Source organism: Paracoccus sp. JM45, assembly GCF_003590715.1.
Classification (GTDB): Bacteria; Pseudomonadota; Alphaproteobacteria; order Rhodobacterales; family Rhodobacteraceae; genus Paracoccus.
In genome coordinates this window covers 222,893-280,057 of the sequence record NZ_QQVY01000003.1, presented here as the reverse complement: position 1 = coordinate 280,057, position 57,165 = coordinate 222,893, and the positions used below count along the sequence as shown (strand labels likewise).

Genomic DNA, 57,165 nt, shown 5'->3' with positions numbered 1-57,165 from the left:
CCGTCAATGCAAGGCACATGTTTCGGTGCCAATACCAGAGGGCTGTGCCATGAAACTTTCGACCAAAGGCCGTTACGCGATCATCGCGCTGGTGGATCTTGCCATTGCCAAAAGCGATGAGCTGACTTCGCTGGCGCAAATTTCCGAACGGCAGGATATCTCGCTTCCGTATCTGGAACAGCTTTTCGTGCGTCTGCGGCGCGCCGGACTGGTAACATCGGTGCGTGGTCCGGGCGGCGGTTATCGTCTGGCCCGTTTGCCGGAAACCATCCGCATTGCCGAAATCCTTGAGGCAGTCGATGAAACTGTCAGTGCCATGCATATCGGCGCAGGCGCGTCGGGGGGCATTTCAGGGTCGCGGTCGCAGACCCTGTCGAACCGTTTGTGGGAAAGCCTGTCGGCGCATGTCTATGTCTTCCTGCACAACCACACGCTTGCCGATATTGCGAAAAACCAGTTGCTGCCCTGCCCTGCACTTCCGAAAATCCTGAATGTTGTGGATGAATAATTCGTTCTATCACGCGCTGATCATTTTTATTTGATCTTTTCTGCATCCGGTTGCCGCGCTGCGGTGTCTTCAGTTCCAGAGGCCTGATGACAGGCCCCTGTGAACATCGGATGAGGAGATCGCCATGTCAGCCACCCCGAAAATATCCATAAAGATTGCATCACTTTATAGCGGCGTCGCATTTGCGGCGTTGATCGGCGGCATGGGCATGGCCCAAGCGGACGCGACGGCGGATTGCAACACGGGCTCAGGTACGAATTCCGTGGAATGCGGTGTCAATTCGACCGCAGACGGCGAATTTTCAGTCGCTGCCGGTGATGGCGCGATGACCGATGTGACCGCGACCGATGGTGTCGCGATCGGTGCCGTCGCCACGGCAACCGGCCCCTCGACCACCGCAATCGGCGGAGAGACTGTCGCAACCGGACCCGGTGCATCGGCAATCGGCTGGCAGTCGATGGCAACTGCCGAACGCGCACAGGCATTCGGCCATCTGGCAACGGCCCAAGGCATCCGTTCGCTGGCCGTCGGTGAAAATGCCGACGCGCAAAGCGATATGGCAACCGCCATCGGCAATGAAACCATTGCCAACGGCATCGACGCATTGGCCATCGGCGACACTGCCGCAGCGAACGGCAACTCCAGCACAGCAGTCGGTGGCGAATCTGTAGCGACCGGCGCTGGAACGAGCGCAATCGGCTGGCAATCCATGGCATCTGCCGAACGCGCGCAAGCATTCGGCCATTTGGCAACCGCACAGGGCATCCGGTCGCTGGCCATCGGTGAAAATGCCGACGCGCAAAGCGATATGGCAACCGCCATCGGCAATGAAACCATTGCCAATGGCATCGACGCATTGGCCATCGGCGACACCGCTGCCGCGAACGGAAATTCGACTACAGCAGTCGGTGGGGAATCTGTAGCGACAGGTCCGGGCGCGACGGCCATTGGTTGGCAGTCCGTCGCCAGCGCCGAACGCGCACAGGCGTTCGGCCATCTGGCACAGGCAACCGGCGTCCGTTCAACCGCTGTTGGCGAAGCCGCAATGGCATTGGGTGCCCGCTCGGTCGCGATTGGCGATGGTGCACAGGCCAGTGCCGACAATTCGGTGGCAATCGGTGCGGGCGCAGCGGCAACCTCTGCGAATGAATTCGTGCTGGGCAATGCGCAGAACACCTATCGTGCGACAGGGATTGCATCGGCGGAAAGCACTGCGTCGCAATCTGGCGCAGTGGGGGTCGTTACCTCGGACGCGCAGGGCAATCTGGCGGTCGACCGTTCGATGGGGACGCAAATCTCGCAGCTTGACAGCTCGGTCCGTTCTTTGGGATCCTCGATCGAGGACAACAAGGAAGGTATCGCCATGGCCATGGCCCTGAACACGCCTTACGTCCCCGAAGACAAAACCTTTGCCGTTTCCACCAGTCTGGGCAGCTTCGAGGGTTCGAACGCAATGGCGGCCTCGATGGGGTATCGCTTCGATGCGAACACCCAGTTCGATGCGGGCGTTACCTATGGCTTTGACCGCAATCAGGTCGGTGGCCGCGTCGGCGTGACCTACGCGTGGTAAAGAACCGCATCCGCGGATCGGGGACGCTGCTTCGCGCAGCGTCCTTGGGTCTGGCGCTGATGCTTTCGGGCGTCGGTGCTTTTGCCCAAGACACCCGACCCGACATTGCAGTGGTCGAACCAAGCTATGCCACCGCCCTGATCCGCGATGTGCTGGCGGCGGTGAACCACGGCAACTGGACGGGCAATTATACCGTGCTGCGTGATTATGCAGCGCCTGAATTCGCCTTGGCAAATGACCCCACGCGACTTGCAGGCCTGTTTACCGAAGTGCGCGCCGAACGGCTGGATCTGTTGCCGGTGATGATCACCGATCCGGTCATCCTTGATAGCCAGCTAAGCGAAAGCGGTCAGGAATTGCGGCTGACGGGGTATTTCCCGCTGCAACCGCGCCACGTCAGCTTTGATCTGGTGTTCGGTCTGGAAGGCCGCCGGTGGCTGTTACTGGGCATATCGGTCGGTGCCTTCGATCCGCTGGACACACCTTAACCGACCAGAAAATCGAAGATCTTTTCCTTTGGCCGGCACAGGACAGCCCCCTGCGGGCCAAAGACCACCGGACGTTCGATCAGGATCGGATGTTCGGCCATGGCGGTCACCAGCGCCGCGTCCGCAAGACCTGTGTTTCCCAACCCCAGATCATCGAACGGCGTGCCCTTGCGTCGCAGTAGGGCGCGCGGGGTCATGTCCAATTGCGACAGCGCCTGTTCCAGTTCTGCCACGGATGGCGGTTCCTTGATGTAATCGCGGACGACGACATCCACCCCCGCATCGCGCAGGGCAATCAGGACAAAACGTGATGTCGAACAGGTCGGCTTGTGCCAGATCGTATAGGTCACCGGTGTCCCCCTTCCGGAATGGGCAATGCGCTGGACGCCTTGATTTCCTCCATCGACAGCAAGGCTGTGACATTGTGGATTTTCACCTCGGAAATCAGCGATTGATAGAACCGATCATAGGCGCGTGCGTTACGCACCTGAACCTTGAGGATATAGTCGATGTCACCTGCCAGCCTATGCGCCTCGACAACCTCGGGGCGGTCGCGCAATGCTTTCAGAAAGCGCCCCGCCCAATCCTTGTCATGTTCGCTGGTCCGCACCAGAACAAAGAAACATGCCTCAAGGCCCAGCGCTTCGGGATCAAGGATCGCGACCTGCTTGCGGATGACCCCTGCTTCGCGCAATTTGCGAATTCTGTTCCAGACAGGGGTCTTCGAGGCCCCGACACGGTCCGCAATCTGGTCCAGAGACAGGCTGGCGTCCTGTTGTAACAGGGACAGGATTTTGCGATCCACGTCATCAAGCCGGACAGTTATTTGCCCTGCGGCCGGTTCGGTGGAAAGAGGTTCCGACATCTGGCTACTCCTGAACAGATCATCCTTATTTCGCGCGCCTACTCGTAAGAATCCAGAACAAAATCCTATATACAGACCAGCATTAGAAAGGTCCGAGTCATGAGCAAAGCCTTCACCCCGTCGGCAAACAAACCCGGTGTCATCACCGCCAACCACCTGCGTGAAGGCTTCAACGTCTGGATGTGCGAGGATGGCTGGACGCCTGATCCGCGCAAGGCGACGCTGTACGAGGACGAGGCGATTGCCGAACTGGAACTGCTGAAGGCCATCGGTCAGGCGGATCTGGTTGTCGGTCCCTATCTGGTCGAGGCAAAGCGTGGCCCGAACGGCCCCGAGCCTGTCCATTTCCGCGAAGCGTTCCGCCAGCTCGGGCCTTCCAATTATTTCCACGGCATTCAGGCCGACCAGCAAGCCGAGGCTAGCCATGTTTGATGTCCGCCCAGTAGAGATCGATTACGTCCAGCACCGCGCCCAGCAATTCCGCCAACAGGTTGCCCGTCGTCTTGACGGCAGCCTGACCGAGGATGAATTCAAGCCGCTGCGCCTGATGAACGGCGTCTATCTGCAGCTGCACGCCTATATGCTGCGGGTTGCCGTGCCTTATGGCACGATCAATCCCGATCAGATGCGCACCTTGGCGTTGCTGGCTGAAAAATGGGACAAGGGCTATGGCCATTGGACCACACGCCAGAACATCCAGTATAACTGGCCAACGCTGGTGGACATTCCCGACATGCTGGACGCGCTGGCCAAGGTTGGCATGCATGCCATCCAGACCAGTGGCAACACCATCCGCAATGTGACCACCGACGCCTTTGCCGGTGCTGCCTTTGACGAGGCTGCCGACCCGCGTCCCTATGCCGAATTGCTGCGCAGCTGGTCGACCGACCATGCCGAATTCCAGTTCCTGCCGCGCAAGTTCAAAATCGCCATTTCCGGTGGTAAAAAAGACCGTGCCGTCATTACGGCCCATGACATCGGCCTGCGCCTGAAGGAACAGGACGGCAAGACAGGTTTCGAGGTCTGGATTGGTGGCGGCCTTGGCCGGACACCGTTGCTGGGTCAGGTTGTCCGCGATTTCCTGCCCGAAGAAGACCTGCTGCCCTATGTCGAGGCGATTATCGCGACCTATAACATCGCCGGTCGCCGCGACAATAAATACAAAGCCCGTATCAAGATCACCGTTCTGGAACGTGGTCTGGACGTGATGCGCGCCGAAATCGAAGAAGAGTTCATTGCCCGCCGTCGTGACTTTAACGGCGCCGACCGCGATGCGCTGGCGGTCTTCAAGGAACGCTTCCGTGCGCCGGCCTTCCGCAACGAGGCAACCGACGCCTACGAAGAAGCACGTCAGGCCAACCCTGCGTTCCGCAGCTGGTCCGATACCAACTTGCATCAGCACCGCATCGACGGCTATGCCAGCGTTGTCGTGACCTTCAAGGCCCCCGGCCAGACGCCGGGTGATGCAAGCGCCGAACAGATGCGTCTGTTGGCCGATCTGGCCGAACGTTTCGGCCATAGCGACATCCGCATCATGCACGACCAGAACGTCGCCCTGCCGCATGTCCATAAATCCGACCTGCCTGCACTTTATACGGAACTGTATAAGGCCGGTCTCGCCACGGCCAACGCCGGACTGACCAGCGATATCATCGCCTGCCCCGGCATGGACTATTGTGCATTGGCAACCGCGCGCTCGATCCCGATTGCGGAAGAAATTGCCGGCCATTTCCGCACCCTCGGGCTGGAACAGGAAATCGGCAATCTGAACATCCGGATTTCCGGCTGCATCAACGCCTGTGGGCACCACCATCTGGGTCATATCGGCATCCTGGGTCTGGATCGCGCTGGCGTCGAAAACTATCAGATCACGCTGGGTGGCGACGCTTATGACATTCCGGCCATCGGCCAGCGTGCAGGCGCGGGCTTCCCCGCCGAGGAAGTCGTCCCCGCCATCGACCGCCTGCTGCGCGCCTATCTGGACGTGCGTCAGGACGACAGCGAACGCTTTATCGACGCCTATCGCCGCTTAGGTCAGGCACCGTTCAAATCCGCGCTTTATCCGGAAACAGCCGATGCTTGATGGCAATCTGGACACACGTGCGGGGCGGTTGAACGACCGCTATCGCCACCATGCCGCGACAGGTGTGCTGCGCCATGCCCTGACCGACCCCGATCTGGGGCGGGTTGGGCTGGTGTCATCCTTTGGTGCTGAATCGGTGGTCTTGCTGCATATGGTGTCCGTTGTGGCCCCCGGCCTGCCGGTGCTGTTCATCGACACCCAGATGCTGTTTCCCGAAACGCTGGCCTATCAGCGTGATGTTGCCAAAAAGCTGGGTCTGACCAATGTGCAGGTGATCAGCGCGTCAGACGAAGACGTTGCCCTGAACGATCCCGACGGGACGTTGAACAAGGTCAATCCCGACGCCTGCTGCCATTTCCGCAAGACGGTGCCGCTGGAAAATGCACTGTCGGGCTTTGACGCATGGATTACGGGCCGTAAACGCTTTCAGGGCGGTCAGCGCACCGAACTGGAGTTCTTCGAGCCTGAACCCCCGCACCGCTTGCGGGTGAACCCCTTGGCCCACTGGCGGGCGCAGGACGTTCAGGAGTATATGATCGAAAACAACCTGCCGCGTCACCCGCTGGTGGCCCAAGGCTATCCGTCGATCGGCTGCGCACCTTGCACCTCGCCCGTCAAACCGGGTGAAGATCAGCGTTCGGGTCGTTGGCGCGGTCAGGAAAAGACCGAATGCGGCATTCACTTCATCGGCGGACGTATGGTCCGCAGAAAGGTTACGGCATGACCGACGAACCGCTGTCCCAAGACGTTCTGGCCCGCGATGACGGCTTTCATCCCGTGGCCGAGGAAGCCCCCGTCATTCTGGGGTCCGACACCGATCCGGCAACTTTGCCCGACCGGATGCATCACCCGCTGATCGGCATCGACTTTCCGTCCTTTGCCGACGGGCGCGGCTTTACGCTGGCCCGTCGCCTGCGCGAACTGGGGTATCAGGGGCGTCTGCGCGCCACGGGTCGCCTGATTGCCGATCAATACGCCATGGCCCGCCGCGTCGGCTTTGACGAGGTGCAGGTCGCTGCCGATATCGCCGTCCGCCAGCCCGAAGACCAATGGCTGGCCCGTGCCGACTGGAAGGCATGGGACCATCGCGAGACATTGGCCGGCTAACCGGCTGTCATCGCCCTGCCCTTTGGATTAGAACGAACTGGATTTTTCTTATGACGCTGGATCTGCCCGTGGCCGACGCTGCCCCCAAAAAGACGCTTCCCGACGCCCAGATTGTGACCTCGGTCAAACATTGGACCGATACGCTGTTTTCGTTCCGCGTGACGCGCCCTGCGTCATTGCGCTTTCGGTCGGGCGAATTCGTCATGATCGGCCTGCCGGGCGATAACGGCAAACCGATCCTGCGGGCCTATTCCATCGCTTCGCCCAATTGGGACGACGAACTGGAATTCTATTCGATCAAGGTGCCGGACGGGCCGCTGACCTCGCGTCTGCAGCATATCAAGGCGGGTGACGAGATTATCCTGCGGCCCAAGCCCGTCGGTACGCTGGTTCTGGACGCGCTACTGCCCGGCAAGCGCATGTGGTTTCTGGCCACCGGCACCGGCTTTGCCCCCTTTGCCAGCCTGATGCGCGACCCAGAAACGTACGAGCGGTACGAACAGATCATCATGATGCACACCTGCCGCACCGCCGAGGAACTGACCTATGGTGCGGAACTGGTGCAAAACCTGCGTCACGACCCGTTGCTGGGCGAGCTGTATGGCGCAGATTTTGCAAAACGCCTGATGTATTATCCGACGACAACCCGTCAGGATTCGCCGTTTATGGGCCGCATCACCGACAACCTGTCATCGGGCAAAGTGCTTCGGGATCTGGGCCTGCCGCCCATCAGCCCTGAAACCGACCGCGCAATGATCTGCGGCAGTCTGGCGTTCAACGTCGATGTCAAAGCTGTGCTGGAAACCTTTGGCCTGAACGAAGGCGCAAATTCGGCCCCCCGCGAATTTGTGGTCGAAAAAGCGTTTGTCGGCGAAGGCGTCTAAGCCAACCGTCACCATCATACAAAAGGGCGCAGGGTCATTTCCCTGCGCCCTTTTTATTGGCTGGTCTTAAAAGAACGCCTGCAATCCGGTGATTGCGCGGCCAAGGATCAGCGCATGAACGTCATGCGTGCCCTCATACGTGTTCACGGTTTCAAGGTTCACCATATGGCGCATGATCTGGTATTCTTCGGAAATACCGTTGCCGCCATGCATGTCACGCGACATCCGCGCGATATCCAGCGCTTTGCCACAATTGTTGCGCTTGACGATGGAAATCATCTCGGGCGCGGCTTGGGCATCATCCAGCAGACGACCGACGCGCAGGCTGGCCTGCAGGCCAAGGCTGATTTCAGTCATCATATTAGCCAGCTTCAGCTGGTGCAGCTGCGTCTGGGCCAACGGCTTGTTGAACTGCACGCGGTCCAGACCGTATTGGCGCGCGGCATGCATGCAATATTCCGCAGCCCCCAGCACACCCCAGCTGATGCCATAACGGGCACGGTTCAGACAGCCGAACGGACCCTTCAGACCTTCGACGTTGGGCAGCAGCGCATCCTCGCCAACCTCGACACTGTCCATGACAATCTCGCCGGTGATTGAGGCACGCAGCGACAGCTTGCCACCGATTTTCGGGGCTGACAGACCTTTCATACCTTTGTCCAGCACAAAGCCGCGGATCTTTCCGCCATGCGCTTCGGATTTGGCCCAGACGACGAAAACATCCGCGATGGGGGAATTGCTGATCCACATCTTCGACCCGCTGATGACATAGCCGCCGTCGGTTTTCTTGGCGACGGTTTTCATGCCCGCAGGGTCGGACCCCGCATCGGGCTCGGTCAGACCGAAACAGCCGATCCATTCACCCGATGCCAGCTTGGGCAGGTATTTCATCCGCTGTTCTTCGCTGCCATAGGCATAGATCGGATACATCACTAGCGAAGACTGCACCGACATCATGCTGCGATAGCCGCTGTCCACACGCTCGACCTCGCGCGCGATCAGACCATAGGACACATAGCCTGCGCCGATTCCACCGTATTCTTCGGGGATGGTGACGCCCAGCAGGCCCATCTCACCCATTTCGCGAAAAATTTCGGGGTCGGTCGTTTCATCGCGATAGGCTTCAATGATGCGCGGCTGCAGCTTGTCCTGTGCATAGGCGCGGGCCGCATCGCGCATCATGCGCTCTTCCTCGGTCAACTGGTCCGTCAAACGGAACGGATCCTCCCAATCGAAACGGCCCAGATCCGGTGCGTCTTTCGCTTTCAACGTCGATGACATGTCTTCTCCTCTTCTCTCCGGGTGAATGATTAGGGGGCTTGGCCTATGGGTGCAATGCCAAGGGTGCATCACATGCAAGTCACGGTGATGTTTGGAACTGTTCCGCCAACCGCCTGTTAGACATTCAACAATACGCACGACATACCGCTGGAGGAGCGTTCATGCGCCGGATTATTCACAATACCACCGCCATCGTCACCTGCCTGTCCCTTCTGGTGCCGCAACTTGCTGCTGCACAGGACGCAGAAGCAGATAAGCCCAAGGACGGGCTGGCCGAAATTTTGACGCAGGCCCGCGAGGCTGCCCGTGCAGCGGATGATGACACAAATGCGGAACAGAACGCCGAAGCGCCGCCAAAGCCGAACGGACGCCGTCCGCAGGCTGATGATGCCGCCCCGCAGGCCAAGCCCGCGAATGATGAAACCGACCGACCGCAGCCTGCACCCGATAACAGGGACGCCAATGCCGACGGCAACGGCAACGGCAACGGCAACGGCAACGGCAACGGCAACGGCAACGGCAACGGCAACGGCAAGAACAATAAAGCAGCGCCCGCGCAAGACGATAGCAAGCCGCAGAAAAAACCGGCCCGCGATGATGATAACGCCGATCAGGCCGCCCGTGATCAACGCGATGCCGACAAGCTGGCCGAACAGATGGCCAAGGATAACGATACGGTAGGCACCGGCGCGCTGACGGTCGCCAGTGGCGCACTTCAGACCGAACGCGCCGACGCCATGCCCGGCTTGGCACGCGTATTGTCCGAGGAGGTCTGGGCCGGTTTGGACCCTGCGTCCTTGACTTGTCTGACCGGTGGGACCTTCCCCTGCGCAGATGGCGATCGTGCCCAGACCCCGCGCGGGATCGTGATCGAACAGAACGGTGCATCGCAATTGCGTCTGGCTGCATCGGAAAACCAGATGTTGCGGGTCAATAAGAATGGCGATCTGGTCCAGCGTGCCGCTGAAGAAAACACCAAAGAGACTGAAGCCGCGCGCGAGGCTGCGCGACAATCCGAACCGGTGAATGCCGCTGCCCTTAACGCGGGCGAAGGTACCGGAAATGTGACCCGACAGGCCGTCACCAAGGACACAACCCGATCGTCATCCGAAGATTTTGCCACCAACCTGCGGGATGCCCTGTCCGGCAAAACCGATGAGGCCAAAGACGATGACGATGATAACAACAATCTGACCAAGGCATTGCTGTTGGGTGCGGGTGCGCTGGCAGTCGGATCATATTTGAACAACAATCGTCAGGTTGCCCTCAGCGCGCCTGACCGCGTTGTTGTGACGCGTGAAGACGGCAGTCAGGAAGTCATCAAGGATGAGGTTGCGCTGCTGCGCCAGCCGGGATCGAACGTCTCGACCGAAAATTTCGACGACGGATCGTCGCGCACGATCGTCACGCGTGAGGATGGCAGCCGTGTGGTCACCATCCGTGACGCCGATTTGCGCGTGCTGCGCCGCACGCTGGTTTCAGCCGATGGCAGCACCACGCAGCTGATCGACGATACGACCGATGTGCAACCCGTCGATCTTGCCAGCTTGCCAGAACCCGCAGCCGTGCAGACCAACACCGCCCCCTTGGACGAAGATGAACTGCGCGCCGCGCTGCGCCGCGAAACCGCGACAGATCGCCGCTTTACCTTGTCCCAGATCCGCAACATTCCGGAAGTCCGGTCATTGGTCGCACCGGTGAACATCGATGCAATCACCTTCGACAGCGGGTCGGCTGCGATCCGTCCGGATCAGGCACAACAGCTGCAATCACTTGGCCGCGTAATCGAGGAATCTGTCGCCAGCAACCCGGCCGAGATTTTCATGATCGAAGGGTATACCGACACGGTCGGCGCGGATGCCTTTAACCTTGCCCTATCAGACCGTCGTGCGGAATCAGTGGCGCTTGCATTGACGGAATATTTCGATGTGCCGCCCGAAAATCTGGTGACCCAAGGCTATGGCGAACAATACCTTCGCATCCGCGCCGAGGGTGATATCCGCGACAACCGGCGCGCATCGGTCCGCCGGATCACCGACTTGCTGCAAACCGCGCAGGCCCAATAACCATTAAAAAGCAAAAGCCCCGATATACATCGGGGCTTTTTCATAAGTTATCAGCAGGCGCAGGTGATCTGGTCCAGAACAGGTTGACACAAGTCTTCCTGACCACCGCAACAATCCTGCATCAGAAAACCCAGCAAGCCGCGCATCGATTCCATCTGTGCAAAATAGCGGATCGACCGTCCTTCACGAAGCGAGCTTACCAATCCGGCAGCCGACAGGATCGTCAGATTGTTGGACAGCGTATTGGACCGGACATCCAGTGCAATAGCAATATCACCCGCCGCCATGCCGACGGGGCCTGCCTTGATCAACAGGCGAAAGACATCCAGCCGCATATCATGGGCAAGGGCTGACAGGGCATCCAGAACATGTTTCTTTTCCATCTTACAGGAATACCGGATATGTCAGCCGCTCGCAAGGTTTCAGAGATCCTCGGCGGCAAGGAAACCGCCTGACTGGCGCTGCCAGAGCCGTGCATAGATGCCGCCGCTGGCCAGCAATTCCGCATGGTTACCCTGTTCGACAATGCGACCCTGATCCATCACAATCAGCCGGTCCATGGCGGCAATGGTGGACAGGCGATGTGCAATGGCGATCACGGTCTTCCCCTGCATCAGAACGTCCAGACGCGACTGGATGGCGGCCTCGACCTCGCTGTCCAGCGCGCTTGTCGCCTCGTCCAGAATCAGGATCGGCGCGTCTTTCAACGCCACACGGGCAATGGCGATACGCTGGCGCTGGCCGCCAGACAGCTTGACCCCGCGTTCGCCTACATGGGCATCCAGACCTGTACGTCCATGACTGTCGCTCAGGCTTGGGACAAAGCTGTCAGCCTCGGCCATCTGCAAGGCCGCCTGGACCTGCTCATCAGTTGCGTCCGGACGACCATAGGTGATGTTTTCCCGAACCGAGCGGTGCAGAAGCGAACTGTCCTGCGTCACCACCCCGATGGCACCGCGCAAGCTGTCTTGCGTCACCCGACCGATGTCCTGTCCGTCAATGGTGATGCTGCCGCCCTCGATATCGTGGAACCGCAACAGCAGGTTGATCAGCGTGGATTTGCCCGCCCCCGACCGGCCAACCAGACCGACCCGTTCGCCGGGCTTCAGAGTCAGTGTCAGATCATCCAGCACGGCCAGCGGCTTTGCACCCGCCATCCCGTCATAGCGGAAAGTGACGTTCCGGAATTGCACCGCCCCTGCCCCGCGTTCCAACGGCACGGCATCCGGCACGTCCTGAACCTCACGCGGCAGCGATAGGCTGGTAATGCCATCCTTGACCGTACCGATATTTTCGAACAGCGCGGCAAATTCCCACATGATCCAATGCGCCATATTGTTCATCCGCATTGCCAAAGGCACCGCCACCGCAACCGCCCCCACAGCCACATCACCCTGCGACCAAAGCCAAAGCCCCAAACCCGCGACCGAGGCGACCAGCCAGACATTCAGCAGGTTCAGGATAATGTCCTGCAATGTTGCCAGACGCATCTGGCCGTAAACCGTTTGCAAAAACCGGTCCATTCCGGCCTTCATCCAGTTTTCTTCCCGGTCCGAATGCGAAAACAGTTTGACCGTCGCGATATTGGTATAGCTGTCGACAATACGCCCGGTCATATCGCTGCGTGCGTCGGCCTGTGCCTGTGCCACCCGCCCCAGCCGCGGTACAATCTGCCACAGCATCAGCGCATAGCCGACACCCCAGATCACAAAGGGCAAGGCCAGACGCCAGTCCTGACTGGCCGCCAGCACCATCGCCCCCAGAAAATAGATCAGCACATAGCTGCCCACATCCATGATCTTCATCGCCACCTCGCGCACCGCAAGCGAGGTTTGCATCAGCCGCTGCGCGATCCGGCCCGCGAATTCATCCTGAAAATAGCCGACCGACTGGCGCAACAGATAGCGATGCGCCTGCCAACGGATGCGCTGGGGAAAATTGCCCATCAATGATTGGTGCAGCACCATCGAGGTGCCGAAATTCAGCCCTGGCAGCAGGACCAGCAGCACCACGGCCATCACCGCGATATTCCCGCCCTGCTGTGCCCAGAACTGGTCCTTGGGGGTATCGGCAAGTCGGTCGACCAGCTGGCCCAACCAGCTGAACAACATCAGTTCGATAATCGCGATAATCCCTGCGCCAATGGCCAGCAGGATTAACCACGGGACGACGCCGCGGCTGTAGTGCAGCACAAAACGCCCCAGCCCGCTTGGGGGCATGGTCGGCTCGGCGTCCGGATATGCCGATATACGTCGTTCGAACCAACCGAACATAGGTGCACCCTCCTGCGGGAATATTACGGCGCCACTGCTGGCCCGCGCCTTTTGTGAAGTCAAGACCGCCAGAACTTTGCAATCCGATGGAACGCTGACCATACCGCCGCGTTGTTTTCCCAGAGCCTGAAACGGCAAAGAGAAAGGAACAGACATGACCATCAATTCGTTGAAAGACCTGTATCTGGACCAATTGAAAGACCTGTATTCGGCCTGCAAACAGTCGATGCCGATTGTGACCGAAATGGGTCGTAAAGCCAAATCCCGTGAATTATCCGAGGCGTTGATTGCAGGCAATCAAGGCATTTCGGATGGCATGGATAAGATTGCACAGCTTTGCAACGATCACGGTGTCGATCCCACCGGCGAGCATTGCAAAGGCATGGAAGGTCTTGTGACCGAGGCGCGCAAGCACGCCATCGAAGCATCCTTTGGTGATGACGATGCACGCGATGCTGCCATTATTACGCAATACCAGCGCCTGATGCATTACGCGATTGCGGGCTATGGTTGCGTTCGCACATTCGCAAACCGTCTAGAATTCGACGGCGACGGTGCGATCCTTCAGGAATGTCTGGACCAGACGCAGCAAGGCGATGTTCATATGACCGCCATCGCTGAAGGAAGCGTCAACGAAGCAGCGTTGATGTAAGCAAGGTTTTGTAACCAGTTATATGGCCCCCGAAGCTTCACGCTTCGGGGGCCATTTTTATTTATAGCGCCCGCCGCGCTGAAGAACCTCGATTTCATATCCGTCAGGGTCCTGAATGAAGAAAAACCGTGCAATGGTCTCTCCCGCAGGGGCGAAGTCGGTCAATTTCCAGGGGGAAAACCCCGCCTTGGTCAAGCGGTCATGTTCAGCATCGACATCGTCAACCGATACGGCAAGGTGCCCGTAGCCATCGCCCAAATCATATGGCTGGGTCCGGCCCTTGTTGATCGTCAACTCCAGCTCGGCGTCTGTTTCCGGATTGGACAGATAGACCAGTGTGAATTTTTCGAAATCCAGCCGTTCGGCGATCTTCAGGCCAAAACAGCGGTCATAGAAGTCAAGCGAGCGTTCCTCGTTCAACACGCGGATCATGGAATGGATGAACTTGGCCAAGAAAGCCTCCTGTCATTGCGGTTATTAAGGACAGGTAACGATCCAACCGCTGTTGTTCCAGTCCTGCCAAAGCAAAGGGCCGCCCCTAAGGACGGCCCTTTTTCACCATAATATCCGTTGCCGGATCACCTGATGAATGCTTTGCGGATGGCCCTTACGGGCCGTCCAATCAGGCGATGATTTTGGAGACGACGCCAGCACCGACGGTGCGGCCGCCTTCGCGGATGGCGAAGCGCAGTTTGTCTTCCATTGCGATCGGCGCGATCAGTTCGACTTCGAACTTCAGGTTGTCGCCGGGCATGACCATTTCCGTACCTTCCGGCAGGGTCACCGTTCCGGTCACGTCGGTCGTGCGGAAGTAGAACTGCGGCCGGTAGTTGGCGAAGAACGGTGTGTGACGGCCACCCTCTTCCTTGGTCAGGATATAGGCTTCGGCTTCGAACTTGGTGTGCGGCGTGACCGACTTCGGCTTGACCAGAACCTGGCCACGCTCGACGCCTTCACGGTCGATACCGCGCAGCAGAACACCCACGTTGTCGCCAGCTTCACCACGATCCAGCAGTTTGCGGAACATTTCCACGCCCGTGCAGGTCGTTTTCTTGGTGTCGCGGATACCCACGATTTCCAGTTCGTCGCCGACGTTGACAGCGCCACGCTCGACGCGACCGGTCACAACCGTACCACGGCCCGAGATCGAGAACACGTCTTCGATCGGCAGCAGGAAGGGCTGGTCCACGGCGCGCTCGGGCGTCGGGATGTATTCGTCGACAGCAGCCAGCAGGGCACGGATCGAGTTCTCACCGATTTCCTCGTCGCGACCTTCCATTGCAGCAAGAGCCGAGCCCTTGATGATCGGAATGTCGTCGCCCGGATAGTCATAGCTGGACAGCAGCTCGCGCACTTCCATCTCGACCAGTTCCAGCAGTTCTTCGTCATCCACCTGGTCGACCTTGTTCAGGTAGACAACCATGTAGGGGATGCCGACCTGACGGCCCAGCAGGATGTGTTCACGGGTCTGCGGCATCGGGCCGTCAGCTGCGTTCACAACCAGGATCGCGCCGTCCATCTGGGCCGCACCGGTGATCATGTTTTTCACATAGTCAGCGTGGCCGGGGCAGTCGACGTGTGCATAGTGACGTGCTTCGGTCTCGTATTCCACGTGCGCGGTCGAGATCGTGATGCCGCGTGCCTTTTCTTCGGGCGCGCCGTCGATCTGGTCATAGGCGCGGAAATCGCCGAAGTACTTCGTGATCGCTGCCGTCAGAGTCGTCTTGCCGTGGTCAACGTGACCGATGGTCCCGATGTTGACGTGCGGTTTGTTCCGTTCAAACTTTGCCTTTGCCATGGAATGGCTCCTTGTTCTTCAATTCAGGTCAAGCGCGGGGCCGAAGCCCCGCCGCAAAATCAGGCGTATTTCTTCTGGATCTCGTCCGAGATGTTCTGCGGCACAGCTTCATAGTGGCTGAACTGCATCGAGAACACGGCGCGGCCTGAAGACATCGAACGCAGGTTGTTGATGTAGCCGAACATGTTCGCCAGCGGGACTGCTGCGTCGATGACGTTCGCGTTGCCGCGGCTGTCTTGTCCACGCACCATGCCACGACGGCTGGTCAGGTCGCCGATGATCGAACCGGTATATTCTTCCGGCGTCACGACTTCGACCTTCATGATCGGTTCCAGCAACTTCGCACCGGCCTTACGCAGACCTTCGCGCATTGCAGCACGGGCAGCAATTTCAAATGCCAGCACCGAGGAGTCGACGTCGTGGAACGCACCGTCCGTAAGGGCAACTTTGAAATCGATAACCGGGAAGCCGGCCAGCGGGCCCGAGTCCATAACCGATTTGATGCCTTTTTCGACGCCCGGAATGTATTCCTTCGGCACCGCACCACCAACGATCTTGCTTTCGAACGAATAGCCTTCGCCCGGCTCGGTCGGTGTGATGGTCATCTTGACGCGTGCGAACTGACCTGTACCACCGGTCTGTTTCTTATGCGTATAGTCGATATCGGCCGCAGTCGAGATCGTCTCACGATAAGCCACCTGCGGCGCACCGATGTTCGCTTCGACCTTGAATTCACGCTTCATGCGGTCAACCAAGATGTCGAGGTGAAGTTCGCCCATGCCGCGCATAATGGTCTGACCCGATTCAAGATCGGTTTCGACGCGGAACGAGGGATCTTCGGCAGACAGGCGCTGAAGGGCAAGGCCCATCTTTTCCTGGTCAGCCTTCGATTTCGGTTCGATCGCGATTTCGATCACCGGCTCGGGGAAGGTCATCGTTTCCAGAACCACCGGGCTGGACGGATCACACAGGGTGTCGCCCGTGGTGGTGTCTTTCAGACCTGCCAACGCGATGATGTCGCCGGCAAAGGCTTCCTCGATTTCCTCGCGGTTGATCGAGTGCATCATCATCATACGGCCAACACGTTCGCGCTTGCCTTTGGTGGCGTTCAGCAGCTGGTCGCCTTTATTCAGCTTGCCCGAATACAGGCGCGTGAAGGTCAGCGAACCAACGAAGGGGTCGTTCATGATCTTGAACGCCAGACCCGAGAACGGCTGCGCATCATCTGCACGGCGTTCGATGTTACGGGTTTCCGTTTCGTCGTCGGGCAGGAAGCCCATGTACGGCGGAACGTCCAGCGGGGTCGGCAGGAAGTCGATGACCGAGTTCAACAGAGGCTGGACACCTTTGTTTTTGAACGCGGAACCAGCGGTAACCGGGAAGAACGACAACGACAGCGTGCCCTTGCGGATCAGGCCGCGTAGGGTTGCTTCGTCAGGCTCTTCGCCTTCAAGATAGGCTTCCATGGCGGCATCGTCTTGCTCGACGGCAAGCTCGATCATGTTGGCACGCCATTCGTCGGCCAGATCTTTCAGCTCGTCACGGATCGGCTGACGAACCCAGCTTGCACCGAGATCTTCGCCCATCCAGACCCATTCTTCCATCTTGATCAGGTCGACAATGCCTTCCAGCTTGTCTTCCGCACCGATCGGCAATGCGATCGGGCAAGGCGTACCACCGGTACGATCCTTGATCATCTTGACGCAGTTGAAGAAGTCGGCGCCGATCTTGTCCATCTTGTTGACGAACACGATCCGCGGAACTTTATAACGGTCGGCCTGGCGCCAGACGGTTTCGGTCTGCGGTTCGACGCCGGCGTTCGCGTCCAGAAGGCAGATCGCGCCGTCCAGAACAGCCAACGAGCGTTCGACTTCGATGGTGAAGTCAACGTGGCCCGGGGTGTCGATGATGTTGAACCGGAACTTGGTGTCCGAAGTCCCCTCGGAAGTGGGGTCTTCCTGACGCTGCCAGAACGTGGTGGTCGCGGCAGACGTGATCGTGATGCCGCGCTCCTGCTCTTGCTCCATCCAGTCCATGGTCGCAGCGCCGTCGTGCACTTCGCCGATTTTGTGCGACTTACCGGTGTAGAATAGAATGCGCTCGGTCGTCGTGGTCTTGCCAGCATCGATGTGAGCCATGATGCCGAAGTTGCGGTAACGCTGCAGCGGATAATCGCGTGCCATGGTCGGGATCCTTTCGCCTTACCAGCGGTAGTGGCTGAACGCCTTGTTGGCGTCTGCCATCTTGTGCGTGTCTTCGCGCTTTTTCACTGCGGTGCCGCGGCTGTTCACAGCGTCGGCCAGCTCGCCTGCAAGGCGCTCTTCCATCGTGTGTTCGTTGCGCTTGGCAGCAGCGGTGATCAGCCAGCGAATTGCCAGCGCCTCACGGCGTACGGGGCGGACTTCGACGGGAACCTGGTAGGTTGCACCACCGACGCGGCGCGAACGCACTTCGACGGAAGGTTTAACGTTTTCCAGGGCCTCGTGGAAGACTTCAATCGGCTCGCGCTTCAGGCGGGTCTCGACGCGCTCCAGCGCGTTGTAGACGATCCGCTCGGCGATCGATTTCTTGCCGTCAACCATCAGGTTGTTCATGAATTTTGTCAGTACGCGATCGCCATATTTGGCGTCGGGCAGGACATCGCGCTTTTCAGCGGCGTGACGACGGGACATTGATGCCTCTCCTTACTTCGGACGCTTCGCGCCGTATTTCGAACGACGCTGACGACGGTCTTTGACGCCTTGGGTATCCAGAACACCGCGCAGGATGTGGTAACGGACACCCGGAAGGTCTTTTACACGACCGCCGCGGATCAGCACGACGCTGTGCTCCTGCAGGTTGTGCTTTTCGCCCGGGATATAGGAGATAACTTCAAAACCATTCGTCAGACGCACTTTGGCGACTTTACGCATAGCGGAGTTAGGCTTTTTAGGCGTCGTGGTATAGACGCGTGTGCAGACGCCGCGTTTCTGCGGGCAGCCCTGAAGGTGCTGCGATTTGCTGCGCTGCACTTTCGGCTGCCGCGGTTTGCGGATCAGCTGTTGGATCGTAGGCATTCGGTTCCCCGTCTTGCTCTGTCAATACTCGCAACCAGACCGGTTGCGCCTCTTCTCGACGGTAAGTTGCGCGAATCGCAAAATACCAAACCCGCCACGCCCAAGAGAGGCCGACGGGCATGATTCCAGAGGATCGGGGCATATTTCGGCCCGGATCGTGACCTCATATATTCTGACACCGAAAACGGTTTCCCGCCGGTTAGCGCGGCTATATGGGGATTCCATCGCCCTGTCAACATCAGCCCCTGCCCGTTACCGGCGCGTTACCCGATCTGACGCGCCAATTCGTCCATGACCTTGCGTTTAAAACCGAACCTGCGTGGAATCAGCAACGACAACGGTTCATCCCCGGGTCGCCAGCCATAGCCCTGCCCTTTCGACCCTGAATCACTGTCCTGATGGATCGAGCGGATAAACATGACCGGCGCGTTGATCGACACACCCGGCATCCATTGCCCCAAACTAGCGTGGTTATAGCTTAGCGCCGTCTTATCGGCATCCGGGGACAGGAAAATCGTCAGGGCGACACCCATGTTATGGCACAGCCACGGCTGGATCGACAGCCGGCCTTGCGCTGCGGTCACCATCAATCCCCGTCCGTAATCAAGCGATAGACAGTGATCCACCCGCCACAGGTCTTGGGCCATAGCAAAATCCGACCGGCTGCGCTCAATATAATCTAATGCAACAGCGTCATCATCGTCATGGCGAAAATGCCCGATCACATCCGCAGAGGGGTCGATATGGGGTGCAACGGCAATGCGACAGGCCTGACGGTGCTTTTCCATCGGGGGAACCAATGACAACACCAATTGCGGTACCCGATCACATAAGGCCTGCAAACGCGACAGATAGGGTTCTGGCAGATCGGGGCCAGTCATAATCACAAGGGTAAAATCGGGGTCGCTTTGGGCCAGCCAGCCGGGAATGGCGACCTTGATGAACCACTGCCAGCGGCGTTCCAGCCGTTTTTGATCATAAAGATAGGCGCGACGGGTCTGGAGATCGTCGTGGATCACCTGAAAGCCGCGCAGACCGACATAGGAAAAGCGGCACAGGCCCAACATCTGCACTTTCATCCGGCAATCCTCTTTTTTGACCCCTTTGAGTACCTTTGGACAACAAGCATCGCAAGATAGAGTGCCGGAACGAAAAAAAGGCCCGGCGTGATGCTGGGCCTTTTTGTTTCATGTCGCGACGATCACTCGTCGTTGTTGGTCTCGGGACGCTTGAACAAGGCATCCTCGGCCGAAACCTTGGGCTCTGCCACCGGCTCGGGTGCGGCCAAAGCGGCAGCAGCCTCGGCATCGGCGCGACGGGCTTCGATCACTTCCGAGTCACGCTCGGTTGCGATGCGACGCACGCGCGAGGTTGCACCACCGGTCCCCGCCGGGATCAGACGGCCAACGATGACGTTTTCCTTCAGACCGACCAGTTTGTCGCGCTTGCCCTGAACAGCAGCCTCGGTCAGAACACGGGTCGTTTCCTGGAAGGATGCCGCCGAGATGAAGCTGCGGGTCTGCAGCGACGCCTTGGTGATCCCCAACAGAACCGGTTCGCCCGTTGCCGGACGGCCGCCGCGTGCTTCGATCTTGGCGTTTTCGGCGTCAAAATCGTCGCGCTCGACGTGCTCACCCTTCAGCAGCGTGGTCTCGCCGCTGTCGATGATCTCGATCTTCTGCAGCATCTGGCGAACGATCACCTCGATGTGCTTGTCGTTGATCTTCACACCTTGCAGACGATAGACGTCCTGCACTTCGTCGATCAGGTAGTCGGCCAAAGCCTCGATACCCATGATGCGCAGGATGTCATGCGGCGCGGGGTTGCCGTCCATGATGTATTCGCCCTTTTGCACGAAGTCGCCTTCCTGCACAGGGATATGCTTGCCTTTCGGCACCATATATTCGACCGGCGAGACGCCCTCTTCAGCGGCTTCGATGCTGATGCGGCGCTTGTTCTTGTAGTCCTTGCCAAAGCGCACATAGCCGTCGATTTCGGCGATGATCGCGTGATCCTTGGGACGACGGGCTTCGAACAATTCTGCCACGCGGGGAAGACCACCGGTGATGTCCTTGGTCCGTGCACCTTCGCGCGGGATACGTGCAACCACGTCGCCCGGCTGGATCTCTTGCCCGTCTTCGATCGACAGAATGGCGTCCACCGACATCGGATAGCTGACCGGGTTGCCCTGTTCGTTGCGAACCGGCTCGCCATTGGCGTCCATGATGATGATTTCGGGCTTCAGCTCGTTGCCTTTCGGCGCGGAACGCCAATCGGTGACGATTTTCTGCGTCATACCCGTCGCATCATCGGTGTCATCGCGGACCGAAATCCCCGACAGCAGGTCGACAAACTTCGCCACACCGCCCTTTTCGGCAATGATCGGCAAGGTATAGGGATCCCATTCGTACAGCTTGGCACCACGGATGACACGTTCGCCTTCTTTCACGAACAGCTTCGAACCGTAGAACAGCTTGTGGCTGGCGCGTTCCTGCCCCTGATCGTCCAGGACGAGCAGCTGCATGTTGCGCGACATCACGACCTGTTCGCCGTTGGCGTTGGCCAGAATGCTTTCGTTGCGGAACTGGATCGTGCCTTCATGCGACGCAGCCTGGAAGGACTGCTGGCCACCTTGGGCAATACCGCCAATGTGGAAGGTCCGCATCGTCAGCTGGGTGCCGGGTTCACCGATCGACTGTGCGGCGATAATACCGACAGCTTCACCGATGTTGACCAGCGTCCCACGTGCCAGATCGCGACCATAGCAAAGGGCGCAGATCCCGTCTTCGGATTCACAGGTCAGTGCCGAACGGATACGGATCGACAGAACGCCTGCCTTTTCGATCGCGTCGGCCTTGCGTTCGTCGACAACTTCACCAGCGCGGATGATGATCTCATCCTCACCCGGAACCAGCACATCCTCGGCCACGGTGCGGCCCAGAACACGCTCGCTCAGCGGCGAGATGACCTCACCGTCGTTGACTGCTGCGGTTGCCGTGATCGACTGCTCGGTTCCGCAATCATGTTCGCGGATGATGCAATCCTGTGCGACGTCAACCAGACGACGCGTCAGATAGCCCGAGTTTGCCGTCTTCAACGCCGTATCCGACAGACCCTTACGGGCACCGTGGGTCGAGTTGAAGTACTCAAGAACGGTCAGACCTTCTTTAAAGTTCGAGATAATCGGAGTTTCGATAATCTCGCCCGAAGGTTTCGCCATCAGGCCGCGCATGCCGCCCAACTGCTTCATCTGGTTGACCGAACCACGCGCACCCGAGTGGGCCATCATATAGACCGAGTTCGGCTCCATTTCGCCGCCCGTCTCGTCGATTTTGGTCGCCGAGATGGTGGACATCATGGCTTCGGTGACGCGGTCGTTACACTTGGACCAGGCATCGACAACCTTGTTGTATTTTTCGCCCTGAGTGATCAGGCCGTCCAGATACTGTTGTTCGAATTCCTTGACCTGATCCTGAACCTCGCCAACGATGCTCCACTTGTTGTCGGGGACCACCATGTCGTTCTTGCCAAAGCTGATGCCGGCGCGGAATGCTTCACGAAAGCCCAGACCCATGATCTGGTCACAGAAAATCACCGATTCCTTCTGACCGCAGTAGCGGTAGACGGTGTCGATGACGACCTGAACGTCTTTCTTACGCAGCAGACGGTTCACCAGCTCGAAAGGTGCTTTGGCGTTCATCGGCAGCAACGCACCAAGGCGCATACGGCCCGGGGTCGTTTCATACAGTTTGACGACTTCGATGCCGTTATCGTCAATCTGCTTGATCCGCGATTTGATCTTTGTGTGCAGATGGACAGTGCCGGCTTCCAGCGCATGCTCGACTTCTTCGATGCTGGTGAAGGTCATGCCTTCGCCCTTCATGCCTTCGCGGCTCATCGAGACGTAGTACAGGCCCAAAATCATATCCTGCGAAGGAACGATAATCGGGGCACCGTTTGCAGGCGACAGAACGTTGTTCGTCGACATCATCAGGACGCGCGCTTCCAGCTGTGCTTCAAGCGACAGCGGGACGTGAACGGCCATCTGGTCGCCGTCGAAGTCGGCGTTGAATGCCGAGCAGACCAGAGGGTGCAGCTGGATCGCTTTACCTTCGATCAGGATCGGTTCGAAGGCCTGAATGCCAAGACGGTGCAGCGTGGGTGCACGGTTCAGCAGAACCGGGTGTTCACGGATGACCTCTTCCAGAATATCCCAGACTTCGGGACGCTCTTTCTCGACCAGTTTCTTGGCCTGCTTGACGGTGCTGGACAGACCCTTCGCTTCAAGACGCGAATAGATAAAGGGCTTGAACAGTTCCAAGGCCATCTTCTTGGGAAGACCGCATTGGTGCAGTTTCAGTTCCGGACCGGTCACAATCACCGAACGACCCGAGAAGTCGACCCGCTTACCCAGAAGGTTCTGGCGGAAGCGACCCTGCTTACCCTTCAGCATGTCCGACAGCGACTTCAGCGGGCGACGGTTGTTGCCCGTGATGACGCGGCCACGACGACCGTTGTCGAACAGCGCATCGACCGATTCCTGAAGCATCCGCTTTTCGTTACGCACGATGATATCGGGCGCACGAAGCTCGATCAGGCGCTTCAGACGGTTGTTACGGTTGATAACGCGGCGATACAGATCGTTCAGGTCGGAGGTCGCAAAGCGGCCGCCATCCAGCGGAACCAGCGGACGCAGTTCCGGCGGAATGACCGGAATGACCGTCATGATCATCCACTCGGGGCGGTTGGCCGATTCAAGGAACGACTCGACGATCTTCAGACGCTTGATGATCTTCTTGGGCTTCAGCTCGCCGGTGGCGGCCTTCAGGTCCTCGCGCAGTTGCTCGGCAGTTGCGGACAGATCGATGTTGGCCAGCATCGCGCGGATGGCTTCCGCACCGATGTCGGCTTGGAAGGCGTCGGCGCCAAAGTTGTCCTGCGCATCAAGATACTCTTCCTCGCCCAACAGCTGACCATAGGTCAGGTCGGTCAGGCCGGGTTCGATGACGACATAGTTTTCAAAGTACAGAATGCGTTCCAGATCCCGCAGCGTCATGTCCAGCATCAGGCCGATGCGGCTGGGAAGCGACTTCAGGAACCAGATATGCGCGACGGGCGCTGCCAGTTCGATATGGCCCATGCGTTCGCGACGGACCTTCTGCAGCGTGACTTCCACGCCGCATTTTTCGCAGACGAGGCCGCGATACTTCATGCGCTTGTATTTGCCGCAAAGGCATTCATAGTCCTTGATCGGACCGAAGATGCGCGCGCAGAACAGACCATCGCGTTCGGGCTTGAACGTACGATAGTTGATCGTCTCGGGCTTCTTCACCTCGCCAAAGGACCAGGCCAGAATTTCTTCCGGCGAGGCCAGCGAGATCTTGATCTCATCGAACTGCCGCGTGGGGGCCAGCGGGTTCAGAGGGTTGGTGGCAAGTTCCTGGTTCATTTCCAATTCCTAATGAAGGGCACGGGGGAAGGCTGAGTGGGGGCTTGCGCCCTCACTCGTCTTCTTCCGCATCCAGGAGTTCCATGTTGAGGCCCAGACCCCGGACCTCTTTGACCAGAACGTTGAACGATTCCGGCACGCCTGCTTCAAAGTTGTCTTCGCCCTTGACGATGGACTCATAGACTTTGGTACGGCCTGCAACGTCATCCGACTTCACGGTCAGCATTTCCTGCAAGGTATAGGCGGCGCCATAGGCCTCAAGTGCCCAGACTTCCATCTCACCCAGACGCTGGCCACCGAACTGAGCTTTACCACCCAGCGGTTGCTGCGTGACAAGGCTGTACGGACCCGTCGAACGGGCGTGCATCTTGTCGTCCACCAAGTGGTGCAGTTTCAGGATGTACTTCATCCCGACGGTGACCTGACGCGCGAATTGTTCGCCCGTACGGCCATCGAACACCACCGACTGACCCGAGGTATCAAAGCCCGCGCGTGTCAGCGCGTCATTGATGTCGGCTTCCTTGGCACCGTCGAAGACGGGGGTTGCGATCGGCACACCGGTCCGGACGGTATTGGCGTGTTCGACCAGTTGGTCGTCCTCCATCCCGTCGAAGGTCGATGCATAGATGTCGTCGCCGTAACCGTTCTTCATCGCGTCGCGGACCGGAGTCATATCGCCATTGCGGCGATAGGCCTGCAGTGCCTCGTCGATCTTGATGCCAAGACCGCGCGATGCCCAACCCATGTGGGTTTCAAGGATCTGACCGACGTTCATGCGCGACGGCACGCCCAGCGGGTTCATCACCAGGTCTACAGGGGTCCCGTCAGCAAGGAAGGGCATGTCTTCCATGGCAACAACCTTGGAAACAACACCTTTGTTGCCGTGACGACCGGCCATCTTGTCGCCTGCCTGAAGCTTGCGCTTCACAGCCACGAAGACCTTGACCATTTTCATCACGCCGGGGGGAAGATCGTCGCCCTGACGGACTTTCTCGACCTTATCCTCGAAGCGGGCTTCCAACAGCTTCTTCTGGGTGTCGTATTGCTGATTCAGCGCCTCGACGTCTTTTGCGACATCTTCTTCGCCGACAGCAAGCTGCCACCACTGACCACGGCTTAGCGTGCCCAGCAGTTCTTCAGTCACTTCGGTATTTGCCTTGACGCCTTTAGGGCCTTTGACAGCAACCTTGCCCATGATCATCGTCTTCAGACGTGCATAGACGTTGCGATCAAGAATGCCTTGTTCGTCGTCGCGGTCACGGGCCAGACGTTCGACTTCTTCACGCTCGATCTGCAGCGCACGTTCGTCCTTATCGACACCGTGACGGTTGAAGACACGAACTTCGACGATGGTACCATAGGCACCGGGCGGCAAACGCAGCGAGGTATCGCGAACGTCGGACGCTTTTTCACCGAAGATGGCGCGCAGCAGCTTTTCTTCCGGCGTCATCGGGCTTTCGCCTTTGGGGGTGATCTTACCCACCAGAATGTCGCCCGGACCTGCTTCGGCACCGATATAGACGATACCTGCTTCATCCAGATTGCGCAGGGCTTCTTCACCGACGTTGGGAATGTCGCGGGTGATTTCTTCCGGCCCAAGCTTCGTGTCGCGTGCCGCCACTTCGTATTCATCGATGTGGATCGAGGTGAACACGTCATCGCGGTGGATACGTTCGCTGATCAGGATCGAGTCTTCGTAGTTGTAGCCATTCCACGGCATGAACGCGACAACCACGTTCCGGCCGATGGCCAGTTCACCCTGATCGGTCGAAGGACCGTCGGCGATGACCTGGGTTGCGACAACCTTTTCACCTACCTTCACCAACGGACGCTGGTTGATGGTCGAGGACTGGTTCGAACGCTTGAACTTGCGCAGACGATAGATGTCCACACCCGCGTCGCCCGCACCCATGTCTTCGGTTGCACGCACAACAATACGCTGCGCATCGACCTGATCCACGATACCGCTGCGACGCGCCATAATGGCAGCACCGGAATCGCGTGCCACGGTCGCTTCCATGCCGGTGCCCACAAACGGAGCCTCGGCGCGCAGAAGCGGCACGGCCTGACGTTGCATGTTCGACCCCATCAGGGCGCGGTTAGCATCGTCGTTTTCAAGGAAGGGGATCAGCGCAGCAGCAACCGACACCAACTGCTTGGGCGAAACGTCGATCAGGTCGATGGCGTCAACCGGATTCAACATGAAATCGCCCGACTGCCGGGTGCTGATCAGCTCGTCCACAAAGCCGCCATCGGCGTCCAGCGTTGCGTTGGCCTGTGCCACTGTGTGGCGCATTTCCTCGGTCGCGGACATATAGACCACGTCGTCGGTCACCTTACCCTCGATCACCTTGCGGTAGGGGGTTTCGATGAAGCCGTATTTGTTCACCCGTGCGAAAGTCGCCAAGCTGTTGATCAGACCGATGTTCTGACCCTCCGGCGTTTCAATCGGGCATACACGACCATAGTGGGTCGGGTGAACGTCGCGAACCTCGAAGCCTGCGCGTTCGCGCGTCAGACCGCCCGGCCCCAGTGCCGATAGACGACGCTTATGCGTCACTTCGGACAGCGGGTTCGTCTGGTCCATGAACTGCGACAGTTGGCTGCTGCCGAAGAATTCACGAACAGCCGCCGCTGCGGGTTTCGCGTTGATCAGATCCTGCGGCATGACGGTGTCGATCTCGACGCCGGACATACGTTCACGGATCGCACGCTCCATACGAAGCAGTCCGACGCGATACTGGTTTTCCATCAATTCGCCGACCGAGCGCACACGACGGTTGCCCAAGTGGTCGATGTCGTCGATTTCGCCCTTACCGTCGCGCAGTTCCACCAGACCGTGGACACAGGCAACGATATCCGCATGGCGCAAGGTGCGCTGCGTATCCGGCACGTCCAGATCAAGACGCATGTTCATTTTCACGCGACCAACAGCCGACAGGTCGTAACGCTCGGAATCGAAGAACAGCGTGTTGAACAGGTTCGAGGCAGCCTCGACGGTGGGGGGCTCACCCGGACGCATGACGCGATAGATATCCATCAGCGCCTGTTCGCGGTTCATGTTCTTATCGGCAGCCATCGTGTTGCGGATATAGGGACCCACATTCACATGGTCGATGTCCAGAACCGGAACATCATGGATGCCGTTGTCCAGCAGAACCTTCAGCAGACCGCCGTTGATTTCGCCGTCCTTGCTATATTCGACAGTGATCTCGTCGCCAGCCTCGGCATAGATGAAGCCGGTGGTGTCGTTGACGATATCCTTGGCGATAAAGCGGCCAATAATGCGTTCGAACGGCAGCAACAGGTTCACCTGCTCGCCGGTTTCCTGCAATTGCTTGACCAGACGCGGGGTGACTTTCTCGCCTGCTTTGGCAATGACTTCGCCGGTCGCTGCGTTCACAAGATCGAAGGTCGGACGCGTGCCGCGCACACGTTCCGGGAAGAAGCGCGTGACCCAGCCGGATTCGCGGCCTTCGCGGCGCAATTCATAGCTGACGGTGTCATAGAAGGCATCCATGATGTCTTCCTGCCCCATGCCCAAGGCATAAAGCAGCGTCGTCACCGGCAGTTTGCGACGGCGGTCGATCCGCGCGAACACCAGATCCTTGGCGTCGAATTCAAAGTCCAGCCAGCTGCCGCGATAGGGAATGATGCGGCATGCGAACAGCAACTTGCCCGAGCTGTGGGTCTTGCCGCGGTCGTGGTCAAAGAACACACCGGGCGAACGGTGCATCTGCGACACAACAACGCGCTCGGTCCCGTTCACAACGAACGTCCCGTTCAGGGTCATCAGGGGCATGTCGCCCATGAAAACGTCCTGTTCCTTGATGTCTTTGACCGATTTGGCGCCGGTGTTTTCATCGACATCGAACACGATCAGACGCAGGGTGACTTTCAGCGGTGCGGCATAGGTCATGTCGCGCTGCTGGCACTCGTCCACGTCGTATTTGGGCTGCTCAAGCTCGTATTTCACGAATTCCAGCGTCGCAGTCTCGTTGAAATCTTTGATCGGGAATACCGACTGGAAAACGCCCTGAATCCCGTCGCCATCATTATGGCCGGTGCCTTCACCCGAGTTCAGGAACAGGTCATACGAGGATTTCTGAACCTCGATCAGGTTAGGCATTTCCAGAACTTCACGGATATTGCCGTAGTAGCGCCGGATACGCTTTTGGCCGACATAAGCTTGCGCCATGGGGTCTTGTCACCTTTCGTCTTCGCGCGCGTTCCGAGTCGGGGCCCTCGGAATACGGCCTACGAATGCAGGGGTGAGGTTCCATTCATGCCGCCCGTCCCACCGCGCGACTCCCGAACCTCGAACATGCCCTGAAGGAAAGTCTGTCAGGCTATATGCCCAAACCGTCCTTCAAGACAGGTTCGGCAGGGACCGGAAATTCCGGACCCTGCCTGTCTCAAACCGATCTAAAGGATCGATTACTTCAGTTCAACCTTGGCGCCAGCTGCTTCCAGCTTTGCTTTGATTTCGTCAGCTTCGGCTTTGGTTGCGCCTTCTTTGACTTTACCGCCAGCTTCAACCAGGTCCTTGGCTTCTTTCAGGCCCAGACCGGTGATGCCGCGAACTTCTTTGATCACGTTGATCTTGCTTGCGCCGGCATCGGTCAGAACGACGTCAAACTCGGTTTTTTCTTCAGCAGCTTCGCCGCCTGCAGCAGGACCAGCCATCATGACGGCGCCACCGGCAGCCGGCTCGATGCCGTACTCATCCTTCAGGATGGTTTTCAGTTCTTGGGCTTCCAGAAGGGTCAGGCCCACGATGTCTTCGGCAAGTTTCTTAAGATCAGCCATTTTTCCGTATCTTTCCAGTTAGTGTTCCAACGTCGGGTTCAATACCACTAGTCGGAGAAAAGGGTTGCTTACGCAGCCTCACGCTCTTCCAGAGTCGTCAGGATGCTCGCGATGTTCGAAGCAGGCGCGCCAATGGCACCAGCAATGTTCGAAGCAGGCGCACCGATGCACGATGCGATCTGAGCGATAAGCTCTTCACGCGACGGCAGCGAAGCGACGGCTTTGACACCAGCCGGATCCAAAGCCGAATCACCCATTGCACCACCAAGGATCACGAAACGTTCGTTATCTTTGGCGTACTTGTCGGCGATCCGAGCCGCAGCGGTCGGATCTTCCGAATAGGTAAATACGGTCATGCCCGTCAGGTAGGTGGCGATGCTTGCGCAAGGCTTACCATCAAGGGCGATCTTGGCGAGCTTGTTCTTGGCAACGCGAACGGAACCACCAGCATCACGCATGCGTGCGCGGAGGTCCTGCATATGTGCAACCGTCATCCCCTCGTAGTGGGCAACCACTACGACGCCAGAGCTTTCAAAGATCTGGCCGAGCTCGTCGACCACCTGTTCTTTTTGTGCTCTATCCACGGTTTCACTCCAAGTAGGGGGTTTCCCCCCGGCTCTCACTTTCCCGCGCCCGGAACCGGGCAACAGGTCGGGTCCGCATCGGGGCAAGATCGCCCGAAGGACTGGCCTTCGGAAAAATGCTTCCCCGTCTCAGGAAGGACATTAAGCAGGCGGTTGCCTGCACCCTCCGTCTCGGACAGGACGGGGCATCGAAAGGCGCCCCGCCATTCCCAGCCTTAAGCCAGGAAACTTGTTAGATGCACCGCAATGCACCTAAAAATATCAGTTGGCAACTGCCGAAGCGACATCAACCGAAACGCCCGGGCCCATGGTCGAGCTAATCGAGACTTTGTTCATGTAAGTCCCTTTCGCGCCAGTAGGCTTGGCTTTGCTGACAGCGTCAACAAATGCGCGCAGGTTCTGGGCCAGCTTGTCTTCGTCGAACGAGACTTTGCCGATACCGGCGTGAACCACACCAGCTTTTTCGGCTTTGAACTGGACTTCACCGCCCTTGGCAGCTTCGACAGCCGATTTAACGTCCATCGTCACCGTGCCGACCTTGGGGTTCGGCATCAGGTTGCGCGGGCCAAGGATCTTACCAAGGCGACCCACCAGCGGCATCATGTCCGGCGTTGCAATGCAACGGTCGAAGTCGATCTTACCAGCCTGGATGGCTTCCATCAGGTCTTCTGCGCCGACAACTTCTGCGCCAGCAGCGGTTGCTTCGTCAGCCTTGGGGCCACGAGCGAAGACAGCGACGCGAACGTCCTTGCCGGTGCCTGCGGGCAGCGTGACAACGCCGCGGACCATCTGGTCTGCGTGACGCGGGTCAACGCCCAGGTTCAGCGCGATTTCGACGGTTTCGTCGAATTTGGCCGAAGCACTAGCCTTAACCAGTTTCACGGCTTCTTCGACGGACAAGTTGAACTTGCCTTCAAAGGCGGCGCGAGCGGCGACTTTTTTCTTCGAGAACTTTGCCATGACTTAGCCTTTCACCTCGATACCGATCGAACGGGCCGAGCCGACGATGATCTTCATGGCCTGATCGACATCATTTGCCGACAGATCAGCCATTTTGGCTTCAGCGATCTCACGGATCTGCTTGGCCGTGACCGTGCCTGCGGGCATACGACCGGGCTTTTCCGAACCGCGTGCGCGGTTGCGCTTGCCGACCGGCTTCAGACCAGCAGCGCGCTTCAGCAAGAAGGATGCCGGCGGCGTCTTGGTTTCGAAGGTGAACGACTTATCAGCGTAATAGGTGATCACGACTGGAACGGGGGCACCCTGCTCCATTTCCTGCGTCTTGGCGTTGAACGCCTTGCAGAATTCCATGATGTTGATACCGCGCTGGCCCAAAGCAGGACCAACGGGGGGCGACGGGTTCGCTTGGCCCGCCTTGATTTGCAGCTTCAGGCTGCCGACAACTTTCTTGGCCATGTGGCCTCTCCTTCATCATCATGCCCGGAAGTTCGGGCCTTGACTTAGCGGTACGGCTTGCGCCTCCCGCAACCAATCACGAGGTCTTGGTAACCTGCGTGAATTCCAGTTCGACCGGCGTAGGCCGGCCAAAGATCGACACGGTGACTTTCACACGCGACGAAATTTCGTCCACTTCTTCCACCATCCCCGAGAAACCCTCGAAAGGACCATCGGCGACGCTGACCTGTTCGCCCACTTCAAAGCGGATCAGGTTACGCGGCGCGGCGGCAGTGCCGTCGCTGCTGCGGTTCATCATCGAGTTCACCTCGTCGTCCCGCATCGGCATCGGCTTGCCCTGTGCACCAAGGAAACCGGTGACGCGGTTGATCGAGCTGACCAAGTGATAGGTGCGATCCGACATATCCATGTGGACCAGCACATACCCCGGCATGAAACGACGTTCGGACGTGACTTTCTTGCCACGGCGAATTTCGATCACTTCCTCGGTCGGGACCAGCACCTCGTCGATCTGATCTTCCAGACCCTTCTCGGCGACGGCTTGGCGAATCGCCTCTGCGACCTTCTTTTCGAAGTTCGACAGGACACTGACCGAATACCAACGCTTTGCCATGTCTGGATCGACCCCTACTCATCTCTTGGGAATCACACAGAACCGCGCAACCCCTTGAATTCTAATTACGTCCGGAAAATTGAAAGCGGCGCGCATGGAATTCCTATGCACGCAGTCATCCGGACAGTCGTGGGCAAATACCGCCCCTGACCACGAATTGCAAGCCTTGATTAGCCGCTAATCATCCGCAAACCCTGCGTCAGGCCGGTGCGGACCGCCAGATCGATCAGGAAGAAAAACAAGCTGGTGACCGACGCAAAGATCAACACCATAATCGTCGTCGTAATTACTTCGCGGCGCGTCGGCCACGAGATCTTGCCGGCTTCGGCGCGGACCTGATTGATGAACTGGACGGGATTGGCCACGACAGGCTCCTTCGCAAGTGCAGGTGCTGATGTAACGAGGCCGTTCTGCCATGACAACCCTTCATCATGCCCTGACGGGCAAGTGATGTTGCAATGGCGGAAGGACCTGGCAGGGGCAGGGGGACTCGAACCCACGACCCTCGGTTTTGGAGACCGATGCTCTACCAACTGAGCTATACCCCTGAGGTCGAGCCTCATTAGAATCCGCCCGCCCTGCCGTCAAGCAGATAACCGACGCTTTTCGCGCCGCATTGACGAAAATCACCTGAAGCGCGGAAATTCGATCTTGGGGCAGCGGTCCTGAATCACGGTCACCCCTGCCCTGCGCGCCTTTTCCGCCGCCTTGTCATCGCGCACGTCAAGTTGTGTCCAGATGACTTTTATATCGGGCAGATGCGTCAGAACCTGATCGACGATCCCCGCCACCGCAGAGGACTGGCGAAAAATATCTACCATATCGACCCCCGCGTCATTCGGGACATCCGCCAATGAAGCATAGACCGGCTGATCCAGAATCGTTTTTCCCGCATGCCCCGGGTTTACCGGAATTACTTTAATACCTTGCGCCAGCAGATAGCGTGCAACACCCCAGCTTGGCCGTGCCTCGTTCGGGGACAGGCCGACCATGGCGATGACACGCGTTTCTTTCGCAATGCGTTCGATATCCTGATCTTCCTGATCAATATCCATAAACTCCCCCAAAGTTTGTGATGCACCCGACAATCGCGGGCTTTCAAAGAAAAGGCGCCCGGTCCACAAGGTGGCCAGGCGCAAGTCACGGAACGAGGGACAGTGATCTGAACATGACCGTTCCGGGGTCATGCTCTGTGATGTAAATGGGCATCACCCCCAAAAGGTTCCATAACCCTCACGCTCTCGTGAAAACGCACGTCAGATCGTGCAGTTCGGGCTGGATTAATTGCCGCCCTGAAATGCCATCCGAGCGTCACCAAGGACTTCTTCGGAATTCTGCAAAAAGGCCCTTTCGGCGGCACCTGATTCCAGCAGGTACAGATGCCCTTTGACGACAGCAAAATAGCGTGGATCACCGCGTTGCGGTCGGCCTTTGGACAAAGACACGGGACAGATGCCGTCGAAATCAGGTGTAAAGCTGCGCGGGTCCGATTCAAACCGCGCACGATTTTCTTCCGAAGCAAAATGCCACAGCTTACCCCGCCACATTGTCGCAATATCGCTGCGCCCCGGAACGGCACGACCCGAGTTGGCATAACCGACAGGATCAAACCCGCCCAAAGCCCAATCCTGGGCGATGGCCGGAAAGGCACAGGTAACTGTCAGAAGAAAAACCGATGTAAAATGACGCATGTGAACTCGGACTGCCTTTAAGGACGTATCCTATGTGACAGCCCGCGTCCCGATTCTCAACATGCGTGACATAAACGTCGCAGGGTTGTGATATCTAGGCACCGCAGGCGGCGTAAAGCCCGACAGCGGCAGCATTCGATACGTTCAACGACCCGAAATCAGCCGCAAAGGGAATGCGGGCAATGTGGTCACAGGTTTTCAACGTCAATTCCCGCATCCCCGGCCCTTCAGCGCCCAGAACCAAACAGACCGCACGCCCCGACAGATCATCCATCAGCTTGGGAAGTGATTCGGTCCCTGTGCCGTCCAGACCGACAAGAATGAAGCCCATGCCTTTCAGCTGGCTCAATGCCTCGGCCAGATTGGGCACGCGCAGATAGGGCTGACGTTCCAATGCGCCCGAAGCGGTCTTGGCCAATGCGCCGGTTTCAGGGGCGGAATGGCGATGCGGGGCAATTACTGCCCGCGCGCCGAAAACCTCGGCCGAGCGCAGGATCGCACCGATGTTATGGGGATCGGTTACGCGGTCCAGAGCCACCAACAGCGGACGTTTTTCACCGGGGGCCTCGCGCAGGGCGACTTCGCTAAGGCTGCCCCATTTCAAAGGCTTGACCTCAAGCGCGGCACCTTGATGAACGCTTTCTGCGGACAATGGCACGGCCTTGTCGAAGACACGCGGGTCGGTGACCTCCGGCTCCATCCCGTGCAATTCGCCCAGACGGGTGACCGCATTCGGTGTCACCACAAGGCGCAGCTTTTCGCGCTGCGGATTTGCAAGCGCATCGCGCACGGCATGCAGACCGAACAACCACACGGTCTCGGCCGCAGCAGCGCGACGGGCGCGTTCCTTGTCGATGACCCAAGTGGGCTTTTTAGCGTTTCCGGTCTTATCAGCCATTTTTCAGTGTCCTTTCGTGCCCTCCCTCTGTGCGCCGGGACGATACATTCACGCAAGCCCCGGAAATCTGCTTGACGCCCCCGAACAGTGCAGCTAATCACCCCCCACGCCGAAAGCGATCGGCGGGCGACGTGCTGCAAGGTGCGGCAGCGGACTGTAACTCCGCCGGGGAGACCCACGCCTGGTTCGATTCCAGGGTCGCCCACCACTTCCCCCTTCCGTAAACGGACATGGCGCGAAGTTGGTGATGAAATGCCCCGATGTTGGGCGGTGTCCACAATCCTGAAACGAATCCGCTTTATATCCCGTCTAACGCGATTCGAAGGGCTTTCGATTCGCGCCATAAGTGTCTAGCATTTGATGTTGTTGGTTTATGTGATCGGGGTCGATGGTGTCTGTACGCAAGAATAAGCAACCGAATTTGCTGATCGTCGCACAATCCGGGCGATTACAGTATGAGGCGATTATTTTTCTTGCCAGTCTGCGGGCAAATGCGCCCGATTGGACGGGCCGCATTATCGTTGCCGAACCGCGACCCGAAGGTGCATGGGCAGGCCATACAACTGAAATATCCCCGAACTGCCGTGACATCCTGACCGAATTCGGGGCCGAAATTCTGCCCTTTACAGCAGTGCATTTCGGCGCGCTTTATCCGCAGGGCAATAAGATCGAGGCATTGCAGGTTCTGCCCCCGAAAGAACCCTTCATATTTTTTGACACCGATACTTTGATCACCGGCCCGCTGGATCAGATCAAATTCAACTTCAAACGCCCCGCCGCCTCCATGCGCCGCGAAGGGACATGGCCCCTGCCCCCGCTTTACGGCCCTGGCTATGCCGGCATTTGGAAGTCGCTTTATGATCGCTTCGATCTGGATTTCGAATCATCGCTGGATTTGTCCCAGCCGGATGAACATTGGGAACGCTATCTGTATTTCAATGCCGGTTGGTTCTTTGGTGCCGATCCCGCCGAATTCGGCCAGCGCTTCCTTAGCTGGGCATTGGCAGTCCGTGACGAGCCACATGACGAACTTGCGTGTCAGACACTGGACCCTTGGCTTGATCAGGTGATTCTGCCTCTGGTCATCCACAGCTTTGGTGGCGGTCGCCCTGGCCCTGAACTGGATGGTCTGGATGGAGATGTTACGAATCACTATCGCAAGCTGCCGCTGCTTTACGCCCGCTTCGACGAAGCCTCGGTCGAGGCTTTGGAAAATGCAGTGGCGGATAAGAAAATCAAGCGTGTGCTGCGTGACTGGGAACCGGCCCGCAAGCTGATCTATCAGCAAAAAGGCCGAACCAAGGTCCATACGCTTTTCGCGCATCTGCCCAAGCCATTGAAAGAGCGCATGATTCGCAATCAATTGAAAAGCCGCGGTTGGTGGCTGATCTGAAGAAAAAGGCCGCCAGAGCGATCTGGCGGCCTTTCTTTTTATTCGCCTGCGCCTTCGGAAGACCGCGCCCAGATATTGACGTCACCCTTGGCGGATAATTCGTCAATCTGTGCAAGCTCGGCCTCCGAAAACGCCATATTGCCAAGCGCGCCGACGCAGTCACGCACCTGTTCAGCCCGCGAGGCGCCAATCAGGGCACTGGTAACGCGATCACCGCGCAAGACCCACGCCACAGCCATCTGGGCCAGCGATTGCCCACGGGCCTTGGCAATGTCGTTCAAGCCGTTCAGGCGGGAGATCATGTCATCACTCAGCCAGTCAGGCGACAAGGACTTGCCTTGAGCCGCACGGCTGCCTTCGGGGATGCCCTTCAGGTATTTGCCGGTCAGCATACCCTGCGCCAGCGGCGTAAAGACGATGCTGCCGATGCCCCGATCGTCCAGCGTGTCCAGCAGACCGTCGTTTTCGACCCAACGGTTCAGCATGTTATAGCTGGGCTGGTGGATCACACAGGGCGTGCCCAGATCCTTCAGGATCGCGGCGGCTTCCTGCGTGCGCTGGCTGTTATAGCTGCTGATCCCGACATAAAGCGCCCTGCCCGACCGGACGATATGATCCAGCGCGCCCATGGTTTCTTCCAAGGGCGTGTCGGGATCGAAACGGTGAGAATAGAAGATATCGACGTAATCCAGCCCCATCCGCTTCAGCGATTGGTCACAGCTGGCAATCAGCGATTTGCGGCTGCCCATTTCGCCATAGGGGCCGGGCCACATATTATAGCCAGCCTTGCTGCTGATGATCAGCTCGTCGCGATAGCCGGCGAAATCATTTCGCATGATCTCGCCAAAGGCTTCCTCGGCGCTGCCCGGCGGGGGGCCATAGTTATTGGCCAGATCGAAATGGGTAATGCCCAGATCGAACGCCGTGCGACAGATGTCGCGTTTGGTCTGATGGGGGGTGTCGTGGCCGAAATTATGCCACAACCCCAAACTCAGCGCGGGCAATCGTAACCCCGAACGACCGCAGCGGCGATATTTCATCGCCTCGTAACGGTCACCGGCGGGTTGATAACGGGTGTTAGTCGCCATGTGTCAAAACCTCCTCGCATCGGGCGCAAACGCCCGGATGTGCATGTTTGCCCACATCGGGAAGGATTTTCCAGCACCGCTGGCATTTGTCCCCCTCGGCACGTTCAAAGACGACACCGATGCCCCCGATATCGGACAGGCGGAATGCCTCGGACGGCACCGGATCGCTGGTCAGCGACAAATCCGAAGTGATGCAGATATCCGCAAATGCCACCGATTTCAGCGCGGCCAACGTATCGGTGTCCTCGACATGGACCACGGGGGCCGCTTCCAAGCTGGCACCGATGGTCTTGTCGCTGCGCTTGACCTCCAACGCGGCGGTGACGACGCGGCGGGCGCGGCGCACCTGATCCCATTTCACAGCCAGCGGTTCGTTCAGCCAATCGGCAGGGGTCACCGCAAAGTCATGCAGGTGGATACTGTCGTCCTCCGACGGGAAGCGCGACAGCCAGACATCCTCCATGGTAAAGGGCAGGATCGGGGCCAGCCATGTCACCAGGCGGTGATACAGCAGGTCCAGAACCGTCCGCGCAGCACGGCGGCGTAGGCTGTTCGGCGCGTCGCAATAGAGCGCGTCCTTGCGGATATCAAAATAAAAGGCCGACATTTCCAGCGTGCAGAACTGGAACAGCGTTTGGAACACGCCTTGGAAGTCGAACTGGTCATAGCCGCTGCGGACCTGATGATCCAGTTGCGCCAGACGGTGCAGGACCCATTGTTCCAACTCCGGCATCTCGGCCAGATCGACGCGCTCGGATTCGTCGAATTCCGACAGCGCACCCAACAGGAAGCGCAGCGTGTTGCGAAGGCGGCGATAGCTGTCGGCCGTGCCCTTCAGGATCTCCGGCCCGATCCGCTGGTCGGCGGTATAATCGGCCTGCGCCACCCACAGACGCAGGATGTCGGCACCGTATTGTTCGATGACCTTGGCGGGGACGATGGTATTGCCAAGCGACTTGGACATTTTCATGCCCTTTTCGTCCAGCGTGAAACCATGCGTCACCACATTGCGGTAAGGCGCGCGGCCCTTGGTCGCCGATGCCTGCAGCAGCGAGGACTGGAACCAACCGCGATGCTGGTCGGTGCCCTCCATATAGACGTCGGCGATGCCATCCGGCACGCCATCCTGACGGTCGCGCAGCACGAAGGCATGGGTCGAGCCGCTGTCGAACCACACGTCCAGCACGTCCATGACCTGATCATAGTCGTCAGGGTTGGCGATGCCGTCCAGCATTTGTTCCTTGAAGCCGTCACGATACCAGATATCGGCACCGTCGACCTCGAACGCGGCGATGATTCGGTCATTCAGACGCGCGTCGCGCAGCAGGAAGTCCTCAGCCGTCGGCTGGACACCGCGTTTCACAAAGCAGGTCAGCGGAACGCCCCATGCACGCTGCCGCGACAGAACCCAATCCGGACGGTTCGAGACCATCGAATGGATGCGGTTGCGACCCGATTGCGGCCACCATTTCACCAGCTTGTCGATGCTGGTCAGTGCACGTGCACGGATGCTGTCGCCATGCTGGCCCATGCCGTCTTCCAACGGCTTGTCGATCGCGGCGAACCACTGCGCCGTATTGCGATAAATCAGCGGCGCCTTGGACCGCCAGCTGTGGGGATAGCTGTGCTTGACCTTACCCTTGGCCAGCAAACCACCGGCCCATGCCAACTGCTTGATCACGCTGACATTGGCGGGACCGTCCTTGCCATCAGGCGCGATGATCGCCTGACCGCCGAACAGCGGCAGATCGGCGCGATAACTGCCGTCCGGTTCGACATTATAGGTCATGGGCAGCTTGAAGCGCAGACCCAGTTGATAGTCGTCATCACCGTGGCTGGGGGCGGTATGAACAAAGCCCGTCCCCGCATCGTCGGTCACATGATCGCCCGGCAGCAGCGGGACGTCATAGTCCCATTCCCCCTGCCCGCCTTCGACACCGCGGAAGGGATGCGCCAGCAAAACGCCCTCCAGTTCGGCGGCGGGGACATCGGCCACGCGGGTCCAGTCCTGAACCTTGGCCGAGGCCATCACGCCTTCGGCAAGTGCATCGGCCAGAACCAGCAGTTCACCGGTGGTGGTTGTCGCATTCTCGGCAACCTCACCGACCTTATACAGGCCATAGGCAATGTCGGGGTTAAAGGCGACGGCGCGGTTTTGCGGGATGGTCCAAGGGGTCGTGGTCCAGATGACCACCGACGCGCCCTGCAGCGCATCGCCCACCGGCTTGAAGCGCACCCAGATCGTGTGGCTGGTGTGGTCGTGGTATTCGACCTCGGCCTCGGCCAGTGCGGTCTTTTCGACCGGCGACCACATCACGGGTTTCGAGCCCTGATACAGGCTGCCATTCATCAGCAGCTTCATGAATTCGCCGGCAATCACAGCCTCGGCGTGGAAGTCCATGGTCAGATAGGGATCGTCCCATTTGCCGGTGATGCCAAGGCGCTTGAATTCGTCGCGCTGGATAGACACCCAGTCATCGGCAAAGCGGCGGCATTCCTGACGGAATTCGACCACATCGACGGCGTCTTTATCACGACCCTCGTTGCGGTATTTTTCCTCGATCTTCCATTCGATGGGCAGACCGTGGCAATCCCAGCCCGGCACATAGCGGGCATCGCGGCCCATCATCTGGTGACTGCGCACAATGATGTCCTTGATGGTCTTGTTCAGCGCGTGGCCGATATGCAGGTGGCCGTTGGCATAGGGGGGGCCATCATGCAGCACAAAGGGCGCGCGGCCTTCGGCGCGTTCGCGCAGCCGGTCATAGATGCCGATGCGGGCCCAACGGTCCAGCCATTCGGGTTCGCGCTGCGGCAGACCTGCCCGCATCGGGAAGTCGGTCTGGGGCAGGAAGACGGTGTCGCGGTAATCGGGGGTATCGGCGCTGTTTTCGGCGGCCATCGGGGCGTTCCTTCGTAAGATGTTCGGACAAGGCTAACCCGGCAGCGTGAAGGGTCACGCCACCGGGCTGCTAATTCGAGATCCGAACGCCGGAAATTCCATGTCTCCCTCTATATGAATCGCCACGATGGGCTGCAAGCATTGAACCTTGCCGTGGCAACCTTCATCCCGACGCGTTACAATGTTCCGACCCCCAGCCAAGGCATGCCCCATGCACCCTGCCCCCATGCGATCACGCCAGACCCGACGCGACGCAGAGCTGGGACGGTTTGTCCGTCGCCGCTTCGGGTTGCGGGGGACATTGGCCCTGCACAGGCACGCATTCGGGGCCGATCTGCTGCGGGCACCGCTGAATGTCATGCTGGCCCCCGTTGCACTTATCCTGCAACTGATCGCGGCTTTGCTGGGCAAATGCGGGGCAAAACGCCTTGCGGCGCGAATTTCGGGCCTGCGGATTTTTCTGGCATCCGATATGTCGGCGCGCATCCATCGGGATCTGTCCGATCTGGTCGCCGGTCTTCAGGCGCAGGGTCTGGGACCAGATGCAACACCGGAGCGGATCAAGGAAACCCTGCGCCTGCATGTCGAGGCACGCAACGCAGTGGCCGAAATCACCACATCCCTGATCGTTCTGGTATCAGGATTTATTTTGTTCCAGCGCGCCACACCGGGGCTGATTTCACTGGCGGGTCCAATGGCGCAGATGCGGGCCCATGGCGCGGCCGTCCGCGATTTCGCCATGGGCGAGACCCTTGGCCGCGCGTGGTATTGGGCCTTTCCGGTCGAACTGTCGCCGCTTTATGTTGTGGCGACTGGTGTCGTTCTGGCCCTGATGGGATCAATCGTGACCACCTTTGCGGGGGTCATCGCCGATCCGGTGCAATTGCTAACCGGCATCCACAAACGCCGGTTGTCCCGTCTGATGACGCGACTGGACCAGCAAAACGACAACGCAGTTCCTGCGCCCGAACATCTACTGGCCCGTTTGGGCGATATCAGTGAAACCTTGGCAATCGTCTGGCGGTCGTGGCGGAATTAACCGCGTCCGCGATAGGTGGGGACCGCCTGATCTGGCAGCCACAGACCGGCAGGTGCCGCAGCCGTTTGCCAGAACACGTCGATCGGCATGCCACCGCGCGGATACCAGTAACCACCGATTCGCAGCCATTGAGGGTCCAGCAGGTCGACGATCCGCTTGCCGATGCCAACCGTGCAATCTTCGTGGAAGGCACCGTGGTTGCGGAAACTGCCCAGAAACAACTTCAGCGATTTTGATTCGACCAGCCAGTCGCGCGGGACATAATCAATCATCAGATGCGCGAAATCGGGCTGGCCGGTGATTGGGCACAGGCTGGTGAATTCGGGCTGGGTAAAGCGCACCGCATAAAGCGTGTCGGGCTGGGGGTTCGGGACCCGTTCCAGCACCGCCTCCTCGGGGGATTGCGGCAGGGTGGTGTTGGCGCCAAGCTGGGTCAGCGCGTCTGTATAATGGCTCATCTAAGGCTCCTGTTTTGACCGGGTGGGCTACGACCGGAAAGGCTCCGATAGCAAACCGCCAGCCCCCCGCCAAGAGGCAGCCTTAGCCCCGCATCCGTGGCGGGCGCGGATGGTGCAGCGGCAACTGCCACCCCCAGTACAGACTGCCCGCCCGCAAAATCCAGACAACCACAGTGCAAACGACCAAGGATGGCCCGGATCCGAAACCCGTCCACAACATGACAACTGCCGCCGCCGCACCACCGAAGGCGGCGGTCAGATACAGCTGGCGGTGTTTCAGAACCAAGGGGACCTCATTCCCGACAACATCGCGCATCAAGCCGCCGAAGGTGCCTGTCACAACGCCCATGATGATGATGATGACGGGACCGAACCCCCCCTCGATGGCGACACCAGCCCCTGCTGCGACAGCGACCGCCAAGGCGACCGAATCAAGCCAGACCAACCATTTGTACCGGCTTTCGAACAGATGCGCGGTCCAGAAAACCACCAGCGCCGTGACCGCCGACATCACGACATAGGCCGGTTGCGCCACCCAGAAGACCATATCCCGCCCAAGGATCAGGTCGCGCAAGGTGCCACCCCCGACTGCCGTCAGCGAGGCCATGAACACAAAGCCCACCGGATCAAGCTGTGCGCGACTGGCCACCAGCGCACCGGTAATGGCAAAAATCAGCACCGAGGAGTAATCCAGAAACGCGACAAAAGCCTCGGGGGTCATTTGAAGGGGGCCATGCCGCCACGGGCCAATTCGTCGGCGCGTTCGTTTTCGGCGTGTCCGGCATGGCCCTTGATCCAGCGCCATTCGACGGTATGGGTTTTCTGCGCCTCATCCAGACGCTGCCACAATTCGACATTCTTGACCGGCTTGCGGTCTGCCGTCTTCCAGCCGTTGCGCTTCCAGCCATGGATCCATTGGGTCACGCCGTTTTTGACATAGGCGCTGTCGGTGACGATCACGATCTGGCTGGGGCGGGTCAGCGTTTCCAGCGCACTGATCGCGGCCATCAACTCCATCCGGTTATTGGTGGTGGCTGCCTCGCCCCCTGCCAGTTCGCGTTCTTTAACGACAGTTTCGCCATCCATCGCACGCATCAGCACCCCCCAGCCACCGGGGCCGGGATTGCCGCTGCAAGCGCCATCGGTCCATGCGAACAGCTCAGGCATCCAGAACCCCCGGAAGGGCAGCGATACGGTCCAGCCAGCGTCCGATGGCCGGAAAGCGGTCCATGTCAAAGCCGCCGCGCGAACCCGCGGTGCAGGTATAGCCGTAAAGGCTGATATCGGCCAAACTGACCTGATCGCCCGCCAGCCAATCGGCCTTGGCCAGCCGATCCTCCATCACCTGCAAGACGCCATGGCCCCGTTCCAGCAGATCGGCCAGCCGTTCCGGCGTCGCTTCGGCGGCGCGATGGGGATAGCTGACCAGCGCCTGACGCACGGCAATGACCGGTTCGTGGTTATATTGTTCCCAGAACATCCAGCCCAGCATTTGCGCCCGCAGGGTGGCATCATCGGGGATAAAGGGCGTGTCTTCGCCCAGATACCACAGAATCGCGTTTGATTCGGCCAAGGCCTGCCCATCATCCAGCACCAGCGTCGGCAGTTTGCCAAAGGGCAACACACCCTGCGCCTTGGCCCGCACCAAAGCGTCCGAGCCTGCCTCGCAATCGACGATATCGGCGGGCTTGCCGGTCAGCGCCAGCAGAACCCTTGCCTTCAGGCTGTTTCCGGAAGACGGCATTGAATAAAGCTGCATCTGGCACCTTTGTCGGCTGGTGGTGGGGCGACCCTGTGCGTCAGGCCGTTTCGCGCAAGACCCGCGGGACTTTGAATTCAACATTTTCCACGGCTGTTTCAACCACTTCCAACGTCACATCGAAGCGGGCGCGAAAGGCATCGACGACCTCGTTGACCAGAACCTCGGGGGCGCTGGCACCGGCAGTGACACCCACGGCGCGCGACCCTTCGATGGCACGCCAGTCGATCTGGTCGGCCCGCATCACCAGCTGGGAATAGGCGCAACCCTCGGCGCGACCGACCTCGACCAGCCGTTTCGAGTTGCTGGAGTTTTCCGCCCCGATCACCAGCAGCGCATCGATCTTGGGCGCAACTGCCTTGACCGCCGCCTGTCGGTTTGTGGTAGCATAGCAGATGTCTTCCTTGGCCGGTCCGATGATGGCCGGAAAACGGGCGTGCAACGCGGCCACAATGGCGGCTGTGTCATCAACCGACAGTGTCGTCTGGGTGATAAAGGCCAGACTTTCGGGATCGCGCGGCGTGATCGTGGCGACATCGGCCTCGGTCTCGACCAGAATCACCTCGCCTTCAGGCAGCTGGCCCATGGTGCCCAGAACCTCGGGGTGGCCGGCATGACCGATCATCACCATCTGCAAGCCGTTGGCATGATGGCGCTCTGCCTCGATATGGACCTTGCTGACCAGCGGACAGGTCGCATCGACATAGACCATTTCGCGGCGCTGCGCTTCGGCGGGCACCGATTTCGGCACACCATGCGCCGAAAAGATCACCGGCCTGTCGGTCGGGCAATCGTCCAGTTCTTCCACAAACACCGCGCCCTTCGCTTTTAGCGAATCAACGACGAATTTATTGTGCACGATTTCATGCCGGACAAAGACGGGGGCGCCCCATTTCTGCAACGCCAGCTCGACGATTTTGATGGCACGGTCCACACCGGCGCAAAAACCGCGCGGCGCAGCCAGATAAAGGGTCAAAGGCGGCTTCTGATGTTCCATCCCAATCAGGTAGCGCGGCACGGCCCTTTCGTCCAGCACCTGCGCATTCACATCTGTTATGCGTCAGCCCGCAACCGACAACAGTCCGGCCACATCCATATGGGCTTCCAGATGGTCGGCCAGATCGTCCAGCGCCTGATCGACCCCTGCCTCGTACCCCGGCTGCGAAGGTGTGCCCATCCGCGCCAGAAACGCCGCACGGAAGCGGTCATCGGAAAACAGCCCGTGCAGATAGCTGCCCATCACCCGTCCGTCGCTGCTGATGGCCCCATCCTCAGCAGGCATCATGCCGAAAGGGCGGGCGCAATCGGGGCCGGTGGTGCGGCCCATATGGATCTCGTACCCCGAAACCGGCTGCCCCAGCGCCTGCCCTGTCACCTGAACGACGCGTTTGTCGGCGGCCATAACGGTCTGCACATCCAGCATGCCCAAACCCGCCACCTGCGCCGCCGCACCATCGCTGCCCGAGGGGTCGTCGATTATCCGGCCCAACATCTGGAAACCGCCACAGATGCCCAGCACATGCCCGCCCCGCCTGCGATGGGCCGCCAGATCAATGTCCCAACCCTGCCCGCGCAGAAATGCCAGATCGCCGATGGTCGATTTCGTGCCTGGTATAATGACCAGATCGGCATCCCCCGGTATCGCCTGCCCCGCCCGCAGCATCGTCAACCGCACGTCAGGCTCCGCCGCCAACGGGTCCAGATCGTCGAAATTCGCGATGCGCGATAGGGTCAGACAGACAATATGCAGCCCCTGCCCCCGCGACCCGCGCAAATCGACGGCATCTTCGGCGGGCAGGCGATGGGCACCGGCGAACCACGGCACGACGCCGAAACCGCGCCAGCCGGTATGCTCGGCAATCATCCGGTAGCCGTCATCGAACAAACGCGGGTCCCCGCGGAACTTATTGATCAGAAAACCGCGCACCATAGCGGCATCTTCGGGGTCGATCACAGCTTGGGTGCCGACGATCTGGGCAATGACGCCACCGCGATCAATATCGCCTGTCAGGATCACCGGCACAGCAGCGGCGCAGGCAAAGCCCATATTGGCAATATCGCGGGGACGCAGGTTCACCTCGGCAGGGCTGCCCGCACCTTCGACAATGATCAGGTCATGGGCGGCCTTCAGTCGATGAAAGCTGTCCAGCACACCCCCCAGCAACTGTGGCTTCATAGCCGCATAATCGCGTGCCTGCGCCCGACCGATGGGGCGTCCGTGCAACAGCACCTGCGATCCGGTATCGGTTTCGGGCTTTAACAGAACGGGGTTCATATCGGTCACCGGCTGCAACCCGCAGGCCCGCGCCTGCAACGCCTGCGCCCGCCCGATTTCACCGCCATCTGCCGTCACTGCCGCGTTATTTGACATATTCTGCGGCTTGAAGGGTGCAACCGACAGGCCGCGGCGCAAAGCGGCACGGCATAACCCCGCCACCAGCAAGGACTTTCCGACGTTAGAGCCGGTGCCCTGAATCATCACCGCAACCATGGGACACTCTTGCTTGCCATCATCCCCTGAGATGACTAGATAGGCGCGTCCGCAAATGAAAGGCCGAAAGCCGTGGAAAACGTCATTCTGACCGTCCATCTGATCCTGGCAGTCCTGCTGACCGGGGTTGTCCTGCTGCAACGTTCCGAAGGGGGCGGGCTGGGCATGGGCGGCGGTGGCGGTGGTGGCGGCGGCGTCATGACCGGTCGCCAAGCTGCCAATGCCATGACCCGTCTGGCCTGGATTTTCGGGATTGCGCTGTTCTGCACCTCGATCACCCTGACGATTCTTGCGGCCCGCGAAGCCAGCAACGGCTCGATCATGGACCAATTCGGTGGTACGGAAAGCCAAGAACAACCCGCAGGCAACCTGCCGTCTGTGCCGTCATACACACCGCCGCCGTCGACCAGCGGCAATCCGTTGACGCCGCCTGCTCCGGACGCGCAGGCACCTGCCGCGACGACCGAGGCACCTGCTGCGCCAGCATCCGATGTCGAAGCACCTGCAGCTGCACCCGCAACGCCGGAAGCTGCCAGCACCGAGACCCAGCCCGCCAACTGAGGCTGTTACAAAAACCTAAGGCAGGGTCACCTGCCTGACACCAACTTGCGGTCCGTTGCGACCACGGGGCGAATCAGTTATTTCTCTGACCCCGTGATGCTGGTCGTTTTGCGGCCCGCAAACTGTTAGAATTTGCATATCACGGGGGCCTTCCATGGCGCGTTACATCTTTATCACCGGCGGCGTGGTTTCGTCCCTTGGCAAGGGATTGGCCTCGGCGGCGTTGGGCGCGCTGTTGCAAGCTCGCGGTTTCACGGTTCGTTTGCGTAAACTGGACCCATATCTGAACGTCGATCCGGGCACGATGTCGCCATTCGAACACGGCGAAGTCTTCGTCACCGATGACGGCGCGGAAACCGATCTGGATCTGGGCCATTACGAACGTTTCACCGGCGTCAGCGCACGCCGCACCGACAGCGTATCTTCGGGTCGTATCTATTCCAACGTGTTGGAAAAGGAACGCCGTGGTGAATATCTGGGCAAGACCATTCAGGTCATCCCTCATGTCACCAACGAGATCAAAGACTTCCTGTCCGTTGGCGCGGATGAGGTCGATTTCATGCTGTGCGAGATCGGCGGCACCGTCGGCGACATCGAGGGCCTGCCCTTCTTCGAAGCCATCCGCCAGTTCATCCACGAGCGTCCACGCGGTGAATGCATCCTGATGCATCTGACGCTGCTGCCCTATCTGGCCGCCAGCCGTGAATTGAAAACCAAACCGACCCAGCACAGCGTCAAGGAACTGCAGTCGATCGGCCTTGCGCCCGACGTGCTGGTTTGCCGCAGCGAACATGCCATTCCGGAAAAGGAACGCGCCAAGATCGCGCTGTTCTGTAACGTCCGTCCTGACAGCGTCATTCCCGCTTATGATCTGAAATCCATCTACGAGGCCCCCTTGGCCTATCACCGTGCCGGTCTGGACCGCGCCGTGCTGGATGCCTTCCAGATCAGCCCTGCCCCGCGGCCCGATCTGACCCGTTGGGAAGATGTCATGGACCGTCTGGACCATGCCGAAGGCGAAGTGCGGATCGCCATCGTTGGCAAATACACCCAGCTGGAAGACGCCTATAAATCCATCGCCGAGGCTTTGACCCATGGCGGCATGGCCAATCGTGTCCGTGTCCGCGCGAACTGGGTGGACAGTGAAAAGCTGCAAGGTGATGGCGCGCATATGCTGGACGGCTATCACGGTATTATCGTGCCGGGTGGCTTTGGCGAACGCGGCACCGAAGGCATGGTCGCGGCAGCCCGCTATGCCCGCGAAAAGAAGGTTCCCTATCTGGGGATCTGCCTTGGCATGCAGATGGCCGTGATCGAGGCGGCCCGCAATCTGGCCGATATGCCCGACGCAGGCTCCGAGGAATTCGACCATGAAGCCGGCAAGACCCGCTTTACGCCTGTTGTCTATCACCTGAAAGAATGGGTGCAGGGCAATTACACCGTCAAGCGTAAGGTCGGTGATGACAAGGGCGGCACCATGCGCCTTGGCGCCTATACCGCCATTCTGAACGAAGGCTCTCGCATTTCGTCCATCTATGGCGGCGTGACCCAGATCGAGGATCGTCACCGCCACCGCTATGAGGTGGATGCCGCCTATCGTGAGCAGCTGGAAAAAGCCGGATTGGTCTTTTCGGGCATGTCACCGGACGGCAAACTGCCCGAGGTTGTGGAATACCCGGATCACCCGTGGTTCATCGGCGTCCAGTCCCACCCCGAACTGAAATCCAAGCCGTTCGAACCCGCGCCATTGTTCGCAGGCTTCGTCCGCGCCGCGATGGAGGAAGGGCGTCTGGTCTGACCGCCACCTCCGAATATCCGACAGGGCTGGCAGCAGCCCTGTCGTTGACCGCAAGGCGGTTTACTTACGAACGCCAAAGACCCTTCGCAGGCAGTCCCTTTGCCCGCTTCTTTCGCGAGGACGTCGCCCGCATGGGCCGCGATCTGGCCGGACAACGCCCTGAAAACCTGATGGTGCGCGCCAGTGTCGGTACACAAGGCTGGGCCAGTGTGCCTTGGCTGGCGTTCTTTGCACCCCATGTGACACGCAGCATGCGGCACGGTCTTTATGTCGTGATTTTCATCAATGCCCATGACGAACATATTACGCTGTCGCTGCAACACGGTGCAGGCGCTGCCCTGACCCAGTTGGGACCGGAACAGGGTCATCTTCATCTGCGCCATATGGCCGGCGCGACGCGCAAAATGGCAAATAAATCCGGGCATGATTTCAGCAATGATCCGATCACATTAGGATCAAAATCCGCGTTGCCTGCCGGTTATGAGGCAGGCTGCGCCCTGTCCCGCACGTGGGATGCTGCGACCATTTCGCCAAGCGCCTTGCAGGCAGACCTGACGGCCATGCTGGACATCTATCACCAGCTCACCGGTCCTTTGCCATAGCTGCAAACGCAAAACGTCGCCCCGAAGGGCGACGTTTTGCGTTGGTCTTTGACAACCTGGTGCCGATGAAGGGACTCGAACCCCCGACCCCATCATTACGAATGATGTGCTCTACCAGCTGAGCTACATCGGCAGCAGGTTGTGAGGCGGCAATTAGCACTTTCCGATTGCGGTGGAAAGAGGGCGCGCGCGATTTTTTACGCGCACGCCGATCTTATTCAGGCCTTCTTGTCGGACCAGTCCTCTTTCACGCTTGGCTCGACATCAGGGCGGACCATCATCGGTTCCGATTCTTCAACCGTTTCAGGCACCTCTACCTCGGTGGGAACCGGTTCCGGTTCGGGGGTGATGACAGTCGCCGACGGTTCTTCCACCTCGTAATAGTCGCTTTCGCGCGGGACCATGCCCGGGGCAATCTCCGGTTCCTTTTCACGCGGTTTGGCCGGCTTTCCTTCCGGCTCTGCAGGACCGGGGGGATGCGGCTGGACAGGTTCGGACAGATCGGGCGCATCCTCGATCTTGGGTCGGGGTGCCCCGACAAGCAGCGGCAGCATTTCCGCACCGGTGGATGATGACTGTGCGGTGCTGCGCGGCCCTTCGGGTTCGCGCCACGTCAGCGTGTCAAAGCCGCCGCAGCTGTCACAGACCGGCGCCCATTCATGCATGACATTATGACAGGTATCACAGACCCACTGCGGCCCGCGCGAGGCGGTCAGCGCACGTGCCAACCAGCCACGAACCACACTGTCATCGGCACCTTCACCCCGTTCGACTGCTGCCATAATGGACAGCGTACGCACGGTCGGATGCTTTTCGGCCAGATCGCCGAGTGCACGACGTGCGCCGGGGAAATCCTCGGCTGACAGCAGCAATTCCGCTTTCAGAAGCTGCGTTTCCTCGTGGTCGGGGTTCTTGCGGATCAGGGCCTGGAAACGGCGCAGGCGGGCAGCCGGCGTTTCATCCGGCACAATGTCAGCATAGGCACCCGCAATATCCGGATGCGGACGGACCGACCACGTTTTTTCCAGAATGCGCGACGCACTGCGGAAATCTTTCTGCGCGGTATAGCTGCGCGCGGCCAGCACGGCAGCGGGAATCAGATCGGGCGAGGCTTTGGCAGCGGAAATGGCGGCCTCGCGGGCGCTGATCGAATTGCCCTCGGCCAGAACATCGCTGGCCTGTTGCAGGGCCAGAACGGCATCGCGGCGCAGGGCAACATCTTTGGGAAGATCGCCTTGATTGCGCTTGTCCTTCAGGGTCTGACGTGCGCCCTTCCAGTCATGTTCACGCGTCTGCAGATCCAGCAGCGTGTCCTGCGTTTCCTTATGCCGCGGCTTTAGCGCATAAGCCTTTTGTGCCAGCAGCAGCGCCTTATGGGTGTCCCCCTCGGCCAGTTTCTGGCGCATCAGGCCACGAACACCGACAAAGCGCGTCCTGTCGTCTTCCAGCAGTTTTTTGTAAACGGCAATCGCGCGACGCGAATCGCCTGCCGTTTCGGCGGCCTGCGCCGCCAGCAGGTTGGTCATATGCGGCTGGTTCAGATATTTCGCGGCCTTCGCGGCCTTATCCTGCGCCAGCTTGCCTTCCCCCGAGGCGACAGCAAGCATCCCTTCGCTAAAGGCTTCATAGCCTTTACGCTGACGCGAACGGGCGAAATAGCGGTTCACCGCCGTTTCGTCACCCGCAAGGAACCGCAAAAAGGCCAACAGCAGACCCAAGACCTTGAAGACGACCCAAGCCAGCACCATCAGCACAAGGACGGCAACGACCGCTTTGACCGGCGTCAGGGCAATTTCCGTGCCGCCGTATTGAATGCGCAGCATCTGGGCGGTTTCGGACAGATGCACCGCACCCAAAGCCAGCGCCAGAATAACGGCAAAAAAGAACAGGATTTTCAGCAGGGACAACAGCATGTTGCAGACCTCAATTCTGGCCGGAGGACAGATCGGTCAGCGCCGACTGTGCCTGCGTATAGGCGGTTGCGCGGGTCAGCCAGTCGGCCATGGCAGGCGTGGTGCGGGCCGCCTCGGGCAGGCTTTCGATTTCGGCAAGGGCAGGTGCGATTCGGCCAGCCTCGACCTCGGCGTTGGCGCGTGACAGCACGGCGTCGGCGTCATCACCCTCTCGCGCGGCGATAGAGCGTGCACCGGTCTGGGCGCGCAGGAAATTCGTCAGCATATTCCCTTCACCACTGGCGCTGCTTTCGCTTAGCGCGGCGCGCAGGCTGGCACGGGCGGCATCGGAAAATTCGCTTTGCAGACTGGTCAGGCTGGGCACTTCGACCGTCAGCGCCTCCGGCGTGTCCAGTCCTGCACCTTCAAGCGTTGCGCGGGCGTCATCGGGCGTTACCCCGCGATCCAGCGCGGATTGCAGGGATGCGATGGCCGCGACGGCTTCGGCACGACGGGTGCTGGCCTCAGCTGCGCTTTGCAGTTCCTGCGCTTCGGTGCGGGCAGCTTCCAGACGGCTTTCAGCCTCGGCTGCGGCGGCTTCGATCTGCTGCTGCAAGGCACCAGCAGCTTCGGGATCAAAACTGCCGCTTTCGGCCATCTCGTCCAGCCGGGCCTGCTGTTCATCCAGACGCTGGGTCAGAGCGGCAAGCTGGCTGTCCAGCTGTTCGCTTCCTTGCGGTCCGCCTTCGGCTGGCGGGGGCGCAGCGGGACGGCTTTCCAGCGCGGCGATGCGATCCTCAAGATCGGCAGGCAACCCTGCAGGGGCGGGCATCGCGCCCATTTCTTCGGCGACAGCGCGGCGGGCGGCCTGCTGGGCCAATGCGGCAACATCTTGCGGTGCGGCGGCAGGGCCGCCTTGCGGGAATGGCTGCCATTGGGGCGGCACATGCGGCAAGGCATAAATCGCGGCAGCCGCGCCAAGACCTGCGGCCACAACGCCGCCAAAGACCACAGGCCAGAAACCGGTTTTCTTCACAGGTGCAGATTTCACCGCAGTTTTCTCGGCCGGTTTGGCAGGCGGAGGCGTCGGCTTTGCCTCCTCTTTGGCAAATGGCGTCTGCGCGGGCTTTACAGCATCAGGCTGCGTCTTCTTATCGGTCACGGGCTTATCTGCCGCGGGTTTTGCATCAGCAGGTTTGGCAGTCGCCGCCGGCAGTCCACCTTTGGCATCACCAACCAAGGTCGAAGGGGCCGCACTGATTTTGCCTGGCTGACCGGCCTGCGCGGGCTTGCCCGCCTCGACCCCGATATTTGCCAAGGCGCCGGGCGCGGCAGGCTGTTTGCGGTCGGCTGTCTTGGCCGGTTGTTGGGTGGCCGGTTGCTTGGCCTTGGGTTTATCTGGCTGTTTCACGTCTTGTCCCCGTCTCGGTGCCATGCCGGCATGGCCGCCTCTAAGCGCATGACCTGCAGCCTAAACAGCGATGGCTTTACGCTCAACCCGCCGTGTTCAGCTTTGTTCCGACGCAAGCAACTGCAAGATCGCAGCTTTCATTGCATCGGCATCAGGTCTTTGCGCCACGATCACACGCTGCGCCGGTCCCGTCCATGCCCGCGATGCCGTATCGCTGATTGCGACGATCCACAGGCGGGCTTGCGCGTTTTTTACCTGCTGCGACAGCAGGCTGGCGGATCTTGGCGAAAAAACGGGCAGAATGACAGGGGTTTGTCCCGCAAGCAGCGCCTGCGCCTGTGGCGTGATATCAACCGGCTGCTGGTCATAGACGACGATGCCCCGCACCGGCAGTGTCTTGGCGACATGACGCCCATGCGGATGAACCAGCGGGACAGGGGCTGTGGCGATCAGCGGCAGGATGCTGTCGGCGGTCCCTTGTCCTTCGACCACGTCGAACCCCGCAGACCGCGCGGCCTGCCCCGTCTGCCCGCCCACACAAATGGCAAGCCGTCCCTGCCCTGCGCCCGCCGACGCCACCGCATGGACCGAGGTAAAGACCAACCCCCGCGCCCCATGCAGAACCCCCGCGTCATGGGCAACCGGCACGATCCGCAACACCGGCGCGATGACCGAGGGGACATCGGGCAGCATTGCGGCAAATCGCAGCGCGGCCTTCCGAGGGCGGGTGATCAGAAGCGTGGGGCGTTGGTCCGCTGGCATTGGCATATCCTTGCGCCGGTGCTAGGGCGTTCATGGGTAAGCGCCCCCCTTCTGCAAGGCAAGAGCATGGATGATCTGATCTTTCTGGGCATCGAAAGCAGCTGCGACGATACCGCCGCAGCCGTTGTCACTGGTGACCGCCGCATTCTGTCCAGCGTCGTCTGCAGCCAGACCGACCTGCATGCCAATTTTGGCGGCGTTGTTCCTGAAATCGCCGCCCGCGCCCATGCCGAGCGTCTGGATCTGGCCGTCGAGCAGGCCTTGGATCAGACGGGGCTGGCGCTGTCGGACCTGTCGGGCATTGCCGTGACGGCGGGTCCGGGCCTGATTGGCGGGGTCATGTCGGGCGTCATGTGCGCCAAGGGATTAGCTGCGGGAACAGGTCTACCGCTGGTCGGCGTGAACCATCTGGCGGGTCATGCACTGACCCCGCGCCTGACAGACGGGATCGAATTTCCCTATATGATGCTGCTGGTGTCCGGCGGACATTGCCAGTTCCTGCGCGTGGACGGCCCCGATGATTTCACCCGCATGGGCGGCACCATCGACGACGCCCCCGGCGAGGCGTTTGACAAAATCGCCAAGCTGCTGGCCCTGCCCCAACCCGGTGGCCCCGCCGTGCAGGCCGAGGCGGCCTTGGGCGACCCCAAACGCATCCCTCTGCCCAGACCGCTGCTGGATCGTGCCGGCTGTGACATGTCGTTTTCGGGTCTGAAAACCGCCACCCTGCGGCAGCGCGATGCGATGATCGCCGACCATGGCGGGCTGCGTCAGGGCGACCGCCGTGACCTGTGCGCGGCCTTCCAGACCGCCGTGTCCGATGTGCTGGCCGAAAAATCCCGCCGTGCCTTGGCCGAAAGTCCCGTTCCTGTGCTGGCCGTGGCAGGCGGCGTTGCGGCCAACACCCAGATTCGCGCCGCGCTGGAACAGGTGGCCGCCGATGCAGGTGCGCGCTTCCTTGCACCGCCCTTGGCGCTTTGCACCGACAACGGCGCGATGATCGCTTGGGCCGGGATCGAGCGTTTCCATCAGGGCCACCGTGACGATATGACCTTGGCCGCCCGACCCCGCTGGCCCTTGGACCGCAAGGCCGAACCCATGCTGGGCAGCGGTAAGAAAGGGGCCAAGGCATGACAGTCGCCGTCCTTGGCGCAGGGGCTTTCGGAACCGCGCTGGCCGTGGCGCTGACGGCCAATGGCCCCGTGACGCTGTGGGGTCGCCGGATCGACTGGCAGGGTGAGAACCCGCGTTTGCCGGATGTTCAGATGCCCGATGCCCTGACCGTCACGCAGGATCTGGAGGATGCGCTGACCGCGCAGCTGATCCTGTTGGCCCTGCCCGCGCAGGCGCTTGGCGGCTTTCTGGCGCAGCATGGCCAACGCTTGTCGGGCAAACAATTGGTCAGCACCGCCAAGGGCATTGATTTGTCGCATCTGAACGGTCCCTCGGTCCTGATATCACAGGCATGCCCCGATGCGACAGTGGCGGTGCTAACCGGACCGTCATTCGCGGCCGATATTGCCCGCGGTCTGCCCACGGCCCTGACGCTGGCCTGCACGGATGACACCGTCGGTCGCCGGATGCAGCAGGCACTGTCCACGCCGGTCCTGCGGCTTTATCGCAGCAACGATGTGACGGGGGCCGAACTGGGCGGCGCCTTGAAAAACGTCATTGCCATTGCCGCAGGTGCGGTGATCGGTGCTGGTCTGGGTGACAGCGCCCGCGCGGCAATTATCACCCGCGGCTTTGCCGAAATGACCCGCCTTGCGATCCATCTAGGCGCAAGGCCCGAAACGCTGACAGGACTGTCGGGACTGGGCGACCTGACGCTGACCTGCACGTCCCAAGGGTCGCGCAACTTCCGCTTCGGCGCGGCATTGGGCGCGGGCGATCCCTTCGACCCCTCCACCACCGTCGAGGGTGCCGCCACCGCCCGCGCACTGACCCGCATGGCGGCCCGCGACGGGCTGGACCTTCCGATCGCCGCCATGGTGGCCCGCCTTGCCCAAGGCGCGGTTTCGGTGGAAACTGCCATGGACCATTTGCTCAGCCGCCCTTTAAAGGAAGAATGATGCCCCTGTTTGCCGTGATCTGCCGTGATAAACCCGACGCGCTTGAAATCCGTATGGCCACCCGCGACGCCCATCTGGCGCATCTGCGCGACAGCGGCATCGTGATGTATGCCGGACCGTTCCTGCAGGACGAAAAAATGTGCGGATCGCTGGTTGTGCTGGACACGACCGACCTTACCGCCGCACAGGCATGGGCCGCAGCCGATCCTTATAAGCACGCGGGACTGTTCGATTCGGTCGAAGTCATCGAATGGAAGAAGGTGGTCGGCTGATGGCCTATTGGCTTTTCAAATCCGAACCCAACGTTTTCGGCTGGGACGATCTGGTTGCCAAGGGTGATCAGGGCGAGGAATGGGACGGTGTCCGCAACTATCAGGCGCGCAATATGATGCGGTCGATGGCGGTGGGCGATCAGGCCCTGTTCTATCATTCAAACATCGGCAAAGAAGCTGTCGGCATCTGCGAGGTCATCGCCCTTGCCCATCCCGACAGCAAGGCCAACGATATCCGCTGGGAATGCGTCGATATCAAAGCCGTTCGCAAACTGCCCCGCGCCGTATCGCTGGAGGAGGCCAAGGCCGAACCGCGTCTGGCCGATATGGTGCTGGTCAATAACACGCGCCTGTCCGTGCAACCTGTCACGGACGGCGAATGGGCCATCATCATGGAGCTTTCGGGCGCCGATAGCTGATCACATTCCAAAGGGGCGTTCTTGCCCCTTCTTTCCGGGACTCTGCCGCGCTAGGTTCCACCCGTCCCACACCTCAGGAGGTCACATGGCCCAGCGTCTGCATTTCGTTTTCGGCGGAGAGCTTGTCGATCCGCAAGGAACCCAGTTCCGCGACCCCGATAACATCCATATGGTCGGCATTTTCCCGTCATACGACGCCGCCCATGCCGCATGGAAGGCCGAGGCACAGCGCACCGTGGACAGCGCCCATACCCGCTATTTTATCGCGCATCTTCACCGCCTGCGCGACGAGGAACGCGAAGTCAGCCCGACCGAAGAACTGGGTAAATAATGCCAGGGGCGGGGCTGGGTCGACTTGCGCTGTGGTGGCATCTGCGCGCCCGGCATGGAACCGATCCCGCCCTGCCCGTGATTCCCTCAGGTTCCGGCCCGGGGCTGGTCATGCATGTCTCTGCCGATGCGGCGCGGGCTGAAACGCAGATCCTGCGTCGTTTGTCCCAAGCCCGCCCAGACCTGCGGATCATCCGCATTCCCGACCCTGACGGCGACAATGCGGGCCTTGATGCCGAAGCCTCGGCGCAGTTGCTGGACCGGTCGCAACCTGCTGCGGTCCTGCTGATCGGCACGGAACTGCCACCCGCCCTGATCTTGGCCGCCCATGCCCGCAATATTCCTTTGGTTATGGCGGAATTCCGTCTGCGATCCCGCGATCTTGGTTGGGGCATGCAATCTGCCATGCGTCGCCAATTGCTGTCCCTGATGACGACGGTCATGTTGACCAATACCGCCAGCATGCAGATTGCCCGACGGATGTCGCTGGACCATAGCCGTATCAGCATGACCGGCCCTGTGTCGGAAATCCGCGAACCGCTGCATTGTTCGGAAACCGAACGCGCCTCGATGGCCCAGCAGATGAATGGCCGCCATGCGTGGTTCGCCTCCAGCCTGCCGCAATCCGAGGAAGGGCCGGTTCTGGCCGCCCATCAGGCCGCCCTGCGTCATTCCCATCGCGCGCTGCTGATCCTGTCCCCGCGCGATTCAGCACGAATCGACCTGCTGGCGCTGGAAATCGAATCAGCTGGTATGACTGTCGCCCGCCGAAGCGAGGATGAGGATCTGAGCGACGAGGTTCAGGTGCTGCTGACAGACGGTCCGACCGAAATGGGCCTGTGGTACCGCCTGGCCCCCGTCAGCTTTATGGGCGGCACCCTTGCGGGGGAAGAAAACGCCATGCGTCACCCCTTTGAACCCGCAGCCCTTGGATCGGCCATTGTCCACGGCCCCGCAAGCGGGATGTTTGCCACCGAATGGCAACAGCTGGACGGTGCCAATGCCGCCAGAAAGGTCCGCACCCCCGAGGATCTGGCCGTCACCATCACCGAACTGACCCAGCCCGAGATGATCGCCGCCCTTGCCAGCAACGCATGGACCGTCAGCACCGGTGGCGCGGATGTGGCCATCACCATCACCCGTGCCGTGCAATCCGTGCTGCAGGCCGGACAGGACGCCGAAAGGACCGCCCCGTGAACAAGCCCCCCGCTTTCTGGTTCATCCGACCCGCGACATTAAAGGCACGGCTTCTAGCCCCCCTTGGTGCCGCCTATGCCGCAGCCACTGCCCGACGGCTGGCGGGCGGGGCACGTGCCCGTGCGGGTGTGCCTGTCCTTTGCGTTGGCAATCTGAATGCGGGCGGGACAGGCAAGACCCCAACCGTGATCCATCTGCAGATGCTGCTGGCTGCGCGTGGGATTGATGCGCATGTCGTTTCGCGCGGTTATGGCGGCAGCGCCAAGGGCCCTTTGCGCGTCGAAGAAGGCCAGCATGATGCCACCCTGACAGGGGATGAGCCTTTGTTGATGGCCGCCTTCGGTCCTGTCTGGGTCAGCGACGACCGGCTGGCCGGTGCACAGGCGGCTGTTCGGGCGGGGGCGCAGGCAGTCATTCTGGATGACGGCTTTCAGGATCCTGCGCTGGCGCATGATCTGGGGCTGGTCGTGGTGGATGCGGCCAAGGGCTTTGGCAACGGACTTTGCCTGCCTGCCGGTCCTTTGCGCGAACCTGTCGCCAAAGGGCTGGCCCGCGCCGATCTGTTGCTGTCGATCGGCCCTGACGCCGCACAGGCGGGTTTTCCCACCCCGAAGGCGGCCCCCACGCA

At 59.9% G+C, this 57,165-nt stretch carries 55 protein-coding genes and 3 tRNA genes (1 of these 58 running past the window's edge); 23 read left to right on the top strand and 35 right to left on the bottom strand.

Annotated features, from left to right (window positions below; all coding sequences use genetic code 11):
* The first annotated feature begins 49 nt into the window (after positions 1-49).
* The 3 genes from DWB67_RS07020 (at position 50) to DWB67_RS07010 (ending at position 2,566) form a co-directional block, all read left to right on the top strand.
* A complete protein-coding gene (locus DWB67_RS07020; RefSeq protein WP_119806807.1) occupies positions 50-508 on the top strand; it encodes an Rrf2 family transcriptional regulator in 459 nt (152 codons plus the stop codon).
* A 124-nt stretch (positions 509-632) separates the two neighbouring features.
* Positions 633-2,078 carry a YadA C-terminal domain-containing protein gene (locus tag DWB67_RS07015; protein WP_119806806.1) on the top strand — a complete coding sequence of 482 codons (1,446 nt, stop codon included), beginning with the start codon at positions 633-635 and terminating at the stop codon, positions 2,076-2,078.
* Positions 2,072-2,566: a hypothetical protein gene (locus DWB67_RS07010; RefSeq protein WP_119806805.1), complete on the top strand. Its 495-nt coding sequence runs from the start codon at positions 2,072-2,074 to the stop codon at positions 2,564-2,566. The genes DWB67_RS07015 and DWB67_RS07010 overlap by 7 nt, the downstream gene beginning before the upstream one ends.
* Here DWB67_RS07010 and arsC read toward each other — a convergent pair.
* A complete protein-coding gene (arsC, locus tag DWB67_RS07005; protein WP_119806804.1) occupies positions 2,563-2,916 on the bottom strand; it encodes an arsenate reductase (glutaredoxin) in 354 nt (117 codons plus the stop codon). The genes DWB67_RS07010 and arsC overlap by 4 nt on opposite strands.
* Positions 2,913-3,392, bottom strand: a complete 480-nt coding sequence (locus DWB67_RS07000; protein ID WP_119806919.1) for an Lrp/AsnC family transcriptional regulator — start codon at positions 3,390-3,392, stop codon at positions 2,913-2,915. Before DWB67_RS07000 ends, arsC begins: the two co-directional genes overlap by 4 nt.
* Before the next feature lie 138 nt (positions 3,393-3,530).
* On the opposite strand from DWB67_RS07000, the gene DWB67_RS06995 reads away from it, so the two are divergent.
* The 5 genes from DWB67_RS06995 to DWB67_RS06975 are packed head-to-tail and all read left to right on the top strand — an operon-like array spanning position 3,531 to position 7,505.
* Positions 3,531-3,863 carry a DUF2849 domain-containing protein gene (locus tag DWB67_RS06995; protein ID WP_119806803.1) on the top strand — a complete coding sequence of 111 codons (333 nt, stop codon included), beginning with the start codon at positions 3,531-3,533 and terminating at the stop codon, positions 3,861-3,863.
* Positions 3,856-5,514 (top strand): nitrite/sulfite reductase, encoded by a 1,659-nt coding sequence (locus DWB67_RS06990; protein ID WP_119806802.1) that lies wholly within the window; start codon positions 3,856-3,858, stop codon positions 5,512-5,514. Before DWB67_RS06995 ends, DWB67_RS06990 begins: the two co-directional genes overlap by 8 nt.
* Positions 5,507-6,238, top strand: a complete 732-nt coding sequence (locus DWB67_RS06985) for a phosphoadenylyl-sulfate reductase (RefSeq protein ID WP_119806801.1) — start codon at positions 5,507-5,509, stop codon at positions 6,236-6,238. Before DWB67_RS06990 ends, DWB67_RS06985 begins: the two co-directional genes overlap by 8 nt.
* Positions 6,235-6,621: a DUF934 domain-containing protein gene (locus tag DWB67_RS06980; protein ID WP_182911516.1), complete on the top strand. Its 387-nt coding sequence runs from the start codon at positions 6,235-6,237 to the stop codon at positions 6,619-6,621. The genes DWB67_RS06985 and DWB67_RS06980 overlap by 4 nt, the downstream gene beginning before the upstream one ends.
* Positions 6,622-6,671: 50 nt before the next feature.
* Positions 6,672-7,505 carry a ferredoxin--NADP reductase gene (locus DWB67_RS06975; RefSeq protein ID WP_119806800.1) on the top strand — a complete coding sequence of 278 codons (834 nt, stop codon included), beginning with the start codon at positions 6,672-6,674 and terminating at the stop codon, positions 7,503-7,505.
* 66 nt (positions 7,506-7,571) lie between these two features.
* Here the strand turns inward: DWB67_RS06975 and DWB67_RS06970 are convergent, their stop codons facing one another.
* Positions 7,572-8,786 (bottom strand): acyl-CoA dehydrogenase, encoded by a 1,215-nt coding sequence (locus DWB67_RS06970; RefSeq protein ID WP_119806799.1) that lies wholly within the window; start codon positions 8,784-8,786, stop codon positions 7,572-7,574.
* A 161-nt stretch (positions 8,787-8,947) separates the two neighbouring features.
* Here DWB67_RS06970 and DWB67_RS06960 point away from each other — a divergent pair, with 161 nt between their 5' ends.
* Positions 8,948-10,852: an OmpA family protein gene (locus DWB67_RS06960; RefSeq protein ID WP_182911515.1), complete on the top strand. Its 1,905-nt coding sequence runs from the start codon at positions 8,948-8,950 to the stop codon at positions 10,850-10,852.
* Positions 10,853-10,902: 50 nt separating this feature from the next.
* Here DWB67_RS06960 and DWB67_RS06955 read toward each other — a convergent pair whose 3' ends face one another.
* Together DWB67_RS06955 and DWB67_RS06950 are read right to left on the bottom strand one after the other, a co-directional pair.
* Positions 10,903-11,235, bottom strand: a complete 333-nt coding sequence (locus DWB67_RS06955) for a helix-turn-helix transcriptional regulator (RefSeq protein WP_119806796.1) — start codon at positions 11,233-11,235, stop codon at positions 10,903-10,905.
* A 39-nt stretch (positions 11,236-11,274) separates the two neighbouring features.
* Positions 11,275-13,125 (bottom strand): ABC transporter ATP-binding protein, encoded by a 1,851-nt coding sequence (locus DWB67_RS06950; RefSeq protein ID WP_119806795.1) that lies wholly within the window; start codon positions 13,123-13,125, stop codon positions 11,275-11,277.
* Between the two features lie 154 nt (positions 13,126-13,279).
* On the opposite strand from DWB67_RS06950, the gene DWB67_RS06945 reads away from it, so the two are divergent.
* Entirely contained in the window at positions 13,280-13,777 is a 498-nt protein-coding gene (locus DWB67_RS06945; protein WP_119806794.1) for a DUF892 family protein, read from the top strand.
* 57 nt (positions 13,778-13,834) lie between these two features.
* Here the strand turns inward: DWB67_RS06945 and DWB67_RS06940 are convergent, their stop codons facing one another.
* The 18 genes from DWB67_RS06940 to rlmB all read right to left on the bottom strand — a co-directional run bounded on the left by DWB67_RS06940 (position 13,835) and on the right by rlmB (position 34,091).
* Positions 13,835-14,230: a VOC family protein gene (locus DWB67_RS06940; RefSeq protein WP_119806793.1), complete on the bottom strand. Its 396-nt coding sequence runs from the start codon at positions 14,228-14,230 to the stop codon at positions 13,835-13,837.
* A gap of 169 nt (positions 14,231-14,399) precedes the next feature.
* Complete coding sequence (gene tuf, locus DWB67_RS06935) at positions 14,400-15,575, bottom strand: elongation factor Tu (protein WP_119806792.1); 1,176 nt, start codon at positions 15,573-15,575, stop codon at positions 14,400-14,402.
* 59 nt (positions 15,576-15,634) lie between these two features.
* Entirely contained in the window at positions 15,635-17,758 is a 2,124-nt protein-coding gene (gene fusA / locus DWB67_RS06930) for an elongation factor G (protein ID WP_119806791.1), read from the bottom strand.
* Between the two features lie 18 nt (positions 17,759-17,776).
* A complete protein-coding gene (gene rpsG, locus DWB67_RS06925; RefSeq protein ID WP_119806790.1) occupies positions 17,777-18,247 on the bottom strand; it encodes a 30S ribosomal protein S7 in 471 nt (156 codons plus the stop codon).
* 12 nt (positions 18,248-18,259) lie between these two features.
* Entirely contained in the window at positions 18,260-18,631 is a 372-nt protein-coding gene (gene rpsL, locus DWB67_RS06920; protein WP_022705687.1) for a 30S ribosomal protein S12, read from the bottom strand.
* Positions 18,632-18,894: 263 nt separating this feature from the next.
* Positions 18,895-19,710: a glycosyltransferase gene (locus DWB67_RS06915; RefSeq protein WP_119806789.1), complete on the bottom strand. Its 816-nt coding sequence runs from the start codon at positions 19,708-19,710 to the stop codon at positions 18,895-18,897.
* A gap of 122 nt (positions 19,711-19,832) precedes the next feature.
* Positions 19,833-24,080, bottom strand: coding sequence for a DNA-directed RNA polymerase subunit beta' (gene rpoC / locus DWB67_RS06910; RefSeq protein ID WP_119806788.1), 4,248 nt, complete (start codon positions 24,078-24,080; stop codon positions 19,833-19,835).
* A 52-nt stretch (positions 24,081-24,132) separates the two neighbouring features.
* On the bottom strand, positions 24,133-28,278 hold the full coding sequence (gene rpoB / locus DWB67_RS06905) for a DNA-directed RNA polymerase subunit beta (RefSeq protein ID WP_119806787.1): 4,146 nt from the start codon (positions 28,276-28,278) through the stop codon (positions 24,133-24,135).
* Positions 28,279-28,517: 239 nt separating this feature from the next.
* The gene (rplL, locus tag DWB67_RS06900) at positions 28,518-28,889 is read right to left on the bottom strand and encodes a 50S ribosomal protein L7/L12 (protein ID WP_119806786.1); all 372 of its coding nucleotides are present in this window, start codon (positions 28,887-28,889) and stop codon (positions 28,518-28,520) included.
* A gap of 68 nt (positions 28,890-28,957) precedes the next feature.
* Positions 28,958-29,473, bottom strand: a complete 516-nt coding sequence (rplJ, locus tag DWB67_RS06895) for a 50S ribosomal protein L10 (RefSeq protein WP_119806785.1) — start codon at positions 29,471-29,473, stop codon at positions 28,958-28,960.
* Positions 29,474-29,734: 261 nt separating this feature from the next.
* Positions 29,735-30,433, bottom strand: coding sequence for a 50S ribosomal protein L1 (gene rplA / locus DWB67_RS06890; RefSeq protein WP_119806784.1), 699 nt, complete (start codon positions 30,431-30,433; stop codon positions 29,735-29,737).
* A 3-nt stretch (positions 30,434-30,436) separates the two neighbouring features.
* Positions 30,437-30,889, bottom strand: a complete 453-nt coding sequence (rplK, locus tag DWB67_RS06885) for a 50S ribosomal protein L11 (RefSeq protein WP_119806783.1) — start codon at positions 30,887-30,889, stop codon at positions 30,437-30,439.
* Between the two features lie 76 nt (positions 30,890-30,965).
* Positions 30,966-31,502: a transcription termination/antitermination protein NusG gene (gene nusG / locus DWB67_RS06880; RefSeq protein ID WP_119806782.1), complete on the bottom strand. Its 537-nt coding sequence runs from the start codon at positions 31,500-31,502 to the stop codon at positions 30,966-30,968.
* Between the two features lie 170 nt (positions 31,503-31,672).
* A complete protein-coding gene (gene secE / locus DWB67_RS18010) occupies positions 31,673-31,867 on the bottom strand; it encodes a preprotein translocase subunit SecE (RefSeq protein ID WP_182911514.1) in 195 nt (64 codons plus the stop codon).
* Positions 31,868-31,974: 107 nt separating this feature from the next.
* Positions 31,975-32,050: transfer RNA gene (locus tag DWB67_RS06870), tRNA-Trp, on the bottom strand.
* 78 nt (positions 32,051-32,128) lie between these two features.
* Entirely contained in the window at positions 32,129-32,557 is a 429-nt protein-coding gene (locus tag DWB67_RS06865) for a CoA-binding protein (RefSeq protein ID WP_119806917.1), read from the bottom strand.
* Between the two features lie 225 nt (positions 32,558-32,782).
* On the bottom strand, positions 32,783-33,193 hold the full coding sequence (locus DWB67_RS06860; RefSeq protein ID WP_119806780.1) for a YHS domain-containing (seleno)protein: 411 nt from the start codon (positions 33,191-33,193) through the stop codon (positions 32,783-32,785).
* Positions 33,194-33,287: 94 nt separating this feature from the next.
* Entirely contained in the window at positions 33,288-34,091 is an 804-nt protein-coding gene (rlmB, locus tag DWB67_RS06855) for a 23S rRNA (guanosine(2251)-2'-O)-methyltransferase RlmB (RefSeq protein WP_119806779.1), read from the bottom strand.
* Positions 34,092-34,215: 124 nt separating this feature from the next.
* Here rlmB and DWB67_RS06850 point away from each other — a divergent pair.
* Positions 34,216-34,299: transfer RNA gene (locus DWB67_RS06850), tRNA-Tyr, on the top strand.
* Between the two features lie 180 nt (positions 34,300-34,479).
* Positions 34,480-35,484, top strand: coding sequence for a hypothetical protein (locus DWB67_RS06845; RefSeq protein WP_119806778.1), 1,005 nt, complete (start codon positions 34,480-34,482; stop codon positions 35,482-35,484).
* A gap of 38 nt (positions 35,485-35,522) precedes the next feature.
* On the opposite strand, the gene mgrA is transcribed toward DWB67_RS06845, so the two are convergent.
* Together mgrA and ileS are read right to left on the bottom strand one after the other, a co-directional pair.
* Positions 35,523-36,572 carry an L-glyceraldehyde 3-phosphate reductase gene (gene mgrA / locus DWB67_RS06840; protein WP_119806777.1) on the bottom strand — a complete coding sequence of 350 codons (1,050 nt, stop codon included), beginning with the start codon at positions 36,570-36,572 and terminating at the stop codon, positions 35,523-35,525.
* Positions 36,562-39,474, bottom strand: a complete 2,913-nt coding sequence (gene ileS, locus DWB67_RS06835; protein WP_119806776.1) for an isoleucine--tRNA ligase — start codon at positions 39,472-39,474, stop codon at positions 36,562-36,564. The genes mgrA and ileS overlap by 11 nt, the downstream gene beginning before the upstream one ends.
* A gap of 211 nt (positions 39,475-39,685) precedes the next feature.
* On the opposite strand from ileS, the gene DWB67_RS06830 reads away from it, so the two are divergent.
* Entirely contained in the window at positions 39,686-40,513 is an 828-nt protein-coding gene (locus DWB67_RS06830; protein WP_119806775.1) for a DUF6635 family protein, read from the top strand.
* Here DWB67_RS06830 and queF read toward each other — a convergent pair.
* The 6 genes from queF to DWB67_RS06800 all read right to left on the bottom strand — a co-directional run bounded on the left by queF (position 40,510) and on the right by DWB67_RS06800 (position 45,221).
* Entirely contained in the window at positions 40,510-40,971 is a 462-nt protein-coding gene (gene queF, locus DWB67_RS06825) for a preQ(1) synthase (protein WP_119806774.1), read from the bottom strand. The two genes, DWB67_RS06830 and queF, sit on opposite strands and share 4 nt — an antisense overlap.
* A gap of 82 nt (positions 40,972-41,053) precedes the next feature.
* Positions 41,054-41,692: a trimeric intracellular cation channel family protein gene (locus DWB67_RS06820; RefSeq protein WP_119806773.1), complete on the bottom strand. Its 639-nt coding sequence runs from the start codon at positions 41,690-41,692 to the stop codon at positions 41,054-41,056.
* Positions 41,689-42,138, bottom strand: coding sequence for a ribonuclease HI (gene rnhA / locus DWB67_RS06815; protein WP_119806772.1), 450 nt, complete (start codon positions 42,136-42,138; stop codon positions 41,689-41,691). Before rnhA ends, DWB67_RS06820 begins: the two co-directional genes overlap by 4 nt.
* Positions 42,131-42,730: a glutathione S-transferase family protein gene (locus DWB67_RS06810; protein ID WP_119806771.1), complete on the bottom strand. Its 600-nt coding sequence runs from the start codon at positions 42,728-42,730 to the stop codon at positions 42,131-42,133. The genes rnhA and DWB67_RS06810 overlap by 8 nt, the downstream gene beginning before the upstream one ends.
* 40 nt (positions 42,731-42,770) lie before the next feature.
* Entirely contained in the window at positions 42,771-43,727 is a 957-nt protein-coding gene (gene ispH / locus DWB67_RS06805) for a 4-hydroxy-3-methylbut-2-enyl diphosphate reductase (RefSeq protein WP_119806916.1), read from the bottom strand.
* Between the two features lie 63 nt (positions 43,728-43,790).
* Positions 43,791-45,221: a cobyric acid synthase gene (locus DWB67_RS06800; RefSeq protein WP_119806770.1), complete on the bottom strand. Its 1,431-nt coding sequence runs from the start codon at positions 45,219-45,221 to the stop codon at positions 43,791-43,793.
* 72 nt (positions 45,222-45,293) lie between these two features.
* Here DWB67_RS06800 and secG point away from each other — a divergent pair, with 72 nt between their 5' ends.
* The 3 genes from secG to DWB67_RS06785 all read left to right on the top strand — a co-directional run bounded on the left by secG (position 45,294) and on the right by DWB67_RS06785 (position 48,182).
* The gene (gene secG, locus DWB67_RS06795) at positions 45,294-45,782 is read left to right on the top strand and encodes a preprotein translocase subunit SecG (RefSeq protein WP_119806769.1); all 489 of its coding nucleotides are present in this window, start codon (positions 45,294-45,296) and stop codon (positions 45,780-45,782) included.
* A 154-nt stretch (positions 45,783-45,936) separates the two neighbouring features.
* Positions 45,937-47,580, top strand: a complete 1,644-nt coding sequence (locus DWB67_RS06790) for a CTP synthase (protein ID WP_119806768.1) — start codon at positions 45,937-45,939, stop codon at positions 47,578-47,580.
* Positions 47,469-48,182 carry an MrcB family domain-containing protein gene (locus tag DWB67_RS06785; RefSeq protein ID WP_119806767.1) on the top strand — a complete coding sequence of 238 codons (714 nt, stop codon included), beginning with the start codon at positions 47,469-47,471 and terminating at the stop codon, positions 48,180-48,182. The genes DWB67_RS06790 and DWB67_RS06785 overlap by 112 nt, the downstream gene beginning before the upstream one ends.
* A gap of 57 nt (positions 48,183-48,239) precedes the next feature.
* Here the strand turns inward: DWB67_RS06785 and DWB67_RS06780 are convergent.
* The 4 genes from DWB67_RS06780 to DWB67_RS06765 form a co-directional block, all read right to left on the bottom strand.
* A tRNA-Thr gene (locus DWB67_RS06780) sits at positions 48,240-48,315 on the bottom strand.
* 85 nt (positions 48,316-48,400) lie between these two features.
* Entirely contained in the window at positions 48,401-50,095 is a 1,695-nt protein-coding gene (locus DWB67_RS06775) for a heme biosynthesis protein HemY (protein WP_119806766.1), read from the bottom strand.
* 10 nt (positions 50,096-50,105) lie between these two features.
* On the bottom strand, positions 50,106-51,485 hold the full coding sequence (locus tag DWB67_RS06770) for a COG4223 family protein (RefSeq protein WP_119806765.1): 1,380 nt from the start codon (positions 51,483-51,485) through the stop codon (positions 50,106-50,108).
* A gap of 96 nt (positions 51,486-51,581) precedes the next feature.
* The gene (locus DWB67_RS06765; RefSeq protein WP_119806764.1) at positions 51,582-52,247 is read right to left on the bottom strand and encodes a uroporphyrinogen-III synthase; all 666 of its coding nucleotides are present in this window, start codon (positions 52,245-52,247) and stop codon (positions 51,582-51,584) included.
* 66 nt (positions 52,248-52,313) lie between these two features.
* Between DWB67_RS06765 and tsaD the strand changes: the two genes are divergently transcribed.
* The 7 genes from tsaD to lpxK all read left to right on the top strand — a co-directional run.
* On the top strand, positions 52,314-53,381 hold the full coding sequence (gene tsaD, locus DWB67_RS06760) for a tRNA (adenosine(37)-N6)-threonylcarbamoyltransferase complex transferase subunit TsaD (protein WP_119806763.1): 1,068 nt from the start codon (positions 52,314-52,316) through the stop codon (positions 53,379-53,381).
* Entirely contained in the window at positions 53,378-54,319 is a 942-nt protein-coding gene (locus tag DWB67_RS06755; protein WP_119806762.1) for an NAD(P)H-dependent glycerol-3-phosphate dehydrogenase, read from the top strand. Before tsaD ends, DWB67_RS06755 begins: the two co-directional genes overlap by 4 nt.
* Positions 54,319-54,591 (top strand): YciI family protein, encoded by a 273-nt coding sequence (locus DWB67_RS06750; protein WP_119806761.1) that lies wholly within the window; start codon positions 54,319-54,321, stop codon positions 54,589-54,591. Before DWB67_RS06755 ends, DWB67_RS06750 begins: the two co-directional genes overlap by 1 nt.
* Positions 54,591-55,010 (top strand): EVE domain-containing protein, encoded by a 420-nt coding sequence (locus DWB67_RS06745; protein WP_119806760.1) that lies wholly within the window; start codon positions 54,591-54,593, stop codon positions 55,008-55,010. The genes DWB67_RS06750 and DWB67_RS06745 overlap by 1 nt, the downstream gene beginning before the upstream one ends.
* Positions 55,011-55,095: 85 nt before the next feature.
* Entirely contained in the window at positions 55,096-55,341 is a 246-nt protein-coding gene (locus DWB67_RS06740) for a DUF4170 domain-containing protein (protein WP_119806759.1), read from the top strand.
* Positions 55,342-55,451: 110 nt separating this feature from the next.
* Positions 55,452-56,537, top strand: coding sequence for a 3-deoxy-D-manno-octulosonic acid transferase (locus DWB67_RS06735; protein WP_182911512.1), 1,086 nt, complete (start codon positions 55,452-55,454; stop codon positions 56,535-56,537).
* A protein-coding gene (gene lpxK, locus DWB67_RS06730) for a tetraacyldisaccharide 4'-kinase (protein WP_255418580.1) crosses the window boundary here: on the top strand, positions 56,534-57,165 show its 5' portion. The gene runs 358 nt beyond the window's last position; 632 of the gene's 990 nt are visible here — the first part of the coding sequence; its start codon is at positions 56,534-56,536; the stop codon falls past the right edge of the window. The genes DWB67_RS06735 and lpxK overlap by 4 nt, the downstream gene beginning before the upstream one ends.

Excerpts from the sequence above, each read along its gene's own strand:
- tsaD (WP_119806763.1), top strand. The coding sequence starts at position 52,314 with ATGGATGATCTGATCTTTCTGGGCATCGAAAGCAGCTGCGACGATACC.
- DWB67_RS06985 (WP_119806801.1), top strand. The coding sequence starts at position 5,507 with ATGCTTGATGGCAATCTGGACACACGTGCGGGGCGGTTGAACGACCGC.
- rlmB (WP_119806779.1), bottom strand. The coding sequence starts at position 34,091 with ATGGCTGATAAGACCGGAAACGCTAAAAAGCCCACTTGGGTCATCGAC.
- DWB67_RS06750 (WP_119806761.1), top strand. The coding sequence starts at position 54,319 with ATGCCCCTGTTTGCCGTGATCTGCCGTGATAAACCCGACGCGCTTGAA.
- rpsL (WP_022705687.1), bottom strand. The coding sequence starts at position 18,631 with ATGCCTACGATCCAACAGCTGATCCGCAAACCGCGGCAGCCGAAAGTG.
- DWB67_RS06800 (WP_119806770.1), bottom strand. The coding sequence starts at position 45,221 with ATGGTTGCGGTGATGATTCAGGGCACCGGCTCTAACGTCGGAAAGTCC.
- DWB67_RS06775 (WP_119806766.1), bottom strand. The coding sequence starts at position 50,095 with ATGCTGTTGTCCCTGCTGAAAATCCTGTTCTTTTTTGCCGTTATTCTG.
- DWB67_RS06970 (WP_119806799.1), bottom strand. The coding sequence starts at position 8,786 with ATGTCATCGACGTTGAAAGCGAAAGACGCACCGGATCTGGGCCGTTTC.
- rplL (WP_119806786.1), bottom strand. The coding sequence starts at position 28,889 with ATGGCTGATCTTAAGAAACTTGCCGAAGACATCGTGGGCCTGACCCTT.
- ispH (WP_119806916.1), bottom strand. The coding sequence starts at position 43,727 with ATGGAACATCAGAAGCCGCCTTTGACCCTTTATCTGGCTGCGCCGCGC.
- DWB67_RS06745 (WP_119806760.1), top strand. The coding sequence starts at position 54,591 with ATGGCCTATTGGCTTTTCAAATCCGAACCCAACGTTTTCGGCTGGGAC.
- DWB67_RS06955 (WP_119806796.1), bottom strand. The coding sequence starts at position 11,235 with ATGGAAAAGAAACATGTTCTGGATGCCCTGTCAGCCCTTGCCCATGAT.
- rplA (WP_119806784.1), bottom strand. The coding sequence starts at position 30,433 with ATGGCAAAGTTCTCGAAGAAAAAAGTCGCCGCTCGCGCCGCCTTTGAA.
- DWB67_RS06995 (WP_119806803.1), top strand. The coding sequence starts at position 3,531 with ATGAGCAAAGCCTTCACCCCGTCGGCAAACAAACCCGGTGTCATCACC.
- DWB67_RS06980 (WP_182911516.1), top strand. The coding sequence starts at position 6,235 with ATGACCGACGAACCGCTGTCCCAAGACGTTCTGGCCCGCGATGACGGC.
- DWB67_RS06950 (WP_119806795.1), bottom strand. The coding sequence starts at position 13,125 with ATGTTCGGTTGGTTCGAACGACGTATATCGGCATATCCGGACGCCGAG.
- DWB67_RS06765 (WP_119806764.1), bottom strand. The coding sequence starts at position 52,247 with ATGCCAGCGGACCAACGCCCCACGCTTCTGATCACCCGCCCTCGGAAG.
- DWB67_RS07020 (WP_119806807.1), top strand. The coding sequence starts at position 50 with ATGAAACTTTCGACCAAAGGCCGTTACGCGATCATCGCGCTGGTGGAT.
- DWB67_RS06740 (WP_119806759.1), top strand. The coding sequence starts at position 55,096 with ATGGCCCAGCGTCTGCATTTCGTTTTCGGCGGAGAGCTTGTCGATCCG.
- DWB67_RS06975 (WP_119806800.1), top strand. The coding sequence starts at position 6,672 with ATGACGCTGGATCTGCCCGTGGCCGACGCTGCCCCCAAAAAGACGCTT.
- DWB67_RS06735 (WP_182911512.1), top strand. The coding sequence starts at position 55,452 with ATGCATGTCTCTGCCGATGCGGCGCGGGCTGAAACGCAGATCCTGCGT.
- DWB67_RS06860 (WP_119806780.1), bottom strand. The coding sequence starts at position 33,193 with ATGCGTCATTTTACATCGGTTTTTCTTCTGACAGTTACCTGTGCCTTT.
- tuf (WP_119806792.1), bottom strand. The coding sequence starts at position 15,575 with ATGGCAAAGGCAAAGTTTGAACGGAACAAACCGCACGTCAACATCGGG.
- nusG (WP_119806782.1), bottom strand. The coding sequence starts at position 31,502 with ATGGCAAAGCGTTGGTATTCGGTCAGTGTCCTGTCGAACTTCGAAAAG.
- DWB67_RS06755 (WP_119806762.1), top strand. The coding sequence starts at position 53,378 with ATGACAGTCGCCGTCCTTGGCGCAGGGGCTTTCGGAACCGCGCTGGCC.
- DWB67_RS06830 (WP_119806775.1), top strand. The coding sequence starts at position 39,686 with ATGCACCCTGCCCCCATGCGATCACGCCAGACCCGACGCGACGCAGAG.
- DWB67_RS06990 (WP_119806802.1), top strand. The coding sequence starts at position 3,856 with ATGTTTGATGTCCGCCCAGTAGAGATCGATTACGTCCAGCACCGCGCC.
- DWB67_RS06865 (WP_119806917.1), bottom strand. The coding sequence starts at position 32,557 with ATGGATATTGATCAGGAAGATCAGGATATCGAACGCATTGCGAAAGAA.
- rnhA (WP_119806772.1), bottom strand. The coding sequence starts at position 42,138 with ATGCCTGAGCTGTTCGCATGGACCGATGGCGCTTGCAGCGGCAATCCC.
- rpoB (WP_119806787.1), bottom strand. The coding sequence starts at position 28,278 with ATGGCGCAAGCTTATGTCGGCCAAAAGCGTATCCGGCGCTACTACGGC.
- fusA (WP_119806791.1), bottom strand. The coding sequence starts at position 17,758 with ATGGCACGCGATTATCCGCTGCAGCGTTACCGCAACTTCGGCATCATG.
- DWB67_RS06845 (WP_119806778.1), top strand. The coding sequence starts at position 34,480 with ATGGTGTCTGTACGCAAGAATAAGCAACCGAATTTGCTGATCGTCGCA.
- mgrA (WP_119806777.1), bottom strand. The coding sequence starts at position 36,572 with ATGGCGACTAACACCCGTTATCAACCCGCCGGTGACCGTTACGAGGCG.
- DWB67_RS06945 (WP_119806794.1), top strand. The coding sequence starts at position 13,280 with ATGACCATCAATTCGTTGAAAGACCTGTATCTGGACCAATTGAAAGAC.
- rpsG (WP_119806790.1), bottom strand. The coding sequence starts at position 18,247 with ATGTCCCGTCGTCACGCCGCTGAAAAGCGCGATGTCCTGCCCGACGCC.
- rplK (WP_119806783.1), bottom strand. The coding sequence starts at position 30,889 with ATGGCCAAGAAAGTTGTCGGCAGCCTGAAGCTGCAAATCAAGGCGGGC.
- DWB67_RS06790 (WP_119806768.1), top strand. The coding sequence starts at position 45,937 with ATGGCGCGTTACATCTTTATCACCGGCGGCGTGGTTTCGTCCCTTGGC.
- DWB67_RS06810 (WP_119806771.1), bottom strand. The coding sequence starts at position 42,730 with ATGCAGCTTTATTCAATGCCGTCTTCCGGAAACAGCCTGAAGGCAAGG.
- rpoC (WP_119806788.1), bottom strand. The coding sequence starts at position 24,080 with ATGAACCAGGAACTTGCCACCAACCCTCTGAACCCGCTGGCCCCCACG.
- queF (WP_119806774.1), bottom strand. The coding sequence starts at position 40,971 with ATGAGCCATTATACAGACGCGCTGACCCAGCTTGGCGCCAACACCACC.
- ileS (WP_119806776.1), bottom strand. The coding sequence starts at position 39,474 with ATGGCCGCCGAAAACAGCGCCGATACCCCCGATTACCGCGACACCGTC.
- DWB67_RS06915 (WP_119806789.1), bottom strand. The coding sequence starts at position 19,710 with ATGAAAGTGCAGATGTTGGGCCTGTGCCGCTTTTCCTATGTCGGTCTG.
- DWB67_RS06960 (WP_182911515.1), top strand. The coding sequence starts at position 8,948 with ATGCGCCGGATTATTCACAATACCACCGCCATCGTCACCTGCCTGTCC.
- DWB67_RS07015 (WP_119806806.1), top strand. The coding sequence starts at position 633 with ATGTCAGCCACCCCGAAAATATCCATAAAGATTGCATCACTTTATAGC.
- DWB67_RS06820 (WP_119806773.1), bottom strand. The coding sequence starts at position 41,692 with ATGACCCCCGAGGCTTTTGTCGCGTTTCTGGATTACTCCTCGGTGCTG.